We start from the raw sequence: 57154 nt of genomic DNA on the forward strand, positions 1-57154 counted from the left end.
CAATGCTGATAGTGGGGTTCTTCATTGCTGGCATGTCATTGGGCCTGTTCGGCGTAACCTGGGCGCACTCATTACAGACACATATCCCACCGGATAAGCTGGCTCGCGTGTACGCTTATGATGCAATGGGTTCCTTTATCGCCATTCCCTTTGGACAACTGGTCGCGGGTCCGCTGGCAACACACTTTGGTATGAGTGCTGTATTGCTGATGTCAGCACTGGCCGTGGTGATGGCTACCGCTGGCGTCGGTCTGGTTCCTGCTATCCGGCAACCTGAAAAAATGGGGACTAAGTCGCACAATGCGTATTGGACAGGCGGCTCAACGTGAAAAACAGCCCGGTTTATACCGGGTTGTTAATTCATAAGGCCGGGCAAAATCATAGGTTGGGGTGGCGTTAATTAACTCTCTGCTTTTATATCGTGCTTCTTCATCATTGCGCGCAACTGATGATAGGTGACACCTAATAAGCCAGCCGCACGGCGTTGGTTATAACGTGCCTGCTGCAGGCTGGCTTCCACCAGATCCCGCTCCTGCTGATTCTGCCATTGACGCAGATCCAGCGGCAGGGCAGGCAGCGCGCTGCTATCCGCCTCATGACTGGTCCGGATGACAGCAATCGGTTCAGGGCGTGTAGCAAACGGGTTGATAATGACATTATCCAGAGGCTGCTCGCTGCTGTTATGACGATAGACCGAGCGCTCCACCACGTTTTTAAGTTCGCGAACGTTGCCGGGCCAGTGGTAATCAAGCAGAGCCTGCTGCGCCCGTGGGGTAAAGCCGGGAAACAGTAACAGACCAAGCTCGCGACACATCTGGATAGCGAAATGCTCGGCCATCACCAGTATATCGCTGCGTCGTTCGCGCAGTGGCGGTAACTGCACCACATCAAAGGCCAGACGATCCAGCAGATCGGCGCGGAATTTTCCCGCTGCCGCCAGCGCGGGCAGGTCTTCGTTTGTCGCACAGACCAGTCGCACATTGACCTGCAGGGAGTGATTGCCGCCGACCCGCTCCAGCTGTCCATATTCTATTACCCTGAGCAGCTTTTCCTGAACCAGCATCGGTGCCGTTGCCAGCTCATCCAGAAACAGCGTGCCGCCGTCAGCACGTTCAAAACGGCCAAGATGGCGCTTCTGCGCGCCGGTAAAGGCGCCAGCCTCATGACCAAACAGTTCAGAATCGAGCAGATTTTCATTCAGCGCGGCACAGTTCAGCGAGATAAACGGTCCCTGCCAGCGGTCAGAGAGATAGTGCAGTCGGCTGGCGATCAGCTCTTTGCCCGTTCCACGCTCACCAATCACCAGTACCGGTTTCTCAAGGGGAGCCAGTTTGGAAACCTGCTCCAGCACCTCAAGAAAATTGTTCGACTCCCCCAGGAGATTATCGTTAGTGCCTGTCATGATGAATTTCGCCATCCCTTAATCATTTTGACTATCTTAAAACAAGCGTGAAGGGCTGTAAAATTTAAAATATGATAAAAATCAATCAATTATAAAATTGGCACGCATTTTGTATTAACTCAGCAGGACTTCACGTTTTAAAACATTAAAAGAGGAACATCATTATGGGTATTTTTTCTCGTTTCGCCGACATCGTTAATGCCAACATTAATTCCCTGCTGGAGCGTGCGGAAGATCCGCAGAAACTGGTCCGGCTGATGATTCAGGAAATGGAAGACACCTTAGTTGAAGTGCGCTCCACCTCTGCGCGGGCACTGGCTGAAAAGAAACAGTTGTCACGCCGTATTGAGCAGGCGGAGATTCAGCAGGCTGAGTGGCAGGAAAAAGCGGAGCTGGCGCTGCGCAAAGATAAAGATGATCTGGCCCGTTCCGCGCTGATTGAAAAACAGAAACTCACCGATCTTGTCGCCTCTCTGAAACAGGAAGTGGGCCATGTTGAAGAGACGCTGGAGCGCATGAAAGGCGAAATCAGCGAGCTGGAGAAAAAACTGAGTGAGACACGTGCCCGTCAGCAGGCGTTAACGCTGCGTCATCAGGCGGCCTCTTCATCACGCGATGTTCGTCGTCAGCTGGACAGCGGTAAGATCGACGAAGCAATGGCACGGTTTGAATCTTTTGAACGTCGTATCGACCATATGGAAGCGGAAGCAGAAAGCCACGGTTTTGGTAAACCAAAAACGCTGGACCAGGAGTTTACTGACCTGAAAGCGGACGATGAAATCAGCCAGCAGCTTAATGCGCTGAAAGCCAAAATGAACCGCAGTGAGTAATCATCGACGTTGCGATAAGTGATTAAGGAGAGTCAATGAGCGCACTTTTTTTCGCCATACCGTTAACGATCTTCGTGTTGTTTGTCGCACCGATCTGGTTATGGCTGCATTACAACAACAAACGCAACGGCGGTTCGGAACTGTCGCAAAGCGAAATCCAGCGCCTGCAGCGCGTGACCCAGGACGCGCAGCGGATGCGCGAACGTATTGACGCGCTGGAAGCGATTCTGGACGCTGAACATCCAAACTGGAGGCAGCCATGATTAAAGGACGCAAGTTGTGGCGCAAGCCAGATGAAGGGAAATTCATGGGTGTCTGCGCAGGCCTGGCAGAGTATCTCGATATTCCGGTTCGTCTGCTGCGTGTCATCGTGGTGTTATCACTGTTCTTTGGCCTGTTTCTCTTTACGGTGATCGCCTACTTTGTGCTGGGTTTTGTGCTGGATGTGAAACCCGCCTCTGCCTCCCGGACTGAGCGCCAGCCCAGCGCCAGTGAACTGCTGGATCAGCTGGAGAGCACCCTGCAACGGGATGAGCGCAGCGTGCGCGACCTGGAACGCTATGTGACGTCTGAAACCTTCAGCGTGCGCAGCCGCTTCCGCCAGATTTGATTCTGCTACTGTTATTGCCGGGCCTGTCTCAGGCCCGTTCGCTCACTCAATGGAGGTGTTGATGTCTTTTTCGCGATCCACTGCTTTTCGTCACCGCGCGGCACCTGCATTGAAGTCGGCCGCTAAATTCATCATTATTAATGCTGTTACCTACGGTCCCGCCGGTGTCACTGGCTGGGCAGTGAAATCGGTAGCGCGACGCCCGTTACGTCTGCTGCTGGCTGTGGCGCTTGAGCCATTGCTGAAACGCGTGATGAACCGGGTGGCATCGCGCTTCATCAGGGAGAAAGATGAAAAGACTGCAAACTGAATTGATGGCGTTGATGAACCGTGGCGTTGATCGCCACCTGCGGCTGGCGGTAACCGGATTAAGCCGCAGCGGCAAAACCGCCTTCATCACCTCACTGGTTAATCAGCTTTTAACCGTTCACAGCGGCGCGCGTTTGCCGCTGTTTTCCGTGGTGCGGGATGAGCGCCTGTTAGGCGTAAAGCGGGTACCACAGCGTGACATGGGCACGGCCCGTTTCACCTATGACGAAGGGCTGGCACAGCTCTACAGCACGCCGCCTGCCTGGCCCACACCCACCCGCGGCGTCAGCGAAATGCGACTGGCGCTGCGTTATCGTCCCAATGATTCGCTGCTGCGTCACCTGAAAGAGACTGCGACACTCTATCTGGAGATTGTCGACTATCCCGGCGAATGGCTGCTGGATCTGCCGATGCTGGCGCAGGATTATCTCGCCTGGTCCCGGCAGATGAACGGTCTGCTGCAGGGCGATCGTGCTGAGTGGGCAAAGCCCTGGCGAACCCTCTGCGAAAAACTCGACCCGCTTGCACCCGCCGATGAAACCCAGCTGGCAGAGATTGCCGCTGCCTGGACCGACTATCTGCATCGCTGTAAATCTGAAGGCTTACACTTTATTCAGCCCGGTCGCTTCGTGCTGCCTGGCGATATGGCAGGCGCCCCCGCGCTGCAGTTCTTCCCCTGGCCGACGGCTGATGAAGCGCAACTCACTAAGCTGGCACAGGCGGACAAGGGCAGTAACTTCAGCATGCTGCAGCAGCGGTTTAACTACTACTGTCAGCATGTGGTGAAAGGTTTCTATAAAAATCATTTTCTGCGCTTTGACCGCCAGATTGTGCTGGTTGACTGCCTGCAACCGCTTAACAGCGGACCCCAGGCGTTTAACGATATGCGGCTGGCACTGACGCAGCTGATGCAGAGTTTTCATTACGGTCAGCGAACCCTGTTTCGGCGGCTCTTTTCACCGGTAATCGACAAATTGCTGTTTGCCGCCACCAAGGCCGATCACATCACCAGCGATCAGCACGGCAATATGGTGTCACTGTTGCAGCAGCTGGTGCAGGATGCCTGGCAGAACGCGGCGTTTGAGGGGATTAGCATGGATTGCATCGGACTGGCGTCGGTGCAGGCGACGCAGAGCGGGCTGGTCGATCACAGCGGCGAGAAGATCCCGGCCCTGCGCGGAAACCGGCTGGATGATGGTGAGCCGCTCACCGTCTATCCGGGCGAAGTCCCGCCGCGTCTGCCCGGTAATGCCTTCTGGCAGCAGCAGGGTTTTCAGTTTGAACAGTTCCGGCCGCAGCAGCTTGATGTCGATCGCCCGCTGCCACATATCCGCATGGATGCCGCGCTGGAATTTTTATTGGGAGATAAATTGCGATGAGTGATCCGCTAAAGCCGCGTATCGATTTTGCCCGTCCGCTGGATGAGAGCAGCACCACGCCGCTGCGCCCGGCGCAGACTTTTGAAGCGGAAGCGCAGGCGGCGTTTCTGGCGGTGCAGGATGAAGAAGTCGCTGTCGAAGAGGAGGGCGCTGGTGAACGGGCGGTGGAAGCTGCGCTGAAACCTAAGCGCAGCGTTTGGCGCAAACTGGTGACCGCTGGCGTGCTGCTGTTTGGCGTCAGCGTGATTGCGCAGGGTGTCCAGTGGACACATGACGCCTGGCTGGCCCGCGACTGGTTTTCGCTGGGTAGCGGCGTGGCGGGTGGTCTGATCGTCCTGGCGGGTGTGGGTGCGCTGACTACCGAGTGGCGTCGTCTCTATCAGCTGCGTCAGCGCGCTGAGGAGCGGGATGTGGGCCGTGAGCTGCTGCACAGTCATGGTATCGGCAAAGGCCGGGCATTCTGCGAAAAACTGGCGCAAGAGGCAGAGCTGGATCAGGCGCATCCGGCCCTGCAGCGCTGGCATGCATCGCTGCACGAAACCCACAATGACAGTGAAATTGTCCGCTTATATGCGCAACTGGTGCAGCCGGTGCTGGATCGGCAGGCGCGGCGCGAAATCAGCCGTCATGCTGCGGAAGCCACGCTGATGATTGCGGTCAGCCCGCTGGCGCTGGTGGATATGGCGTTTATCGCCTGGCGTAATCTGCGGCTGGTCAATCGCATCGCGGCTATTTACGGCATTGAGCTGGGCTACTTCAGCCGCATCCGGCTGTTCCGTCTGGTGCTGCTCAATATGGCCTTTGCCGGAGCTTCCGAACTGGTGCGGGAAGTGGGTATGGACTGGATGTCGCAGGATATCGCCGCCCGGCTTTCCACGCGCGCCGCGCAGGGCATTGGCGCGGGTTTGCTGACCGCAAGGCTGGGCATCAAAGCGATGGAGCTGTGCCGTCCACTGCCGTGGCTGGAGCAGGATAAACCACGGCTCGGCGATTTCCGTCGTGAGCTGCTGGGCCAGTTGAAAGAGGCGTTGCAGAAGGGCGGCAATAAGTCAGCCTGACGCTCTCGTGACAAATTAAAGGCGGCATTGCCGCCTTTATTCATTAGTGTGCCTGACGCAGCACCTGTCGGGAGTCGATGACCAGACACTCACCCGGACAGCCCGACTCATCAGTGATCACCGGATCCGCTGGCAGCGTGTAGGCCATTCCATTTTTCTCCCTGATAAAATGCGCCATCCCGCCGAATGTCCATGACATGCTTAACCCCAGTCCGCCGAAGTCGTCATATTTCCGTAGCGTCGCAACCTTGGGCAGATACTCCCCGGTCAGCCGATAATAGAGCGCACCCTGAAAATCTTTAGGTACCTGCTGAGTGATTGCCTGCTCAAGCAGGGCAAATTCTTTGCGGGCGGGTACCGAGTAGCCATTAATCAGGTGGCTTATCGACAGCGAGGCGGCAGCTATCACCAGCAGTGCATAATAGGTTTTTTTCCATTTTAACTTTTTGCTGATTTCAAACAGTCCCAGGATAAACGCGCTGGTGGTGATCAGCGCACCGGCAATCAGGGTCCGGTAGGCCGCCATACTTTCACTGACAATCAGATTAGGCAGCGCGGCAATCAGCAGTAAGATAAACATCAGATAAAATTTGTCGTTGCCTGCTGCTTTAATTTTCTTAAGCCCAAAGCCAATAATGATCGATGAAATGATCACCGACACGGATTTTGCGCCGAGGTCAAAGTTGCAGATAACGTTCTTAAGGTATTCGCTGAAAAACCATTTCAGTTTAACCGGGACGTCGTAGCTGAATGCGGAACGCGGCAGCGAATGGCCATAAATCTGTACGGGCAGTACCTTCGAGGCAATGAGCGCTGCGAACATTCCTGCGCCCAGCACCATCAGAGAGATTACCGCACGCTTCTTATCGATTTTCCGTTCTGAAAGGCACAAATCCAGTGCGGCAAAGAAGGTAAAGCTCATCGCAGCCGGTTGATAAAGACAGAAGGCCATGGTCAGCAGGCAGACCGCTATAATGCGACCTGTGATGCCCGGTTTTATCGAGAAGCGGTAGCTGGCACCTGCCAGCAGAATTGCAGCGATATAGGGAAAGCAGGATGCCCATGCAATATAAACCTGGAATGAGGGCAGCAGACAAAGCAATAACGCAAAGGTGATCCGCTGAGCCTGATTCTCCAGCAGCGCATATTTCTGACACAGGGTATAGATGTAGTATCCGGTAAAGATGAGCAGAACAATTGCGACAGAACGCAGCAGCGCCAGGCGTTCTACGCTTTCCACCAGAAAAGAGGCGCTGTACTGAATAATGCCATATACCGGCCTGCCGGATAACGTGTCCCAGTTTAAAATACTCAGCTTGTCAAAATTAGCCCAGTAGAGGTTTGTCCAGTCATCGGTGTAGGCATAATGGGTTAAATAAGCAGGACTGTAAGCAATCAGGAAAACTATCACAAAAAGCAAAAAGACCTGACGGCGGGTTATGCCGTTATCAGTGGCGGTCATCTGTCATCCTTTTTAATCTGTCCATCTTCTCTGCCCCCTGAGTGGGCAATTTAGTCGGTATTCTGAGGGGCGGTGATTTTTGTCGGCGCGGATTTTCGCAAAATATAGCGAGGCCGATTTTTGGTTTCCATGTAAATGCGGCCGATATATTCACCCAGCACGCCAATCCCAATAAGCTGAACGCCACCAAGAAACAGCACGGAAACCAGAATAGAGGGATAGCCTGGCACCGGGTTACCAAACAGCAGTTTATCCAGGATCATCCAGAGTCCATATAGAAAAGCTAGCGAGGCCACCAGAAAACCCAGATATGACCAGATGCGAAGTGGAACCGTAGAGAATGAGGTCAGTCCCTCCAGCGCAAGATTCCACAGCTTCCAGCCGCCGAATTTACTATGGCCCGCGATCCGCTCAGTACGCACATATTCCACGATATCAGTCTTTCCGCCGACCCAGCTCAGAATCCCCTTCATAAAGAGATTCTTCTCGGGCAGCAGCTTAATATTTTCGACGACTTCACGCGACATCAGACGGAAATCACCGACATTCTCTTCTATCTGCGGATGGCTGATGCTGTTATGCAGTTTGTAAAACCAGCGGGCGGTTTTGCGTTTGAGGTGGCCATCGGCACTTCTGTCCATCCGCTTGGCAAGAACAATATCAGCACCCGCCAGCCACTTGCTGATCATCTCAGGTATAACAGTGATGGGGTCCTGTAAATCCACATCTATCGGGATAACGGCATCGCCGGTTGCGGCTTCCAGGCCGGCAAACAGCGCGGGTTCCTTGCCGAAATTACGAATAAACGACAGGCTACGTACCAGCGGATCGCTCTGACTCAGTTGGGTAATCAGCGCATGCGTTGCATCTGTGCTGCCATCATCAACAAAAACAATCTCAACCTGCCAGGCTGCCAGCGCTTCATATTTTCTGACCGCGTCATAAAAAAGAGGGATGACCTCCTCTTCATTAAATACCGGTACCACCAGAGAGATTTTCATTATTCTCCTTTAAATACGATAAAGCGGGAAAAAAGAAAGCCACACGCCAGACTGATAGCCGATGAGGTGATCAGCGTAATAATCGGATAGAGGCCGAATCGATCAGCCAGATAACCGACGCTGAATGCCATCGCGCCCATAAAAAAGACGTAAAGAATATATCGCCACGCTGTCGCCTGCTGTTTAAATGTCCAGCGCGCATTAACAAAGAAAGAGAAGGTAACGGCCAGGCAAAAAGCAATCAGGTTCGCGGTCGACTGGAACAGCCCCAGACTGAGGCAGATAAAAAAGGTCACCCAATGAATCAGGGTATTTACCAGACCCACAGTCAAATATTTTGCGAAGAAAGTCAGCATTTTATAATCATTTCTAATCGGTTGGGAAAAATATACAGCAATCCGCCAGCAATCAACAGTCTGGTGCTGACAAAGGCTGACAATCAGTGGCGGCTCGTATGATTCAGCAGGGCAGTACAAAAGTCCGCCATACGCGTCGGAACTGTCAACTTTTCCTGACAGATCCCTTTCTGCAGGTGCGCGACTTAGCGTATTATTGTCTTATCTGAACCTGATTAAGGCGAACGCAATGCGTCTGGAAGTGTTCTGTCAGGACCGACTCGGTCTGACGCGTGAACTGCTCGATCTGCTGGTGGCACGCAACATTGATTTACGCGGTATCGAAATCACGGCGCTGGGCCGCATATACCTCAACTTTTCTGCACTGGAATTTGACGCCTTCAGCAATCTGATGGCTGAAATCCGGCGTACACCGGGCGTAACAGATGTGCGCACGGTAGCGTACATGCCCTCTGAACGCGAGCATCGTGCGCTGAGCGCGCTGCTGGTGGCGATGCCGGATCCGGTTTTTTCCATCGATCTGAAAAGCAAGGTTGAACTGGCTAATCCGGCCGCACAGAACCTGTTTAATCTCGATGAAGAGAAGATGCGCAACTTCAGCGCCGGTAATCTGATTAACGGCTTCAACTTCATGCGCTGGCTGGAGAGCGATCGGGTTGAAGCGCAGGCGCAGCATGTGGTCATTGAGGGCCGCGATTTTCTGATGGAAGCGCGTCCTATTTATCTGCCGGGCGAAGAGGGCCAGAATGACAGGCCGGTGGGAGCGATGGTGATGCTGAAGTCGACAGCCCGCATGGGTCGTCAGTTGCAGAATCTGGTGGTCACCGATGAATCGGAGTTTGACCATATCATTGCTGTCACGCCGAAGATGCGTCAGGTGGTGGATCAGGCGCGTAAACTGGCGATGCTCGATGCGCCTTTACTGATTGTTGGCGACACCGGCACCGGGAAAGATATGCTGGCACGCGCCTGCCATCTGCGCAGTGCCCGTGGCAAGAATCCCTTCCTGGCGCTGAACTGTGCCTCTCTGCCCGACGACGTCGCCGAAAGCGAGCTGTTTGGTCATGCCGCCGGAGCCTATCCGAATGCGCTGGAAGGTAAGAAGGGCTTTTTTGAGCAGGCTAATGGCGGCTCTGTGCTGCTGGATGAGATTGGTGAGATGTCGCCGAGAATGCAGACCAAGCTGCTGCGTTTTCTCAATGATGGCACCTTCCGCCGCGTCGGTGAAGAGCATGAAGTGCATGTCAATGTGCGGGTAATCTGCGCTACGCAGAAAAACCTGATTGAGCTGGTGCAGCGCGGGGAGTTCCGCGAGGATCTCTTTTACCGGCTCAATGTGCTGACGCTGCAACTGCCGCCTCTGCGCGATCGTCCGCAGGATATTCTGCCGCTGACCGAGATGTTTGTTGCCCGCTTTGCGGATGAGCAGGGGATGGCGCGTCCGCGACTCTCACCGCAGCTTAACGCTTTTCTGACCCGCTACGCCTGGCCTGGCAACGTGCGTCAGCTGAAAAATGCGCTTTATCGGGCATTAACCCAACTGGAAGGTTACGAACTGCGTCCGCAGGATATCGTGTTGCCTGAACAGGCTCTGGATGTGTCACTGGGCGATGAGGCGCTGGAAGGGACGCTGGATCAGATCACCAGTCGTTTCGAACGGTCGATTCTGACGCGGCTCTATCTCTCCTATCCCAGCACCCGAAAACTGGCAAAACGGCTTGGTGTGTCGCATACGGCGATTGCTAATAAATTGCGGGAGTATGGTCTGGGGCAGAAGCGCACCGAAAGCGAATAAACGGCAAACAGAAGATGGGAAGCGGATAACCTGGTTATCCGCTTTTTTTATTACTTCAGCGCGGTCAGCGCAGCGTCATAATCAGGCTCAGTGGTGATTTCATCAACCAGCTGGCTGTAGATCACTTTATCGTTCTCATCCAGCACAATTACGGCACGTGCGGTCAGACCTTCCAGCGCACCATCGGCAATTTCCACGCCATAATCATATTTAAACTCGGAGCCGCGCAGCGTCGACAACGTCACCACGTTGTTCAGGTTTTCTGCGCCACAGAAGCGCGACTGGGCAAACGGCAGATCGGCAGAGATGCATAACACCACGGTGTTATTTAGTTCGCTCGCGGCCTGATTGAATTTGCGCACCGATGAAGCACAAACACCGGTATCTACGCTCGGGAAAATGTTCAGAATTTTGCGTTTTCCTGCATACTCAGAGAGCGCGACGTTGACCAGGTTTTTCGCTACCAGCGTGAAAGCTTTGGCTTTATCGCCAGCCTGAGGAAACTGACCCGCAACCGGTACGGCGTTACCCTGAAAATGAACAGTCTGAGACATAGTGATTCCTTTTAATGATAAAAAAGATCTGACACAAAACGGCTAAAGATAGCCGTTGTTTATGACATAAATGTTAAGGGTTTACGAGTTCAATTGTGGAATTTAACGTGGCGGTCTGCCACTGCGTCGCACATTGTGGAGTGGAAATGAGAACGGTAAAAAGTTATCCCGAAGCCTGGCCGTTGCATACGCCGTTTGTCATTGCCCGTGGAACCCGGACTGAAGTCAAAGTGGTGGTGGTGGAAATTGAGGAAGACGGAGTAAAAGGCGTTGGCGAAGCGACGCCTTATGCGCGCTATGGTGAAAGCGAGGCCTCGGTGCTGGCGCAAATCGCCGCGCTGCTGCCCGCGCTGCAACAAGGCATGACGCGCGAGGCGTTACAACAGGCGCTGCCCGCCGGGGCTGCGCGCAACGCCATTGACAGCGCTCTGTGGGATCTCGCCGCACACCAGCAGCAGAGCAGCCTCTGGCAGCTTAGCCGCGTGACTGCACCTGAGGATGTGGTGACCGCGCAGACCGTCAGCATTGATACCCCCGAGGCGATGGCCAGCAGTGCGCTGGCGCTGTGGCAGCATGGTGCAACACTACTGAAGATTAAGCTGGATAATAATTTCATTACCGAACGGCTGATGGCGATTCGCGCCGCCGTGCCGGACGCGACCCTGATTGTGGATGCCAATGAATCCTGGCACGCCGAAGGTCTGGCGGCGCGCTGTCAGCTGCTGGCGGACATCAATGTGGCGATGCTGGAACAGCCTCTGCCAGCGGGTGAGGATGCGGCGCTGGAGAACTTTATCCATCCATTACCGATCTGCGCCGATGAGAGCTGTCACACCCGTGACAGCCTGGCGTCGCTGCGAGGCCGTTATGAGATGGTCAACATCAAGCTGGATAAAGCGGGCGGGCTGACTGAGGCGCTGGCGCTGGCCGATGCGGCTCTGCAGCAGGGGTTTGCGGTAATGCTCGGCTGCATGCTCTGCACCTCGCGGGCGATACGCGCCGCACTGCCACTGGTGCCGCAGACTCGCTTTGCCGATCTCGACGGGCCGACCTGGCTGGCGGTAGATGCAGAACCGGCGATTAAAGTGCGCAACGGTCAGCTGATCATTGCTGCCAGCGCAGCAGATTAACCATCATCTCCAGGTAGGTTTCAGTGGCTTCATCCACTGAAATCACCGGCATTTCAGCAGTCACGCAGGGCAGACTGAGATCTTTACACCAGCTGCCGAATGAGCCTGGCGTGTCATAACCAACGCTGCTGACCCGCGGAAGGCCGGTGTGGCTGGCCAGCCAGCCCCCAATCTCTGCCTGATGCGGGTCGTCAATACAGCCCAGCGGTTCATGCCATGAGACGATCCAGCGTGGTTTCAGCTGATGAATCAGCGCACAGAGCGCCTGGGTTTCCGGTTCAGAAGCCGGATGAGTGCCGGTCGAGAGCGCCACATCACGATCATCGGCAGCGCTGTTCCAGCGATACACCGTCTCGCCTGACTGCCAGTTCGCCGCCGGAAAGTTGCGGTTGAGATCGACGCCGTTTGCGTTCGCGCGCAGTCCGAGCTGACAGCCATCAGGATTGACCGCTAACACCACGTGGTGCCGCCGCATTCCATCAGGCAGCGTCCGTAATGCGGCGGAGAGGGTGGCGATGGCCGCATTCTCATCACCGTGGGTACCCGCCAGAATCAACCCGCTCTCGGGATCGCCCAGCGGCGCCGGAAACCAGAGCAGCGGCGCACCCAGCACTGAGCGGCCATACTGCTGATAGGGGACGTCCAGTTTGCCGCGCAGGGGACGTGGATGGAGTGGCGACATAGTTATTTCCTCAAAGGGTTTTACTAAAAGTAGCGGAAAAGCCGAGTGCGGAAAATAGCTATTTATCTGTCAGCCATTTGCGCTAAAGTGCCCTGCACAAGTTGCATCGGCAACAGACTGATGCAGCGCTTCTTTGGGGTAAAGGAGTGATAATGGTCAAGACCTTTCGCATGACGCTGGCAGCAATCAGCCTGAGCAGCATCATCACACCCGCCATCGCGGCGAATCCACCCGCTGGCGCACAGCTGGCTGAACAGCAGCAGATCGTTCGCCATATTAAAGATGAACCCGCTTCGCTCGATCCGCTTAAAGCGGTAGGACTGCCTGAAATTCAGGTGATACGCGATCTGTTTGAAGGGCTGACCAATCAGGATGCACAGGGCAAAATCGTGCCGGGCGTGGCGCAGAGCTGGAGCAGCAGCGATAACAAAACCTGGGTCTTTACGCTGCGTAATAACGCGCGCTGGTCGAACGGTGATCCGGTCACGGCTCAGGATTTTGTCTACAGCTGGCAGCGGCTGGTCGATCCGAAAAACAGTTCAGCCTTTGCCTGGTTCGCGGGCTTAAGCGGTATTCAGAATGCGGTAGCGATTACCAAAGGCGAAATGACGCCCGACAAGCTGGGTGTGGTCGCACAGAGTAAAAACCAGCTTAAGGTGACGCTGGATCGTCCGGTGCCGTGGTTCCCGGCGCTGGTGGCTAACGTGGCGCTTTTTCCGGTGCCGCAGAAAATTATTGCTCAACGGGGTGACAGCTGGACGTCACCCGGCAAACTGGTGGGCAACGGGGCTTATCAGCTCAGCGAACGCGTAGTAAACGAAAAAATCGTACTGACACGTAATCCTCACTACTGGGATGATGCGCATTCGGTGCTGACGAAAGTGACTTTCGTGCCGATTAATGAAGAGTCGAGCGCCACTAAACGTTATCGATCCAACGATATTGATATCACCGAATCCTTCCCTAAAAACATGTATGCGCTACTGAAGAAAACCCTGCCCGGAGAGGTCTACACACCTGACCAGTTAGGCACCTACTACTACGCGTTTAACACGCAGAAAGGGCCGACGGCCGATGTGCGGGTTCGCAAAGCGCTCTCCTGGTCTATCGACCGGAAAGTGATTGCTGAAAAAGTGCTGGGCACCGGTGAGAAACCGGCGTGGCACTTTACGCCAGATGTGACAGCAGGCTTTAAGCCACTGCCCACATTCATGCAACAGCACGATCAGAATAGCCTGAATGCACAGGCTAAATCGCTGCTCGCTGCTGCCGGTTACGGTCCCGGCAAGCCGCTGAAACTCAAACTGCTCTATAACACCTCTGAGAGCCACCAGAAGATTGCGATTGCTGTGGCCTCGATGTGGAAAAAGAACCTGGGTGTGAATGTCACGCTGGAGAACCAGGAGTGGAAAACCTATATCGACAGCCGTAACAGCGGAAACTTCGATGTAATCCGCGCCTCGTGGGTCGGTGACTACAATGAACCCTCCACCTTCCTGAATCTGCTGACGTCGGGCAACAGCAGCAACATCGCGCGCTTTAACAACGCGGATTATGATGCGGTTATCGCCAAAGCCAGCCGGGAGACCAGCGATCAGGTACGTAACAGCGATTACAACCGTGCCGAACAGATCCTGGCTGAGCAGGCTCCGATCGCCCCCATCTATCAGTACACCAATGGCCGCCTGATTAAACCCTGGGTCAAAGGCTATCCCATCACTAACCCTGAAGATGTCGCCTACAGTCGTGAACTGTGGATTGAAAAGCACTGAGTGCAGGTGGCCGGTCAACCGGCCACCCTCTGACATTTTTCTACACAGCCCGGAGATTGCAACTCAACACCGTCACGCTAGACTGTATCGTATTGATTTTAGTAGTGAGGCGATGGTGTGGACGTAATTGAAGGAAAAGCGTTACAGGTTTCAGATGCCATAATTTCCTGCCAGCTGGATGGCAAGGGCGGGATGATCCCGATTGCTGAAGATGAAGTCATCCAGTGTGAGCAGCCCTGCTGGCTCCATCTGAACTATACCCACCGTAAAAGCGCGGAATGGCTGCAGTCGACGCCACAAATCCCTGATGCCGTGCGAGACGCCTTAGCAGGCGACAGTATGCGTCCACGCGTCAGCCGGCTGGGCGACGGCTTTATGATCGTGCTGCGCAGCGTCAACCACAACAGCGATGCGCGTCGCGACCAGTTGGTGGTGATGCGGGTGTTTATCAACGATAAACTCATCGTCTCGACCCGGCGGCGTAAAGTTTCTGCCGTCGATGAAGTCCTTACGGATTTGCAGAATGGTAACGGCCCGATTGACTGCGGCAGCTGGCTGGTCGATATCTGTGATGCTCTGACCGATCACACCAGCGAGTTTATCGAAGATTTACATGACAAAATCATTGAGCTGGAAGATGCGCTGCTTGACCAGCGGATGCCAGCACGAGGCGAACTCGGCCTGCTGCGCAAACAGCTGATTGTGATGCGGCGTTATATGGCACCGCAGCGGGATGTCTATGCGCGGCTGGCCAGTGAAAAACTGGCCTGGATGGATGACAGCGAACGGCGCCGGATGCAGGAAATTGCCGATCGGCTGGGACGCGGGCTGGATGATCTGGATGCGGGCGTGGCGCGTACCGCGATTCTGGCTGATGAGGTTGCTTCTGCGATGGCGGAGTCGATGAACCGTCGTACCTATACCATGTCACTGATGGCGATGATTTTTCTGCCAGCCACCTTCCTGACCGGCCTGTTTGGCGTCAACCTGGGCGGTATTCCGGGCGGCGAATGGCGATACGGTTTCTCTATTTTCTGTCTGCTGCTGGTGGCACTGGCCGTCGGGGTAGCGGGGTACCTGCGCAAACGGCGCTGGCTCTGACGTTATGCGTAGCGTATCGGTTATCTGCGCTGAAAATCCCGTAAAGGACGCAAAAGCTGATCGACATCAAGAACCCATTGTCGCTGCTGACGCAAACTCTCTCCCGCAGGTGAATGCAACGTCAAGCGATGGGCGTTGCGCTCCATATTGTCTTACTTCCTAATTTAGAATTAATGCATAGCACATTTAATTCGAAACATGCCGGCCCGTGTGCCGGCTTTTTTTTTGCCCGCCTGGCTGTAACGCCGTTCCTTACCTAAGCTTAAAATCCATTCGCAACAAAAGGAGTACGGCATGAGCGAGATTTTTAACAGCGAGCCGATCCCCACGGATCCGACCCCGATTCCTGAGCCGATTCCTCAGCCACAACCCCAGCCTGATCCGCCGACAGATCCGGAGTTTCCACCGATAATGGATCCACCACCGCACCGCAACATATAAAAAAAGGGCGTGCTGCCAGCAGCACGCCCTTAATCTGTCCAGCACTTATTTAATCTGAATCACATCCAGACGCGCGCTGGTATCCGGGGCATCCTCTTCATCAGCCCGCCAGCCAACAGGCTGTAGCGGCAGGCTTTCCCGGTCAAAGGCGAGGTCTCCGCCATCAACCACCGCATCGCCATGCTTAATGCTTTTAAAATCGAACAGGTTGATATCCGCCATATGTGACGGCACCACATTCTGCATCGCGCTGAACATGGTTTCGATACGGCCAGGATAGCGCTTATCCCAGTCTCGTAGCATATCGGCCACCACCTGACGCTGCAGGTTAGGCTGAGAACCGCAGAGGTTACACGGAATAATCGGGAACTGACGCGCTTCTGAGAAGCGGATGATATCTTTCTCACGGCAGTAAGCCAGCGGACGGATCACAATCTGCTTGCCATCGTCGCTCATCAGCTTTGGCGGCATGCCTTTCATTTTTCCGCCGTAAAACATGTTCAGGAACAGCGTCTGCAGAATGTCATCGCGATGGTGGCCCAGCGCAATTTTAGTACAGCCCAGCTCGGTCGCGACGCGATAGAGGATGCCACGACGCAGGCGCGAGCAGAGTGAGCAGGTGGTTTTGCCTTCCGGGATCTTATCTTTGACGATGGAGTAGGTATCTTCTTCGATAATCCGATACTCAACGCCCTGCGACTCAAGATATTCCGGCAGGATATGCTCAGGGAAGCCCGGCTGTTTCTGGTCGAGGTTAACGGCAATCAGACTGAAGTTGACCGGCGCGCTTTTTTGCAGACTGCGCAAAATTTCCAGCATGGTGTAGCTGTCTTTGCCGCCCGACAGGCATACCATGATGCGGTCGCCTTCTTCAATCATATTAAAATCTGCAATGGCTTCGCCGACGTTACGACGCAGACGTTTTTGCAGTTTATTGAGGTTGTACTGTTCTTTCTTGTCAACCGTTTGATTATCTTGCATTTTTACCTATCTCAAAATCCAGAAAGCGTAGCTAAAGGGCAAATTGCCGTGCGCGTTCAGCCAGACACTTCACTGCGGTGTCACGAATATGCAGCGTATGGTACGGATTGTTGCCGCGAATGCCAGTACTGGAGTGAAGTAATCAGCGGATAGCCGCCCGGCGAATCCGGCAGAGGCTGCCCGTTAAGGGAGGCAGCGACGTAAATCGATGCGGCGGTACTCAATGAAGCAAAGAGGGCAGGCCTTACCAGGCCATTGCCCAAAAACTGTGGGATGGGACAACACGAACAGAGTTCAACTATGCGATGTCAGCTGGCTGGCACATCTTTCCACTGGCAATCGATTTCATCATTGTGCGCAGAACAGGATGGCGGTGATGCCTGGTAAGCATCAGCCCGCGCATTCTCTTTTTTTGCCGCACAACCCGCAGTCATAAAAATGATTGAGATAATTAACAGAGATTTCATCAGAGCGACCAGTTAACAAAAAAAAGAGCATGCACCGCTATTAATCAATCATGCCTAAACGGAGTTCTGTTTATGCTTATCTGATCTGAAAACTCTATTTGAATTGTTGCTATAAATTCGCAGGGAGTTAAATATCATGATGTACTGTTAATTTCATTATCGAATGAATCTGAAAAACCTTGCTGTTGAATGTGCGTTGACACTGCCGGGTTATAATTAAGATCATCTAAATTGCACAAACATCAGGTTTTTTGTGTCCCGTTAAATCTGAAACGATTTTACTGGCACATATCACCACGTCCAAAACTGTTGCTTTTCAAAGCAGACGGGTGAAATTAAAGCCATTAAAGTGAATGTGAAAGTTAAAAAGGGTGGCTTTAATTTTTACACTCATAACTTTTTTCCTGAGAGACCTGCTGTGACTTTATCGTTTCGCACATCATGGCAATGCAGGCAGCGTAACAAATCGTTAAATTGCTGGCTATATATGTGAATAAGGACGGAGAAAAGTTTAAAGGGTATGAGACATCAGGAAAACACGCACGATATAAAAAATCATGGTGTCCGATTTATATTGACGCTGATACTCTTTTTACTCTGCTATGTTGCAGTTATGTATTGCGGCGTTTTGTTGCTGGTAAACCGACACGGATTACTGCATTTTCTGCTGCACTGAATTTAGTATTGCTAGCCACAGGCTTTAAAAATCCAGCGATAGGCATGATGTAAAAAGTGTCTGAGCATTTCCAGCAAAGTTTCAGCGCCTTCCACCGCCAGACATTGTCCGGTCTCAAGCGCATTATTCACGGAATTACGATGATCCAGGATCATCATGATAGCCACAGCGCCCGCAATCAGCGTAAAGATAAACATGCTCAATACCGGCCAGCTACTTTTACGTGCAGAAGCGGACAGGGTATCGTCACGATGGTCAGAGTTCTGGCGCATTTTTCCCCGGATAAATGGTTACCTTAATAAACAATCACGGATTATGACATTAATTCCCGGCGGGCTCTATCTCTCAGGTCAGTCTGCATGATTTTCTGATTCTGGTAATAGTTGAATTTAATGGAGAGGGCAGAAGGCAGTGAGTTCGGATGACTCCCTTCTGCAACGTCCTGCCGCTGACCGGCCTGGGTTCAGCAGGAATGGCTTTTATGGAGAGGGATTTACATCATCTCCAGCGACTGAACTCCTTTGATCTCCATGACCTTATCGTAGAGGTGAGCATCGTTTGATTTGCGGGACAGCGTCACCTGAACGCTGAGCTCACACAGGCCACTCTCCTCATCCCGGTTAATCACCGTCACATTGCCGTAGCGAATGCCTTCCCGCTGCATGACCAGCAGCACCAGCGGCACACTTTTGGGCTTAAGAAAAACCAGCAGCGTATGATGTTTACCGATGAGAAAATGGCTCAGGCGGCGGAAGACTTCCAGCACCACCAGCGCCAGCACCGTGCCATAAATGCCTATCTCATACATGCCGCTACCAATCACCAGACCAATCGCCGCAGTCACCCATAATCCCGCCGCCGTGGTTAAGCCTTTCACCACCTGCTTCTGAATCATAATGGTGCCCGCGCCAAGGAAACCCATGCCGCTAACCACCTGTGCCGCAATACGGCTGGGATCCAGTGCTACATGTTCGCTGTTGAGCATATCGGCGAAGCCATATTTCGATACCAGCATAAACATCGCACTACCGATACCGACCAGAATATGGGTACGCAGTCCCGCTTCTTTGGCCCGCATCTGGCGCTCCATGCCGATCAGGCCGCCGAGAATACCGGCCAGCGCTATGCGAATTAACATATCCATTAACATGGCTTTACTCCGAATTAATAAGGGCCGAAAAAGGGTGACAGTTCAGCGATAACAGGTAAACAAGATAATTCTGCTTGCAAATGACGCCGAAGAATTTTGTAAAAAGCTGTTTCACCTCTCGACCCGTTGTGCTGCCTGACATATGCTGAGCCAGCCTTTTCCCCCACTTCCCGGAGTCCGACTGATGAAAGCAGCCACCTTTTTGCTGGCCGGTGCCGCGTTATTACTCTCTGCCTGCAGCAGCAACAGTGATGATAACGAGCCACCGCAACAAGCCACCGCCGCCCACATCCAGCCACGGGTGGTGATGTCTTCCCTGGCAGAAAGCACCTGTTCGAATGCGGGCGGAACGCTGGCATTTTCGCATCAGCTGGATGGCTCAAGAGTGGGGATGTGTCAGTTAGTGAATGGCCGTCGCTGTGATGAGCAGGCGTTAATTGGCGGGAATTGCGCTCGCTGATGATCAGGCCGGATTGCTCCGGCCCGCACAGTCAGGCAGAAAGTCGGTTCGGGCAGTTTTCACCCAGGTCAAGCTGGCTGAGATTATTCAGTGTCGTTTCAGAAATGGCGGTCAGCGCTTCGGCGGTTAAAAACGCCTGATGGCCGGTGAACAACACGTTATGGCACGCCGACAGACGGCGGAACACATCGTCCTGAATCACATCATTCGACTTATCTTCAAAGAACAGATCACGTTCATTCTCATAAACATCCATGCCGAGCGCGCCGATTTTCTGCTGTTTCAGCGCGTCAATCGCCGCCTGTGAATCAATCAGACCACCACGACTGGTGTTGATAACCATCACCCCATCACGCATCTGTTTAAACGCGTCGGCGTTGAGCAGATGATGATTCTCCGGCGTCAGCGGACAGTGCAGCGTAATGACGTGGGATTCAGCAAACAGCGTCTTCAGATCGACATATTCCGCGCCCAGTTCCAGCGCCTGCTCACTCGGGTAGGGATCATACGCCAGCAGCCGCATACCAAAACCTTTCAGAATCCGCATCGTCGCGATCCCGATTTTACCGGTACCAATAACACCCGCGGTTTTGTTATGCATGTTGAAACCGGTCAGGCCGTCGAGCGAAAAGTTTGCGTCACGGGTACGCTGATAAGCGCGATGAATACGGCGATTCAGGGTCATCATCAGGCCGATAGTATGTTCAGCGACCGCTTCCGGTGAGTAGGCCGGCACGCGCACCACTTCCAGACCCAGCTCTTTTGCAGCAGCCAGATCAACATTATTGAAACCGGCGCAGCGCAGCGCGATGTATTTCACACCCAGCCCGGCCAGCTCTTCCAGCACCGGGCGACTGCCGTCATCGTTTACAAAGATACAGACAGCATCGCAACCCACAGCGGTTTTGGCGGTGCTTTCAGAGAGTAAAAAGTCAAAAAACACCAGTTCAAAGCCGAACTGCTGATTGACCTGCTCAAGGTATTTCTGATCGTAATGTTTGGTGCTGTAAACCGCGATTTTCATCGTTGTGCTCCTGCAGAGGTGATAGAGCAAGGATAACGTTTTCTGACAGACTTTGCTGAAACAGCTGACTTGTGTCCGGCGCAGACCTTCACCTCTGGCAGATTACATGCCATCATCGTTGTCAGGATACTGTAAGGAAAAGGATTATGGCTTTTATGCCACGGATGTTCCGGCGACGGCTGGCCGCCATTCTGGCGCTGATTCTGCTGCTGCTCGGCCTGATCTTGACTGTAACGCAATGGCTGCCGCGGCTGGTCGGCATCTGGCTACCTGAAGATACCCGCATTGAGCTGTCGGGCGCACCGCGCTGGCGGGAGGGTGGCCTGTGGTTGCCACAGCTTCGTTATCTCGCAGGGGATTGCTCCCTGGCAACGGTAAAGGGGGTGTCGCTGGGCTGGCATCAGTCGCGCTGGAAACTGAATGCGTCAGAGCTGACGCTGAATAGCACCTGCCTGCAAAAATTACCGGCCAGTGATGACAGCACGGCAGCCCCCAAAACGCTGGCCGAATGGCAGGCAATGCTGCCTGGCGCCGACGTTCATCTGAGCAAATTAATCGTTACGCCGTGGCAGACGTATGCGGGCGCGCTGGATCTGACGCTGGAAAAAGATCGCCAGCAACTCAGTTATCAGGGCGATAATCTGCAGCTGGCGGCAACGCTGACCGGTCAGCAGCTCGCTATCAGTCGCCTGACACTCACCCATCCCGCACTTCCTGAACCTGTCACACTGAGTGGTCATCTGGCGTTACCCACCTTTGCCACTGATCTGCCGGTGAATGGCGAGGTGACCGGACAGCTGGCGCTGGACGCCCTGCCGCATCCCCTGCAGCTGACGCTTAACTGGCAGCAGCAGCAGGGCGAGCTACGCGTGGCGATGGCCGAAGTGACCAGGCCGCTTCTCAGACTGCCCTGGCAGATCAGCCGCGATCAGATTCGGATTGAAAAGGGCGAATACTTCTGGCCGCTGGAGGCTCAGCCGCTATCAGGGTTTGTTAACCTGACGCTGGATAACTGGCAGTCGGGCCTTGAAAGTAGCCAGATTAGCGGTCGCGTTAACCTGCTGACCCAGGGACGCGGCGGCAAGGGCAATGTGGTGCTTGGCGTCGGTCCCGGCAACCTCAGCCTGACCAACAGCAACCTGCCGTTTCAGCTAACCGGCGAAAGCAAGCTGGCCGATCTTCAACTTTACGGCTCCATTCCGGGCGTGCTCAGCGGCTCGCTGCTCGATCCTCAACTGGTGCTGCAACCTAAATCGCTGCTGCGCCTGCGTGGCCGGTTGCTGTCAACGCTGGAAGTGGACGAAGCGCGCTGGCCGCTGGCGGGCGTACGACTCTCCTCGCAGGGTATTGATGGCCGCCTGCAGGCCATTCTGAATGCGCACGATGCCAGTTTTGGCCGCTTCCGGTTGCATCTTGATGGCCGCGCCACTGATTTCTGGCCCGATAAGGGCGAATGGAACTGGCGCTACTGGGGAGGTGGCGAGATGCTGCCGCTGCAGGCGCGCTGGGACGTTAAAGGCACGGGCGGCTGGCACGACAGCCTGATCCATCTTGATACCTTGTCCACCGGTTTTAATCAGCTGGCGTATGGCAGTGTCAACGTTGCAAAACCGCGTCTGACACTGACTAAACCGGTAAACTGGCAGCGTGATGCGGCGCATCCGGCGTTCAATGGGCATTTCCGCCTGCAGGCGGGAGAGACCCGCTTCAGCTATGGCGGACATCTGGCAGACTCCACGCTCGACTTTGAGGCGAAAGGTCGTGATCCCGGCTATTTTATCTGGCGAGGCACTTTACAAGCGGGCAAGGTTGGCCCGCTGCGGGTTAATGGCCGCTGGGATGGCGAACGGCTTCGCGGCCAGGCCTGGTGGCCGGCACAGTCGCTGACGGTGTTTCAGCCGTTGCTCAGCCCCGACATGAAAATGCAGATCCAGGGCGGCAGTTTGCAGGCACAGGTCGCTTTTTCCGCCGCAAGTGAGCAGGGTTTCCAGGCGGGAGGCCACTGGACGGTAAAACAGGGCAGCATCTGGACGCCTGACAGCCAGGTTAACGGTATTGATTTCTCGTTGCCGTTCAGATTCCATGAGCAGCAATGGCAGTTTGGTCAGCATGGCCCGGTATCACTGCGCATTGCCGAGGTTAAGAACCAGTTTGCGATGCAGAATATTCGCGCTGACCTGCAGGGTAACTGGCCGTGGTCCGAACAGGCGCCACTGACGTTGCAGGATGTCAGCCTTGATCTGCTGGGCGGACAAATTACGCTGCCCGCTTTGCGCATGCCGCAGCATGATCCAGCCCGGGTGTCACTGCGCAATATCAGCCTCAGCGAGCTGGTGACGGCGCTGAAACCTAAACAGTTTGCCATGTCGGGCAAGGTCAACGGTGAACTGCCGCTGTGGCTCAATAATCCACACTGGCTGGTGGAGAAAGGGTGGATTGCCAACAGCGGTCCGCTGACCTTCCGGCTGGATAAAGATATGGCGGATGCGATTACCCGCAATAACGTGGCGACGGGCGCCGCGCTGGACTGTTTACGTTATATGGAAGTCTCCCGCAGCTGGGCCACGATTAATCTGGATAATCTTGGCGACCTCACCATGGAGGCCCAGGTACAGGGCATCAGCCAGTTCAGTAACCGTCGTCAGACGGTCAATCTCAACTATCATCATCAGGAAAACCTGTTTCAGCTCTGGCGCAGCCTGCGCTTTGGCGATAATTTGCAATCCTGGTTAGAGCAACATGCGAATTTGCCATCCAACAAGGACACTTCACCATGAGCCTGAGGGCACTACTGGTTCTGGCAGCCGGACTGCTGAGCATCGGCTGCGTGCCGCGCATTGAAGTCACGGCACCCAAAGATCCCATCACCATCAACATGAACGTGAAAATCGAACATGAGATCCACATCAAAGTCGATAAAGACGTGGAAGCGCTATTGAAAAACCAGAGCGGTCTGTTCTGAGGAGAGCAACGATGAAACGCATAAGCGCGGTGCTGTTCCTCGCTCTTACGGTGGCGCAGCCTGCCTGGGCACTGACGCTGGATCAGGCGCGGCAATCGGGGCGGGCAGGTGAAACGCTCTCCGGCTATCTGGCGGCACGTGCGCAGGATAGTGAAACGCTGGCACTGGTGCAGCGTATTAATGCCGGACGTCAGCAGGAGTATCAGCGACTGGCAGAACAGAATAATCTCTCCACGGCCGATGTCGCCAGTATTGCCGGACAGAAGCTGGTGAGCCGTGCGGCCGCGGGGGAATATGTGCGCGGCATCAATGGTCAGTGGCTGAGAAAAGCGGCAGAGAGCAGTCAGTAACCGGCGAAAAAAAACCGGGCGCATGGCCCGGTCTTTTACAGCGTCATCCTGAGATGACAAAGACTTATGCCGTCACGATCTGCTTGATAGCGTCTTTCGCTTCAGCGGTCGCTTTGCTGGCCACCTCCGGACCGTAAGCGATGCCTTCAGCAAACACGAACTCAACGTCAGTGATGCCGATGAAGCCCAGGAACAGCTTGACGTAAGGGGTCAGCAGGTCAGTTGGGGTATCTTTGTGAATGCCACCACGGCTGGAGATAACAACTGCCGTTTTGCCTTTAACCAGACCTTCCGGGCCTGCTTCGGTGTAACGGAACGTCACGCCAGCACGAGCAATCAGGTCGAAATAGTTTTTCAGCTGGGTCGGGATATTGAAGTTGTACATCGGCGCGGCAATCACCACTTCATCATGAGCCTGCAGTTCTGCGATCAGTTCATCAGACAGGTCCAGAGCCTCCTGCTGACGAGGTGACAGCGGGGTATCAGATGGACGCATTGCACCCACTAACTCGCCATCCAGTACCGGGATTGGGTTAGCCGCCAGGTCACGTACGGTAACCTCTTTACCCTGGGCTTTTGCCTGTTCGATATAGAAGTCAGCGAGCTGGCTTGATTGTGAGTAGCCTGCAAGAATGCTTGATTTCAGAACTAAAACTTTGCTCATGGTGGTTTCCTGTCTGTTACGCGGAAGACTTTCCGCTCAATGGTTTACACTCTACGGTTATCGATGGCGCGGTGAAAGCGCAATATTTCGAGACCCATGTTCGAATTTATTGAATAAGCGTAACCGGGGCCAGCCGCCGGAACAGTTCAGAATGTGCTATGATGCGCGCAATTATTTTTATTGAATCAGCTGGTTATCCCGGCTTGCAGGGCGCTGCTTCGCGCAGCGACACCGTCTGAGTAAGGTACGTCACTATTATGTCATCTCCCGATACTTCCCCACTGGCAGCGCTCTGGTCACGCCTCGACGGCGTAATGCTGCGCGATCGCCAGCGGTTACAGCGCCGTTTACAGGGTGCCAGAAAAGCTAAAAATTCCGAGGCACAGCAGGGCATTGCCAGCGAGCTTGAGCAGGACTTTATCGCTGCCGAGCAGCGCGTGGCCCAGCGCCGTGCGGCCACGCCAGTCATTACCTTCCCGGACAATCTGCCGGTCAGTCAGAAGCAGCAGGATATTGCTGAGGCGATTCGCGATCACCAGGTAGTGATTGTCGCCGGTGAAACCGGCTCGGGCAAAACCACGCAGCTGCCGAAAATCTGTCTGGCGCTGGGACGTGGTGTGACGGGTCTGATTGGTCATACGCAGCCGCGCCGTCTGGCCGCGCGTACCGTGGCGAACCGCATTGCCGATGAGCTCAGCACTTCGCTGGGCGGCTGCGTCGGCTATAAAGTGCGGTTTAACGACCAGGTCAGCGACCTGACGCAGATTAAACTGATGACCGACGGGATTCTGCTGGCAGAGATCCAGCAGGATCGTCTGCTGATGCAATATGACACCATCATTATTGATGAAGCGCACGAACGCAGCCTGAATATCGATTTCCTGCTCGGTTATCTGCGAGAGCTGTTGCCGCGTCGCCCCGATCTGAAAGTGATTATCACTTCCGCCACCATCGATCCACAGCGTTTCTCGCGTCATTTCAATAATGCGCCGGTGATTGAAGTCTCAGGCCGGACCTATCCGGTTGAAGTGCGCTATCGGCCGGTGATCGAAGAGGCGGATGATGGCGATCGTGACCAGCTGCAGGCGATTTTTGATGCCGTAGATGAGCTGGGCCGCGAAAGTCGGGGCGATATCCTGATCTTCATGAGTGGTGAGCGTGAAATACGTGATACCGCCGACGCGCTGAACAAACGCGATCTGCCGCACACCGAAGTGCTGCCGCTCTATGCACGGCTGTCGAACGCCGAACAGAACCGGGTGTTTCAGTCGCATAGTGGCCGTCGTATCGTGCTGGCGACCAATGTCGCGGAAACCTCACTGACGGTGCCGGGGATTAAATATGTGATCGATCCCGGTACGGCGCGTATCAGTCGTTACAGTTTTCGTACCAAAGTGCAGCGCCTGCCGATTGAACCGATATCACAGGCGTCTGCCAACCAGCGTAAAGGGCGATGCGGCCGCGTTTCAGACGGTATTTGTATCCGTCTCTACGCGGAAGATGATTTCCTGAGTCGTCCGGCCTTTACCGATCCTGAAATCCTGCGCACCAACCTGGCGTCAGTGATCCTGCAGATGACCTCGCTGGGCCTCGGCGATATCGCTGCCTTCCCGTTTGTGGAAGCGCCCGATAAGCGCAATATCCAGGATGGCGTCCGCCTGCTGGAAGAGCTGGGCGCGCTGACCCTGAACGAAGAGACCGGTCACTATAAGCTCACCGGTTCCGGGCGTCAGCTGGCGCAGTTGCCGGTGGATCCCCGCCTGGCGCGGATGGTGCTGGAAGCGCAGAAATTTGGCTGCGTGCGTGAAGTGATGATTATCACCGCAGGCCTGTCGATTCAGGACCCGCGTGAGCGTCCGGCAGATAAAAAACAGGCGTCCGATGAAAAGCACCGGCGCTTTGCCGACAAAGACTCCGACTTCCTCGCCTATGTGAACCTCTGGAACTATCTGGCGGAGCAGCAGAAAGCGCTGTCCGGGAATGTTTTCCGCCGCCAGTGCAAAAGCGATTTCCTTAACTATCTGCGCGTGCGGGAATGGCAGGATATCTACACCCAACTGCGGCAGGTGGTGCGTGAACTCGGCATTCCGGTTAACAGTGAACCGGCTGAGCTGCAGCCCGTCCACTGCGCGCTGTTAAGTGGTCTGCTGTCGCATATCGGGCAGAAAGATACCGATAAGCAGGAGTATACCGGCGCGCGCAATACCCGCTTCGCGATCTTCCCTGGCTCCGGGCTGTTTAAAAAGCCGCCGAAGTGGACCATGGTGGCGGAACTGGTCGAGACCAGCCGCCTTTGGGGCCGCACGGCGGGCCGTATTGAACCGGAGTGGATTGAGCCGCTGGCACAGCATCTGATCAAGCGCAGCTACAGTGAACCGCACTGGGAGAAATCGCAGGGCGCGGTGATGGCCAGCGAAAAAGTCACGCTCTATGGCCTGCCGATTGTCGCCGCCCGTAAAGTTAACTATGGCAGCATCGATCCCACCCTGAGCCGTGAACTGTTTATTCGTCACGCGCTGGTGGAGGGCGACTGGCAGACCCGACACGCCTTCTTCCGTGCAAACCAGAAGCTGCGCAGCGAAGTGGAAGACCTGGAACACAAATCCCGTCGTCGCGACATTCTGGTCGATGACGAAACGCTGTTTGCTTTTTATGACCAGCGCATTGGCAAAGAGGTGGTCTCGGCGAAGCATTTCGACAGCTGGTGGAAACTGGCCAGTCGCGAAAACGCAGAACTGCTGAATTTCGACAAGCAGATGCTGATCAAAGAGGGTGCGGATAAAGTCAGTCAGCTCGACTACCCCAACTTCTGGCATCAGGGCAACCTCAAACTGAAGCTGAGTTATCAGTTTGAGCCGGGCGCAGATGCGGATGGCGTGACGGTACATATTCCGCTGCCGCTGCTGAACCAGGTAGAGGATAGCGGTTTTGAGTGGCAGATCCCCGGTGTACGCCGTGAACTAATCATCGCACTGATTAAGTCGCTGCCCAAGCCGCTGCGCCGTAACCTGGTGCCTGCGCCCAACTACGCCGAGGCGTTTTTAGGAAGGGTGAAAGCGATGGAGATGCCGCTGCCTGATGCGCTGGCGCGGGAATTTCGCCGCATGACCGGCGTCACGCTGGAGCGGGAAAACTGGCAGTGGGAACAGGTGCCCGATCATCTGAAAATGACGTTCCGGGTAGTCGACGAGCACAACCGTAAACTGCTGGAAGGTAAAGATCTCACTGCGCTTAAGGCACAGCTGAAAGACAAAGTGCAGGAAACGCTGTCGAAAGTGGCGGATGACGGGCTGGAGCAGAGCGGGCTGCATATCTGGAGTTTTGGCGATCTGCCACGCAGTTATGAACAGAAGCGCGGCAGCTACCAGGTTAAAGCCTGGCCTGCGCTGGTCGACGAGAAAGAGAGCGTCGCCATTCGTCTGTTTGACAGCGAGCAGGAGCAGCAAAAAATGATGTGGCGCGGTCAGCGTCGCCTGCTGCTGCTGAATGTGCCGTCACCGGTTAAATATCTGCACGAGAAGTTGCCGAACAAAGCCAAGCTCGGACTCTACTTTAACCCTTATGGCAAAGTGCTGGAGCTGATTGACGACTGCATCGCCTGTGGCATCGACAAGCTGATGGGGGAAGCGGGCGGTCCGGCCTGGGATCAAACCTCTTTTGAGCAGTTGCGTGACAAAGTGCGCGGCGAACTTAATGAAACCGTGGTGACCATCGCGAAGCAGGTCGAGCAGATCCTGACGGCAGTCTTCAACATCAATAAGCGTCTGAAGGGCCGGGTCGATATGACCATGGCGCTGGCGTTATCTGACATCAAAGCGCAGTTAAGTGGTCTGGTTTATCGCGGCTTTGTCACCGGCAACGGCTGGCAGCGACTGGCCGATACGCTGCGTTATCTGCATGGAATTGAGCGCCGACTGGAAAAACTGCCTGCCGATCCGCACAGCGATCGTGCGCGGATGTTAAAAGTGCAGGCAGTGGAGCAGGCTTATCAGGCGTGGCGCAACAAGCTGCCGCCGCAGCGTCAGGATGATGAAGAGGTGCAGAGCATCCGCTGGATGATCGAAGAGCTGCGTATCAGTTACTTTGCTCAGCAACTGGGTACGCCTTATCCCATCTCAGATAAGCGTATTCTGCAGATGATGGAGCAGATAGCGGGTTAAACGCCGGGATGCGCGCCGTAACCGGCGCGCATCCGATAATAAGGGTAAGAGTGCGGGCTACTGCGCCAGGGATTCCAGCTTATCTTTAAACGAGGTGACCGAAATCGCGCGGTTATCAGCCAGGTAGCGATCTTTCGCTGCCGGTGCTGAGCTTTGTACCGCGATTAACTGCCAGCCTTTATCGCTGTTGAGCAGCAGTGGCGAACCACTGTCACCTGGCAGGGTGTCACACTGATGCGACAGCACGGCGCGCTGCGCCCAGCCGGTGATCAGGCAATCGCTGTGAGAGTAAAGCGTGTCCAGATGATCAGCCGGATAGCCCGCCTGCGTCACTTTGCGTCCGGTCAGCTTCAGCGCCGCAGTGAGATCGCTGCGTGAGCCATCGAACAGCGGAATAGGCGTAATCGCTGAGGGCGGATTGCGTAAAATCACGATGCCGTAATCATAGGGTGCTGCACTGCTCGGCACGATCCAGCCTTCACCGTCCGCTTTTAACTTTGACGCCAGCGAGGGTTCAACCCGCGCATCAATATCATGAAGCTCGTAGCGCCAGCCTTTATCGCTGGCCATAAATCGCAGCGCAACCGGCTTATCGAAATTACCCGGCGGAGCAAGCAGACAGTGTCCGGCGGTCAGCGCCAGATGCGGAGAGATGAGTGTGGCAGTACAGAGGTTGCCGCTTTCGGTTTCCAGCTGACCAATGGCATCCCAGGGGGCAGCGGTAATATCGGTGATTGCCTGGCGATGATCCTTACCGAAAAACAGCATCTTTATTTCAGCAGGAGTAGGCGAGTCATCGTCATCATCGGCATGAACCGTGGTGGCAAAGCTGAAGAGTCCAACCATTAACAGGGTAGCCAGGCGCATAGAAATCTCAATGGCGAGAAAAAATTAACGTTATTGTTATTACGTAAGTACGGTAACTATAGTCGGTGAGCGTTGAAAAAGGGAGTTTTATTGGTTAATCAGTACGCTACAGCGGTTAAACAAAAAAGCTTGCTGCAACAATGCCACACAGGATCATCACCAGCAGAATAATTTCGAAGCGATAGCGACGCACCATATCATCGACTCCAGTAAAGAAACACCCGGCAGAACCGGGTGTTTTTAATCATCATCTCGTGGCCGTGCGCTGAAGGCGACCTTAGTTTTTAGCTGCTGGTTTCACAACTTTTTTGTGGTGAACTTTTTTAGCAGCCTGAGCTTTCTGTGCAGCTGGTTTAGCTACTTTTTTGTGGTGAACTTTTTTAGCAGCCTGGGCTTTCTGAGCGGCTGGCTGAGTGGCTTTTTTGTGGTGAACTTTTTTAGCGGCCTGGGCTTTCTGAGCAGCTGGTTTAGTAGCTTTTTTGTGGTGAACTTTTTTAGCGGCCTGGGCTTTCTGTGCAGCAGGTTTAGCTACTTTTTTGTGGTGAACTTTTTTAGCAGCCTGCGCTTTCTGCGCGGCATCTTTTTTCACAGCTTTTTTGTGGTGTTTCTTAGCAGCCTGCGCTTTCTGAGCCGCTTTATGGTGTTTCTTGTGCGCAGTTTTGTGAACGGTTTTAGCCGGTGCTGCAGCGGTAGTAGTGGTTGTTGCGGCTGGCGCAGCAGCTGGAGCAGCTGTGGTGTCAGCAGCGAAAGCAACAGAAGACATACCCATAGCAGCGGCGACAACCAGTGCAAATAATTTTTTCATTGCAAATCCCTCGAAGACTATTTTTTCATGTGTAGCCCACTGCGGGGCCGGTGAAGAGACTATAGGGATATCAATGAACGGTGTCCGTGGGTGTTTGGTATCGGCGTGTAACCGATTGTACAAAGGCGGGAAAGGGCGGTCAGCAGACCGCCCGAGAGCTTAGCTATTCAGGTAACGTTGTTCAAGGTGCTGGCGGAAGAAAGCCGGATTCAGCGCTTCGCCGGTGGCGTTGATCAGCAGCTGATCGGTAGAGAAACGGCTGCCGTGCTGCCAGATGTTCTGTTGCAGCCAGTCGAATACCGGCTGCAGCTCACCGTGCTGAATCAGCTCGCTGAGCTGAGGAATCGCAAGATGTACCGAGCGGAACAGCTGTGCGGCGTACATCGCGCCCAGCGTATAGGTCGGGAAGTAGCCAAAGGCGCCGTCGGTCCAGTGGATATCCTGCATACAGCCATCGCGGTAGTTACCCCGGGTATCCAGACCCAGCGACTGCATCATCTTCTCATCCCACAGCGCCGGAATATCCTCAACCTCAATCTCGCCTTCAATCAGCGCCTGCTCGATTTCATAACGCAGAATGACATGCGCCGGATAGCTGAGCTCATCGGCGTCAACCCGGATCAGGCCAGGCTTAACCTGCTGGGTCAGACGCACAAAATTATCCGCCTGCAGGGCAGGCTGGTCGCCAAAGGTGGCGATGACCTGCGGCAAAATGCGCTGCAGGAATTCGCGGCTGCGACCAAGCTGCATCTCCATAAACAGGCTTTGTGATTCGTGGATAGCGGTGGAGCGCGCCAGCGCCACCGGCTGCCCGCGCCACTGCTGCGGCAGATTTTGCTCATAGCGAGCGTGGCCTGTTTCGTGGATCACGCCCATCAGCGCGCTGAGAAACTCATTCTCGTTGTAACGGGTGGTAATGCGCACATCTTCCGGCACGCCACCGCAGAAGGGATGCGCACTGATATCCAGCCGGCCATGGTTAAAGTCGAAACCCAGCGTTTCCATGATGCTCAGGCCGAGCTGACGCTGAGCAGGCAGGGCAAACGGCCCCTGCGGCGTGACAACAGTCTGCTGCGCCTGTTTTTCCACGACCTGCTGTAACAGATCGGGCAGCCAGGTTTTCAGTTCGCCAAAAGTTTCATCCAGCCGGGCGCGGGTCATCCCCGGTTCATAAAGATCCAGCAGCGCATCGTAACGCGAGCAGCCAGTGGCGTCGGCGCGCCGCTGGGCCTCTTCGCGGCTCAGACGCACCACCTCTTTGAGATTGGCGGCGAAGCCCTGCCAGTCGTTGGCCGGACGCTGAGTGCGCCATGCATGTTCACATACCGAACCGGCAATTGATTTGGCTTCAACAAAATCATCAGGCAGCAGAGTGGCCTGCTGGTAAGCGCGCTGCATCTCGTTGAGATTGGCCCGCTCTACATCGTTCAGTGACTGCTGCTCCGCGGCCCTGAGCCACTCACCAACCTGAGGGGCAGTGAGGATCTGGTGCTGCAACACGCTCATTTCGGCCAGCGCTTCACCACGCGCCTGACTGCCGCCTGGCGGCATGGTGGTTTGCATGTCACATCCGGCGATGGCCGTGACGTGGCTGAAACGGGAAAGGCGCTGGAACGTCTTGGTAAGTTGTTGATACGCTGAGGTCACGTAAGACTCCTTGTGGTTTTTTAACGCAGCGGAATTTCCCGCAAGGTTAGATCAACCGGCCAGCAAAAGCGAACGCTGGCGCCGCCCAGTGGACTGGACTCAATGGTCACATTGCCGCTCAGCGCCAGGGCAATAGAGTGAACAATCGCAAGTCCCAGTCCGCAGCCGCCTGTAGCGCGATCGCGGCTGGGGTCCAGCCGGACAAAGGGTTCGAAAACCCGTTCACGCTCTTCAGGCGGAATGCCGGGACCGTCATCTTCCACCTGCAGACACCCTATCGGACCGTCGAACCACAAACTGACGCGCAGCCGCTGTTGCGCATAACGCAGCGCATTGTTTACCAGGTTATCCAGTACCCGCTCCATCAGGCGGGTATCAGAAATGCCGATGTTTTCACGCTGCGGCAGCTCAAGGTCGAGCCGCACGTCGGGATTGATAGTGCGGAAATCGTCAAGCCGCTCGCGCAGCCAGTTGGCCAAATCCAGTGTTTTCAGATTAAGATCGACGCGCGGCCGATCAAGACGCGCATAGGTCAGCAGCTCCTCAATCAGGCTTTCTAGCTGGCCGATATCGCGATTCAGCGCCACCCGTTCGCCATCCGTGAGGTTGTCGCTCATCTCCAGCCGGTAACGCAGGCGCACCAGCGGTGTGCGTAGCTCATGCGCAATACCGTCTATCAGCTGCTTCTTACTGGCAACCAGCGTATTGATGTTCTCTGCCATCTGGTTAAAGGCGATGCCGAGCCGGAACAGGCTGGAGGTGCTGTCAAAATGGGTGCGCACGTCCAGCTCGCCACGGCCAAAGCGCTGAGCCGCTTTTTCCAGTCGCTGCATCTCCTGCCAGTGGGGGCGCAGCCAGATAAACACCGGCAGCGCCAGTGACATACCTATAAAGATCAGCAGGGCAATATCCAGCAGTCGCATCTGATGCAGATAGAAGAGATAGGGAATCGGCCCGACTGACAATACGTAGTGGCTGCGCGGAATGTGCTGCAAAAAGGTGTATTGATCGTCGAGCGCCACGATCTCTCCGGCGCGCAACCGACGCATGTTGCCTTCATCAAGCTGATATTTGTTCATCGGCTCGATGTGCAGATCGAACGACAGGCCGAGATCGAGACTCTTGATGGTTTTATTCCAGTCACGCGGCGGGATCTCGCGCAGTTCGCTGCGGATCAGGTAGAGCGAACTGGCCATCAGGTCATTCATCGACTGGCGGCCCGCACGTTCAGCGGTGAACTTGTAGACCAGCCCCACCAGCAGCGCCATCACCAGAAAGCAGACAAACAGCAGCAGATAAAACTGAATAAAAAGCTTTCTCATAGTCCGCGGGTATCCCAGGCCTGGGGCGCAAACAGATAGCCTTTGTTACGAATGGTTTTAATGCGGAACGGCTCGGTGGCGCTGTCGTGCAGCTTTTTGCGCAACCGGGAGATGGCCACGTCGATGCTGCGGTCAAGGCCGTCATAGCTGACCCCGCGCAACGTTTTCAGCAGCGCATCACGGTTAAGCGTCTGGCCCGCATGGCTGGCGAGTACCCACAGCAGATCGAAATCCGCGGTGGAAAGGGCGATCTGCTCGTCAAACAGCGTGACCTGGCGGTTCAGCGCATCAATGGTCAGCGAGCCAAAACGCAGCATACGGTTGGCGGCGGGTGCGCTGGGCGCATCGTCCGGCTGTCCCTGCTGCGACTGACGCAGATGCAGGCGCAGGCGGGCCAGCAGTACCGCCGGCGGCGTGGTTTTCAGAATGTAATCCTGCGCACCCATCTCCAGGGCCAGAATATGGTTCATGTCACTGTCCAGTGAGGTGAGCAACACGATCGGCCCCTGCCAGTTGGCCCGCAGGTCACGGCAGATAGTCATGCCATCTTTGCCTGGTAACATGATATCCAGCATCACCAGATCGGGCTGCTGTTCGGCAATGACCGCTTCAGCACGGTCGCCGCGCATCTCGACAATCACCTCAATATCATGACGACCCAGATAAGCCGCAATCAGTGAGCCCACTTCGGGTTCATCTTCTACATAAACAATTTTGTTCATAGTTCACAAAGCAGAGACAGGGATGGACGGAAGCATATCTTTTCCTGGTCCTGAGCTCTACGTTACCGCACGAAATATCCGTGGCTTGCTGGTATATAACCGGCAAAATGTGCAATCATTAGCGCGGCCTTTTTGCGCCAGGTTTGGGATATTGATGATTACCATGAGGAGCGTTAGTGTGTCTGATAAAGAGCTGGCATCAGCCATATACCCCGACCGCATCTGCTTCAATTACAGTGACTTTCTCTCCGCTTCCTGCAAAAAGCGCTGGAGCTTCGTCGATGCTATTTATGGTGTGATGCCGATATTTGGCATGGTGACACGTAAATCGGCACACCGCTTACAGGGCAGTGACGACCCGTTAAAAGAATTAGCATTACAAATCATTTCTACTCAGGTCAGCGACGAAATTAATATCGCGCGCCTGATTACCCTTGCGGAACAACAGCAGATTAGTCGCTTCGATATTCAGCTTCCTTATCCGCTTTCGGCGGAGCAACTGGACGCGATCCATCATGAATATTCCAGGCCGCTGAATCTGACACAGCAGGATGACCTGCTGTGTGTCTCAATACCTGTGCAGTCGCACTAAGAGCCTTTCCCATCAGGCTATCTGATTTCTCAGTCTGAACCTCGGCTGTGCTCACCATCCTCACGGACTATCTGTACGCCTGGTTGCTTCGCGCTGGCCGGGTTCGCACTGCCTGCAACCATTACGCCTGCCGGGCCGGGCGCTAAGTCGTCAGTTGCCATACGGCGGGCAGCGTCGCGGCAATCAGCAATCCCATTGCAATCCGCTCCAGCGAGGTCAGCGCAAACTCTGCGCGGCCACCGCGTCGTGCAAACAGAAACAGCAGCAGGCCCGGTGTATAGAGCACCACTGACATCATCAGGTGCAATGGCCCCGAGGCGTAAAGCAGCCAGATGCCATACAGGCTGGCACCGATACCGGTCGCCATCGCCAGCGGCTTATGCTGTCCGCGTACCACTTTGATCAGATATAACCCCACCAGCAGATAGGGCACCAGAATCATCTCAGAGGCGATAGTCAGCAGGTTGTTGTAGTTCGCACCGGTCAGGGCAATCAGGATCAGGCAGAGCTGAATACTGCCGTTGGTCAGCCACAGTGAGGCGGCTGGCGCGTTATGGCGGTTTTGCCGGGCGATACTGCGTGGAAATGCACCCTGTTGCGCGGCAATCAGCGGCACTTCAGCGGCCATAATCGTCCAGCTCAGATAGGCACCGCACACAGAGATAACCAGACCCACCGCAATCACCGCATCGCCCCAGTTGCCCATCAGTCGGGTCATCAACCCCGCCATGGAAGGGTTACGCATCTCAGCCAGTTCAGCGCGTGGAACCACGCCAAGCGACAGCAGTGTCACCAGCAGATAGACCAGCAGCGCTGCCAGCACGGCGAATAATGTAGCCCGGCCCACATCCTTTTTCTGGCGCGCGCGTGCAGAGACCACCACCGCTCCCTCGACGCCGATAAAGACCCACAGGGTAATCAGCATGGTCTGCTTGACCTGCTCCCATAGCGGTTGTCCCAGCGTGACGCCGGAAAAGTCAAAGCGGAAGCGATCATAGTTGAACGCCATCACCGCCAGCACAATAAACAGCAGCAGCGGCACCAGCTTGCCGAGCGTCGCCATCAGATTAATGCTGGCAGCGGTCTGAACGCCGCGCAGCACCAGCCAGTGAACCAGCCACAACAGCACGGAGGCACCCAGCATCGCCTGCCAGGTGTTGCCATCGCCAAAGATAATCCGGTCCGGCGTATCGGTGAAAAAGCTCAGGGCAGAGAAGACAATCACCAGATAGGAGACGTTGGCGATCACGGCGCACAGCCAGTAGCCCCACGCGGAGCAGAAGCCCATCAGCTCGCCGAAGCCGGCACGGGCATAGGTAAAGATGCCGCCATCCAGCTCGGGTTTAAGGCGGGTCAGCAGCAGCATCGCCAGCGACAGAAAGATGATGCCGACACCGGTAATCAGCCAGCCCAGCAGCAGCGCCGCCGGACCGGCCACTGCAGCCATATTTTGCGGCAGACTGAACACGCCTGCGCCCAGCATTGAGCTGAGCACCAGCGCCGTCAGCGCACCGAGACCTAATTTTTTCTCCAAAACAACCTTCCCGCTAGCATATATGGCTGGGTAAATCGGATTCTGTCGCTGGGTTATGTCACACCAAAGGCACAATACAGGGACAATATCCGGTAAAACAGGCGAGGGATTTTACGGAGTGTGGCAGGGGATGGCAATGCGTGACTATGCAAAACAGCGCAGGAATTATGCAAACAGCAGGGCGGCAGGCGCCGCCCTGAAAAGGATTACTTAAACAGGTCAGCCGTGACGGTCAGGTTACCGCCACTCTGGTTCTGCCACTGGCGGGTGACGTGGTAGAACTTAGCACCTTTGTCCGCCGCACGCTTCGCCACTTCTTCTGAAATCTCAGTTGGCGTACCGAAGTGACCGGTGAAGGTTACGGTATCGAACGGCTGCATCTGCGCAGCAGTAATGGCATTCACTTCCTGCACCGATTTGCCGTTTGGCAGATTGACGGTATAGCGCTTGCCGGTAGAGCTTTGGGTTTCGAAGAAACGGCCCACTTTGTTGCTTGGCGTTTCAGACGAGGCCACGCCTGGAATCTCTACGTTAGCCGCCGCAGCGCCACCGGTTGCCAGTGCGGCTTTACCCGCTTCTGAATCGGCAGGAATCGCATTTGGTGTCTGCACCGCGCGCTCTTTAGCATCCGCTTTATAGACATAGGCGGTGACATACTGATTGCCGCCGCTGTTGGCATCGATCTGGCGAACGATAAAGAAGGAGGCTGCGCCTTTCTGTTTTGCGGCTTTCGAAATTGCGTCGTTTACATCCGGCTGGCTGGCAAAGAAGCCGCTGACCGAAACGGTATCGAAGGGTTCGAGTTTATACGCTTCTGCTTTTGGCAGTTCGTTTACGCCGTTGAAACGACGGTAGGTCGTTGACTCTGTGGCTGCCGGGGCATCGGCTTTATAGAGGTCAGCCGTAACGCGCCAGTTACCGCTGTTGCCGTTGCTGTCGTTGATCGCCTGAATGTAATAAGAGGCAGCGCCCATCTGATCTGCACGCTTAGATACCGCATCGGCAGCGTCGCCAATTGCGTTGAAACGGCCGGTGATATTAATACGTTCGAATGGCTTCAACGCGGCCGCTTTTTCTGGCGTAAGTTCCTGCGCAGCGAATGCGTTGGCTGCCAGCAGGGACAACAGAGTAGTCGCCAGAATAGTGTTCTTCAGCTTCATAAAAATAATCCTTCGCCTTACGCAAAAATGAGTACGAAAACGTGCTGGACTCTTGATGTATAACAGAATAGCCGCTGATTATTGCATGTTATAAACAGACTGTCGCAGCGATTTTTTGTGTCAGATCGCGTTATTCAACCATGATTTTTTCATTTGTTTGTCATCAAACGCAGTTATGGCCAGTTTTAGTGACAGTTACCACTAAAAGCGGTAACTATTAGCGCTAAAACAGTTAATGCATTGTTAAATAAAGGTTTTTGTTGTTGATTAATTCGTCCTGGTACAATTGTTTCTGGCAGATTATCTGCCTGTGAGACTATTTTGCAGTGGGATAACGCAGGTTTCTTAACAGAACACTGCATAATTGGGTGAATGTCATCACTCTGCGTAGTCGCTGTAGATCGCTCGTCACATTTTCAGTAGGTTATAAACACTTTGAAATACCTGCGTTTCGTCCAAAAGCGGCTGAAACCGCGTTTTAGTCGCGCTCTCGTGGTGCAGGTTCGGGCCATCATCCTTTAACCGATGAAAGGAAACACTATGTTAATTGGAATACCCAAGGAAAGGTTGCCAAACGAGTCGCGCGTGGCCGCCACGCCTAAGACCGTGGAACAACTCATCAAGCTGGGTTTCAGCGTCACCCTTGAGCATGACGCCGGTAAACGCGCCAGCTTCGATGATGAAAGCTATATCGCAGCCGGTGCCACACTCAGCGACAGAGAACAGGTCTGGCAGTCCGATATCGTGCTGAAGGTGAATGCGCCGGATGACGAAGAGATTGCGCTGACGCGTGCGGGCAGCACGCTGGTCAGTTTTATCTGGCCCGCACAGAATCCAGACCTGCTGTCAAAGCTGGCCGCACGTCAGGTTACGGTAATGGCCATGGATTCAGTGCCGCGTATCTCACGGGCGCAGTCGCTGGATGCCCTGAGCTCTATGGCGAACATTGCCGGTTATCGCGCCATTGTCGAAGCCGCCCATGAATTTGGCCGCTTCTTTACCGGTCAGATCACGGCAGCCGGTAAAGTGCCACCGGCAAAAGTGATGGTGATTGGGGCCGGTGTTGCCGGGCTGGCCGCGATTGGCGCAGCGGGCAGCCTGGGCGCGATTGTGCGGGCGTTTGATACCCGTCCCGAAGTCAAAGAGCAGGTGCAGAGTATGGGCGCCGAATTCCTTGAGCTCGACTTTGAAGAGGAAGCGGGTAGCGGCGACGGCTATGCCAAAGTCATGTCCGAGGCTTTTATCAAAGCTGAGATGGCACTGTTTGCCAGTCAGGCCAGAGACGTGGACATCATTGTCACCACGGCGTTGATCCCAGGCAAACCGGCTCCGAAACTGATCACCGAAGAGATGGTCGCCAGCATGAAGCCGGGCAGCGTCATTGTTGATCTGGCGGCGCAGACCGGCGGCAACTGTGCGCTGACCGTCGCTGACCAGGTTACCGTCACGCCGAATGGTGTGAAAATCATCGGTTACACCGATCTGCCCAGCCGTCTGGCGACACAATCCTCCCAGCTCTACGGCACCAATCTGGTCAATCTGATCAAGCTGCTGTGTAAAGAGAAAAATGGCGAAATCCAGGTCGATTTCGAAGATGTGGTGGTACGTGGCGTCACCGTGGTACGCGATGGCGAAGTGACCTGGCCGGCCCCGCCGATTCAGGTCTCCGCCGCGCCACAGGCTGCCGCTGCCGCTGCGAAGCCGTCAGAAAAAATTGAGGCGAAGCCCGTTTCACCATGGCGTAAATATCTGCTGATCGCCCTGGCTATCGTGCTGTTTGGCTGCCTGGCAAACGTGGCACCGGCCGACTTCCTCTCCCATTTTACCGTGTTCGCGCTCGCCTGCGTAGTGGGGTATTACGTGGTCTGGAACGTCAGTCATGCGCTGCATACACCGCTGATGTCCGTAACCAATGCTATTTCCGGCATCATCGTTATCGGTGCGGTCTTACAGATGGGCCACGGTGGCTGGGTCACCTTTATCTCCTTTATTGCCGTGCTGATTGCCAGCATCAATATCTTTGGTGGCTTCACCGTCACCCAGCGCATGCTGAAAATGTTTCGTAAGGGGTAATACATGTCTGGCGGATTAGTCACTGCAGCCTATATTGTGGCTGCGATTCTGTTCATCTGTAGCCTTGCTGGTCTTTCGCGTCATGAGACCTCTAAGCGGGGTAATATTTTCGGTATCAGCGGCATGGCGATTGCGCTGATCGCCACCATATTTGGCCCGGACAGCGGTAATGTGGTCTGGATCCTGCTGGCGATGGTCATTGGCGGCGCTATCGGCATTCGTCTGGCGAAGAAAGTCGAAATGACGGAAATGCCGGAACTGGTGGCGATTCTGCACAGCTTTGTCGGCCTGGCCGCGGTGCTGGTGGGCATCAACAGCTATATCGACCATGCGCCTGGCCTGCCAGCGGTGATGGAGAATATCCATCTCAGCGAAGTGTTTATCGGTATCTTTATCGGTGCCGTCACCTTCACCGGCTCGCTGGTGGCGTTTGGCAAACTGTGCGGCAAAATCTCTTCACGGCCGTTAGCGTTACCGCATCGTCACAAGCTGAATCTGCTGGCGCTGGTGGTTTCGTTCCTGCTGCTGCTGTGGTTTGTTAACACCAGCAGCACGGCTGTGCAGGTGTTTGCACTCTTGCTGATGACGGTGATTGCGCTGGCGTTTGGCTGGCATCTGGTCGCGTCGATCGGCGGCGCGGATATGCCGGTCGTGGTCTCGATGCTTAACTCCTATTCAGGCTGGGCCGCCGCCGCTGCTGGTTTCATGTTAAGCAACGATCTGCTGATTGTGACCGGTGCGCTGGTGGGGTCATCCGGTGCGATCCTCTCCTACATCATGTGCAAAGCGATGAACCGTTCGTTTATCAGCGTGATCGCGGGCGGCTTTGGTACTGAAGCCAGCAGTGGCGATGAAAGTCAGGAAGCGGGCGAGCATCGTGAGATTACGGCTGAAGAGACCGCTGAGATGCTTAAGGCTTCCAGCTCGGTGATTATCACCCCAGGCTACGGCATGGCGGTAGCGCAGGCGCAGTATCCGGTCGCGGAAATGACAGCCCGACTGCGTGCGCTTGGTATCAAAGTGCGTTTCGGTATCCATCCGGTGGCGGGGCGTCTGCCGGGTCACATGAATGTGCTGCTGGCAGAGGCGAAAGTGCCTTATGACGTGGTGCTGGAGATGGATGAGATCAACGACGATTTCAGTGACACCGACACGGTGCTGGTCATTGGTGCTAACGACACGGTCAACCCGGCGGCGCAGGATGATCCCCGCAGTCCGATTGCGGGCATGCCGGTGCTGGAAGTGTGGAAGGCGCACAACGTGATAGTGTTCAAACGCTCAATGAACACTGGCTATGCCGGGGTGCAGAATCCGCTGTTCTTCAAAGAGAATAGCCAGATGCTGTTTGGCGATGCCAAAGCCAGCGTGGAAGCGATTCTCAAAGCGCTGTAATAAAAAAGGGCGGCAAATCAGCCGCCCTCTCTGTTTCTGAGGAGGATTAATCCTCCTCATCCTCTTCATCATCCAGGTCAATCGGCGATTTGAAATCGTCAGGCTTAAGTGCCAGCAGATCGCAACGCAGATGATCAATCACCTGTTCCGCCGTATTGCCGAGGAATGCCGCTGACAGTCCGGTGCGTCCAATCGTTCCCAGCACCACCACACCGGCTCCCAGATGCGCCGCCAGATCGGGGATGACTTCTTCCGGCAGGCCTTTAGCCACATGGGTGAACTCTTCACCAATCGAGAACTTCTGCCGTAGCGCTTTCATTGCCACCAGATGCTGACCACGGATCGCGTCATTGTAGACGCTGGGATCGAAATCGGGCAGTTCGATAGCAATATTGATTGGGGTAATCGGGTAGGCGCCGACCAGATGCACTTCGGTCTGATTCACCTTTTCCGCCAGGATCACCGTTTCACGAATCAGCTTCTGATTCAGGCCATCGTGATGCGGCTCTTCGCTGGCAAGATTGACCGCGACAATCGCTTTACCGCCTTCCGGCCACGGCTGATCTTTGACCATCCACACCGGACACGGGCATTTACGCAGCAGGTGCCAGTCAGTTGGAGTGAAAATCACTGACTCAAGGCGATCATGCTGATGCGCCATCTTCAGCACCAGGTCATGCTGATGGGCGAGCACTTCCTGAATAATGGCTTCATAGGGACGGTTGTGCCAGATGACTTTGATGTCAATTTCGACACCGGCATCAAGATAAGCGCGGGCCTGCTCGCGGATCCATTCGGTACGCTGGCTGATCACGCCCTGGCGCATCGACGCGCGCTCATCCGGCGAAAGCAGGGTGGTCATCTCATATGAGAAGTCATAGATAGGCAGGAAGGCTTTAATTCTTCCGCCAAGACGTTGATTCAGATAGACCGCACGTCGCAGCGCGGGCTGATCGTCTTGCTGGGCATCAATGGCGACCAGAACATTTTGGTACTGGGACATGAGGCGTTCTCCTTAAACCAGAGCGACTGGAATAAAGATAGCCTATGTTGCACAGCGGAAGAAGTGAAAAAGTTACTGCCGGATCAACAAAATAAGATTTATTGATCCGGCTGAGTATCAGGCGGCCTGGTGGCTCTGACCCGCGAGCTCTTCCAGCAGGGCGTGATTTTCAATCGTGATATATTTGCCTTTCACCGCCAGCATACCGGACTTCTGAAAACGCCCCAGCAAGCGGCTGATGGTTTCAACCGTCAGGCCCAGGTAATTACCGATATCGCCACGCGTCATGGTGAGGCGGAATTCGCGCTGTGAAAAGCCGCGCTGGCCAAAACGACGGGAAAGGTTCCAGATAAACGCCGCCAGGCGCTCTTCAGCATTTTTCTTTGACAGCAGCAGGATCATGTCCTGATCACCTTTGATTTCACCGCTCATCAGACGCATCATCTGCTGACGCAGGGCTGGCATTTTGCCCGACAGATCATCCAGCGTTTCAAAAGGGATCTCACATACCATTGCCGTTTCCAGCGCCTGCGCAAAGCTGGGGTGGCTGGAGCCCATAATCGCGTCAAAGCCGACTAAATCGCCCGCCAGATGGAAACCGGTGATCTGCTCATCACCCTGTTCAGTGATTGTGTAGCTTTTAATAGTACCGGAGCGAATTGCATACAGAGACTTGAGTTCATCGCCTGCTTTGAAAAGCGTTTGCCCTTTCTGAATCGGTTTTTTACGCTCAATGATATTGTCGAGCTGATCCAGCTCATGTTCATTTAGCGTAAAGGGGATGCAGAGCTGACTGATGCTGCAATCCTGGCAGTGAATGGCACAACCGCCCGACTGAATACGACGAATGCTGCGTTTTTCAGGGATCATAATGGTTTGCTCGACGATTATTGACTGGGGTCAATTTTAACATTTTTTGTGCTGAAGGGAACTCATCCGAGCAGTTTTACACCTACAAACATTATGGACGAAGCACACAACGACAAACGCTGATATGACGGGCTTCTCAGAATCCCGACAGGTTCGACTGTCACGAAAAGTTTCCGCTTATGTGATCTGTCACACGCTTCTGTGCTGGCAGTGACATTCGAAAAAGTGGGGTGGGCCGATGATTCCAGCTTTTGCTACGCTAACGGGTAGAGCGTGATTTGCACATTCCATCAATTTTAACCAGGTGTGAGAAAACCATGAACCTTGATGATAATGATCTCTTTCGGGATGCCATGGGCGATGTCACGCCGTTAAAAGACACCACCACAACCTTGTGGCTCAAAGCACCTTCAACGAAGGCGCCACGAAAACCGCCAGGTGAATCTGAGCTGGAGAATTTCCTGACCCGGGGCGATCTGGAGATCGTTCCACTCAATACACCGCTGGAATACAAAGCCGACGGCATTCAGCAGGGTATTCTGGATAAACTGCGCAGAGGAGAGTATCAGCTGAATGCCAGCCTCAACCTGTTGCGGCAACCGGTTGAAACCTGTCGTCAGGCGCTCTTTAACTTTATGATGCAGGCGCACAAACAGGGATTGCGCAATCTGCTAATCATCCACGGCAAAGGTCGTGATGATGAATCGCATGCCAACATTGTGCGCAGCTATCTCGCGCGCTGGCTAAAGCAGTTTGATGACGTACAGACCTTTTGCGTAGCCCAGACCCGGCATGGCGGGGCCGGGGCGCTTTATGTGGGATTGCGCAAAACCGATAAAGCACGCCTTGAAAACCGCGAGCGGCATGCGAAACGCAGCCGCTAACTGTGAAACTTACGGATGGTGGACATCAGCACCTCGGCACTCAGGCTCAGTTCTGCGCCGGTGCGGGTAATGATGCCCACTGGTTCGCCCGGTCCGGAAGAGGCGATCGGCAGTGCACAAACGGCATTGTGGCTCAGATCCTCTTTAATCGCCCCGGAAGGGACGAACCAGATGTAGTCGTAGCGAAGAGCCAGCTGGCGCGCCAGTGAAGTTGATGAAGTCTCAATGCAGTGAGGCGGAAGGGTGCAGCCCTGTTCATCCAGCATCTGCTGTGCAATCCGGCGCGGAGCAGTACCCTCGGGCGAAATCACTACCGGCCACTGCATCGCACGCGAAAGCGTGACATTGTCACTTAACAGCGGGTGTTCCGGCCTGACTACCAGCTTGAGTGACTCCAGAAACAGCAATTCATAGGTCAGCCCGGTCATCATGGCGCTGTCCGCCATCCGGCCAATGCCGATATCGAACTCACCGCCGCGCAGGCCTGCCAGCAACACATTATTGTGAAGTGTCGCCACCTGAATGGTGGTATTGGGTTGCAACTGATGAAAACGATCCAGGATGCGTGGCAGCATCCCCATCGCGGCAGTGGTCAATGCTCCCAGCCGGATAATCACCGGCGCATCCCCCGGCTGCTCATTAAAACTCTGTCCGGCATGGTTCAGCGCGTCGAGCACCCGCACCGCATGGGTCAGAAACTGCTCTCCCATGGTGGTCAGCTGCGCGCCCAGCCGGCCACGTTCAAACAGACGAACGCCAGTCAGCTCCTCCAGCTCATTCAGGGTTTTGGAGAGGGCAGGCTGACTGAGGCTAAGCGTCTCTGCCGCCCGGCCCAGCGTGCCTTGCTGCGCAACCGCAACAAAGGTATGTAGATGGCGCAAGCGAATGCGCTGATTGAAAAGGATATTTTTTTCCATATCCTAAACTTAATGAGAATGACCGGCTTCAGGCAACTGTTTAAAATGAATTCTGTTAACTTTGCTGCAAATTTATTTTAACAAACGAGTCGAAATGACCGCGTTACCCTTTAACTCTCTGATAAAAAAGCGCTCGGCCTGGTATATCGCTGAAATACGCCATCCTCTGTCTACGGTATATCAATAACTTAACTGCTTAATGTTGAATAATTCTCAATATCATATAAAAATCTGACCGCTTAAGGTTAACGATCGGCTATCATTAGCGCCGTTTTTTTTACTTAAACTGATGTCAGATTTCGTTACTCCAGAGGAGTGTTCATTGACCAGCGTCGAGGCGGTAGATGTCCGCCAGCTTATCAACCAGCAGGGGCTGAGCCACTGGCAAAAGCGGCTCATTGCGCTCTGTTTTATCGTGGTGGCACTCGATGGCATGGACATTGCGATCATGGGATTTATTGCGCCGACACTGAAAGCCGCGTGGGGGGTGAGCAATCATCAGCTCGGGGTCGTCATCAGCGCAGCGTTAATCGGGCTGGCGCTGGGTGCCATGGTGGCAGGGCCGCTGGCTGACCGCTATGGCCGTCGCATGATGATTATCCTCAGCGTCTTCTTTTTCGGTCTCTGGACGCTGGCAACGGCGCTGTCACAGAACATTGAGCAGATGATGCTGTTCCGTTTCATGACCGGGCTGGGACTGGGTGCGGCGATGCCCAACGTCGGCACGCTGGTGGCGGAATATGCACCTGAGCGGCGACGGGCTTTTATCATCACGGTGGTGTTCTGCGGCTTTACCTTTGGTGCCGCCAGCGGGGGATTTGCTGCCTCCTGGCTGCTACCGCGCTATGACTGGCACTCCGTGCTACTGCTGGGCGGCATTCTGCCGCTGCTGGTGTTGCCATTACTGATCCGCGGCCTGCCGGAGTCGGTGCGATTTCTTATCAGCCGTGGCGCACCGGCTGCCCGCATTCACGCCATCCTCGACCGGATGATGCCGGGCAAAACCGCGCCCGACTGTGCGTTTCACGCGCCTGAGGCCACCGTGCCGGTGAGCGGCGCGATAGGCACCGTACTTTCACGCCGCTATCTGTTTGGCAGCACTATGCTGTGGGGCGGTTATTTCATGGGACTGTTCATGGTTTACCTGATTGGCAGCTGGCTGCCGTCGCTGGTCAACACCCTGGGCATGTCAGTGACCGAAGCGGCGATTATCACCGCGATGTATCAGGCGGGCGGGACGCTGGGCTCCCTGTTTGCGGGCTGGATGATGGATCGCTTCAACGCTAATCTGGCGCTGGCGGCGATCTACGGCTGCGGCGGGCTGTTTATTGTGGCACTGGGCTTTTCACCTGCGGAAGTGGGGATGATGAGTGCGATTGCCTTTTGCAGTGGCTTCTGTTTCAACGGGGCCAATACCGGTATGAATGCCTTATCCGCCAGCTATTATCCTACCCACGCTCGCGCTACCGGTTCCAGCTGGATGCATGGAGTGGGCCGCATCGGCGCGATTTTAAGCGCCTTCATTGGCGCAGAGATGATGTCTCTCGGGTGGTCTTTCAGCGTTATCTTTCTGCTGCTGGCGATACCGGCTGTGATCACCACCCTGATGCTGCTGTTAAAAAATCGCTACGGCTTTAAGCCGATCACAGATTCGTGATTTTTTCCGCTGAGGCCAGCGCGTTGCATTACATTAGCAGCAACGCTAACGGTGTCAGGTGGATAAGATGGACAACTTTCTCAGTGCGGATCTCATCCGCACCCGTTTCTCTCAGGCGATGTCAGCTATGTATCAGCAGGAAGTGCCGCAATATGGCACGCTGATGCAGCTGGTGGCGACCGTCAACGACCGCGCGCTGGAAGCGGATATCGCGCTGAAAGATCGTCTCACCGCAGCCGATGAGATCGGCCGACTCAACCTGGAACGTCACGGTGCAATCCGAGTGGGCACGGCAGACGAATTAGCCACACTGCGGCAGCTGTTTGCGGTGATGGGAATGCACCCGGTTGGCTATTACGATCTTTCTCAGGCTGGTGTGCCGGTGCACTCCACGGCGTTCCGGCCGATCACCGATGCGGCGCTGCGGCGCAATCCCTTTCGGGTCTTTACCTCGCTGTTACGCCCTGAACTGATCGACGACCACGCGCTGCGTGAAAAGGCGGCGGAGATTCTTGCCGCGCGCGACATTTTCACCCCCCGTTGCCGGGCGCTGTTGGAACTGCAGCAGCAGCAGGGCGGATTAACCGACGAGCAGGCCACTGAGTTTGTTACCGAAGCACTGGAAACCTTCCGCTGGCACGCCCACAGCAGCGTGGACAGTCAGACCTATCAGGCGCTGAACCAGCAGCATCGGCTGATTGCTGACGTAGTCTGCTTTCCCGGCTGCCACATCAACCATCTCACGCCGCGTACGCTGGATATCGACCGCGTACAGCAACTGATGCCGTCGCGCGGTATCGATCCGAAAACTCTGATCGAGGGACCACCGCGTCGCCAGGTACCGATCCTGTTACGTCAGACCAGCTTTAAAGCGCTGGAAGAGCCGATCGTCTTTCAGGATGGGCATCAGGGAACTCATACTGCACGCTTCGGTGAAATTGAGCAGCGCGGCGCGGCACTGACGCCTCAGGGCCGTGCGCTTTACGATCGGCTGCTCAGCGAGGCGGGCAGCGGTCAGGGTAATCAGCAGCATCAGCAACATCTTGCGGCGATTTTCCGTGACTTCCCCGACGACGAAACCACGCTGCGCCAGCAGGAGCTGGCCTGGTTCCATTATCGCCTGAGTGAAAAGGGCATCGCGACGCCGCCGGCTCAGGGTGAATCGCTGGAGACCCTCATCGAAGAAGGTCGTGTGCTGGCAGACCCTATCATCTATGAAGATTTTCTGCCCGTCAGCGCGGCGGGCATTTTCCAGTCCAACCTCGGCGATCGGGCGCAGGTTCGTTCGGCGGGACAGGCGAGCCGCCAGGCATTTGAAGCCGCGCTGGGCGCTGTCGTGCTGGATGAGATGGCGTTATACGAAGAGCGCCAGCAGCGCTCGCTGGCGCAGTGCGGCTTGCGGCCAGACTGACGCCTCTGCGGGCAACAGGCGCGTTGCCCGCAACGTTTTCTCTGCACCGCCCCTGCTAAGGCCAGTGGACCTGAAGTGGTACAACGCGCGTAATGTGCTGACAGGACTGGGGAAAAACAACGCTTTACCGCTCAGCGCAGGTTTACCTGCGTGAGTATCTTAATCTATTAGCAGGCTGACTGATTAACAGCAGCAAAACCGCACCTGATAACAGAGCAACGACGCGCCACTCCGGCGCTGGCAGCGCCATTGACCCACTGCGAAAAGATAAACAACGTTGAATCATAACGGTAATTGACTCTCTGAACCTGTTGATGAGCATGTTCACGCCAGCCCCTCACGCTTCGGCATATTCTGCAAATCCCTTCCGTACCTGGACAATGCTGGCGGGCCTGCAAATAATGGAGGGACGTTTGAACAGGGAAACAGGAATGAAAAACGAAACAGGTCTGAGGATCATGACTGCTGAGGGGGAGTTGCGTGGATGCATGGACGATGACCTTTTCGTATTCAAAGGCATACCTTATGCGGCGGCACCACTTGGCGCGCTGCGCTGGCGCCCGCCACAGCCGGTTACGCCCTGGCTGCAGGTGCGCGACGCCACCGCGTTTGGGGCTTCCGGCTGGCAAAACCGCACCTACTGCCAGGCCGTAGGCGGTGGCGATCCGGGTGAGTTCAGTGAAGATTGCCTCTACCTTAATGTCTGGACGCCCGATGTCGCGCCCGTGAAACCCCTGCCGGTGATGGTATGGCTGCACGGTGGTGGCTACACCATTGGTGCTGGCGGGCTGGCACCTTACAACGGCAAGCCGATGGCTTCACGCGGCGCGGTAGTGGTGACGCTCAACTACCGGCTCGGCCATCTCGGTTTCTTCTCTCATCCGGCCCTGGATGCTGAATACCCTGTTGCCAGCACGGTGAACAATTTTGGCCTGCTGGATCAGATTGCCGCACTGCAGTGGGTGCAGCGCAACATTCCTGCCTTTGGCGGCGACCGCCGCAATGTGACACTTTTCGGTGAATCCTCAGGCGCACGCAGCGTGCTGTCACTCTGCTGTTCGCCGCTGGCTGAAGGGCTGTTTCATAAAGGGATTGTGCAGAGCGCCTACAGCCTGCCTGACACGCCGCTGAAAAAAGCGCGTCAGCAGGGCATGGCGGTGGCCCGCCATTTCGGTCTGCCGCCCGATGCCAGCGCTGATGACCTGCGCGCACTGCCTGCCGATGCCTTCTGGTCGCTGGAAGGGCCGCTGGCGATCCCGCCGGTGCCGATTGCGGGTGATGCTGTCCTGCCTGAGCCGATGCTGAAAACCTTTATGGCTGCAAAACAGCACCGTCTGCCGCTGATGGCGGGCAGTAACAGCGATGAAGCCAGCGTGCTGGAATATTTTGGCGTGGATGCCACCGCGGTGTTGCATCAGTTACGCGATAAAAATCGTCTCACTTACCGGACGCTGAAATGGATGTATGACATTCATGACGATCAGCGGCTGGGACGTGCCGTGGCGCGTGATATGGCATTCAGTCTGGTGCCGTGGCTGGTGATGCGGGCGCAGCACAATGCCGGCATGCCAGGCTGGCGCTACTGGTTTGATTATGTCTCTGAACATGCCCGTGACCTCTATCCGCACGGCACCTGGCACGGCAACGAAGTGCCTTATGTGCTGAATACGCTGAGTCAGATGCCGGATCCCAACGAAGAACGACCCTTCAGTGAGGCCGATCGGGCATTTGCGGCGCGTGTCAGCGAGTACTGGTTTACCTTTGCCCGTGATGCTACGGAATATAAGCATCAGCTGGAGGGGGAGGTCATGTGGCCAGCCTGGCATCCAGGCTCTGATGTGACAATGTCACTTGGTGATAATCGGAAGAGCGGACTGGTTCTGAAGCGGAACTTTATGCGCGCCCGTATGCGGCTTTTCCGGCTATTAATGACCCGTATGGTCAGGCTTTAAGTGGCGGGCCATGGTTAGCGTGCTAACCATTAAATTATGCGAATGGAATTACTCTGCTTTTTAAAGGTTAACCTGCTGAATAAAAAGGCTACAAAGTGAAATTTGGCTTAGGGACGCTGTAAAATATTAGGTAACAAAACAGTTACATCTTCACAATCGCATGCCGATAAATCTCCTATGCCCGACGCTTGCGGGTCAACGTGTATAGGATTTTGGTATGGGAATGCTCAAAAATTTTACCATTCGCGCAGTGATGCTCTCTATTCTGGGACTGTTTTGTTTACTGTGGAGCGGCGTCGGGCTGTATAGCATTCACTCTCTTGGCGCGCTCAGCGAAGGGAATGATGTGGACCGTCATCTGGTTGAGCAAATGACGGTGCTGAGCAAAGGCAACGATCAATATTTTCGTGTCATCACGCGCTTATCTCGTGTGATGGAAAGCAAAGCCGCAGGTCAGACCCTGAACGATGAGGCTTATGCACCGGTGCAGCAGGCGCTGGACAGCATGACCCAGCAACTGGCGCGCTTTAAACAACTGGCACCTGGCCCGATGAACCCGGATGTCGTGGATGGAGTGATTCAGAGCTGGCAAAAGCTGCTGGATGCGGGCGTCACGCCACAATTGCAGCTGGCCCGTCAGGCCTCGCCTGATGCTTATCGTCAGCAGGCAAATAACGTCACGCCGCCACTCAGTCGTGCCTTTGGCATCAGCGCAGAGAAATTCAGCCAGGGCGCAGCTGAAAAGCTGGATGCAACCCGGGTTGAAGTGGATCACCTCACGGCGATGACCAAAACGATTATTACCATCACGGTAATTATCGGCCTGTTTATTCTGCTGTTTACCGACCGCTATCTGGTGGCGATGCTGGTCCGTCCGCTGGAAAGTATCCGTACCCACTTCGCGGTCATTGCCACGGGCGACCTGAGTCAGCCGGTATCCGATTTCGGTCGCAACTGCGTCGGTAAACTGGTGCCGCTGCTGAGTGCCATGCAGGACAGTCTGCGTGAAGCGGTCAGCGCCATTCGCAGCGGCACCGAGAATATATCGCGCGGTGCCGCAGAGATTTCTGCCGGTAACAATGACCTCTCTTCACGTACTGAAGAGCAGGCCGCTGCGCTGGAACAGACTGCGGCCAGCATGGAGCAGTTGACGGCCACGGTAAAATTCAACGCCGATAATGCCCGCCAGGCCAGCCTGCTGGCAGAAACCGCCACCACCACGGCACAACGTGGCGGTCAGCTGGTCAGTGAAGTCGTCAGCACTATGGATGGCATCTCCGGCAGCTCGAAGAAAATCGCTGAAATCACTAACGTGATCAACGGCATCGCTTTCCAGACCAATATTCTGGCGCTGAACGCCGCCGTCGAAGCGGCACGTGCCGGCGAACAGGGTCGGGGTTTTGCAGTGGTTGCCTCTGAAGTGCGTAACCTTGCACAGCGCAGCGCCAACGCCGCAAAAGAGATTGCGACGCTGATTGAAGATTCGGTTCAGCGTGTAGGTAAAGGCGCTGAGCTGGTCAGCACCACCGGCGGCACCATGAACAATATTCTGAAATCGGTGCAGGATGTTGATGCGATCATGAAACAGATCGCTTCCGCCTCGGAAGAGCAGAGCAAAGGCATCTCTCAGGTCGGTGCCGCGGTGACTGAAATGGATAGCGTGACCCAGCAGAACGCCTCACTGGTTGAAGAGGTCTCGGCCGCGGCGAGCGCGCTGGCACTGCAGACGGAAGCGTTACAGGCTTCTGTGTCGAAGTTCCGTCTCTCCAGCAACAGCCAGATCGCACCGGTCATCAGCAGTAAACCGACCGCGCCGAAAGCGCCCGTGCTGAGTGCGGCTCAGGCTAAACCGGCGGATAACGGCGACTGGGTTACCTTCTGATCCCTGCACAGCCACGCCACCAGTTCCGCCAGGAACGGTGGCGCATCCTGCGCGGGCCGTTGCAGCAAACTGTAAACCGCACCGGTTTTTACCTCGCCAGCGAACGGCTTAATCAGCCTGCCGCTGGCAATATCACTCTCCACCAGATTGCTGTCGGCAATTGCCACACCAAACCCCTGAATCGCTGCACTGATCGCTAAGTCCATGGTGGCAAAATGCTGGTTCCGCTTCATGCTCAGCGTCACCTGCTGCGCCTGCAGCCAGCACTGCCAGTCACGCGTATCTGCCGTTGGATGCAAGAAGGTCATTGTGGGCAGTGCCGCCAGGGAGTCCGGGCGGGGTTGATCACCCGCCATCACCGGCGTCAGCGACTCACTGAACAGGCAAATTCCGTCAGGGTGCGGCTTACCATAGACAATCGCCACATCGAAGTTCTCAAGCTGCGCGGCATGATCCAGCGTGGTGGTCAGGGCCACATGCAGTTCAGGACGATGCTGCTCCAGCGCCATCAGCCGGGGCACCAGCCAGCGCATCGCACAGGTTGGCGCTTTCAGGCGAATGCTGACCTGACTGCGGCGGACCTTCTCGCTGGCCTTAAACATCAGCTCAAAACCCTGCTGTAAGTCAGGCAGCAGCGCCGCGCCCTGAGGGGTCAGGCGCAGACCGCGCGCGTGGCGGTCAAACAGCGTCACGCCCAGCCACTGCTCCAGCGCGGCAATCTTACGACTGACGGCGCCCTGCGTCAGGCACAGTTCGCGGGCAGCGTGGGTCAGATTGAGATGTCGGGCGGTCACCAGAAAGGCGTGAATGCCATTAAGCGGCAGCGATAAGCGTGACACGGTGAACCTCAGCTATGCATTTTTGTCATGGCTATTATGACGACATTTCGCTTGCCGACTCAAGTCGCAGCCCGTTGAATAGCTATTTATCGCATCTGATCGGTTATGCCCCTGACGGAGAGAGTATGTCCCTGAAAACGCCTGTCGCTATCCACTCAAAATTGCCGGACGTCGGCACCACTATTTTCAGCGTGATTGGCCAGCTTTCGGCGCAGCATCAGGCGATTAACCTGTCGCAGGGCGCGCCCAATTTCCCCTGTGATCCGGCGCTGGTCGACTCAGTCAGCCGCGCGATGCAGGAAGGACATAATCAGTATGCCGCCATGATGGGCTTGCCCGCCTTACGCGACGCGCTTGCCAGCAAAGTACAGGCGCTCTATGGACAACAATATGATGCCGCCAGTGAAGTGCTGATCACCGGCAGCGCCAGCCAGGGGCTCTATATGGCGATCACCGCGCTGGTTCATCAGGGCGATGAGGTGATCTTCTTTGAACCGGCGTTTGACAGCTACGCGCCGGTGGTGCGGTTGCAGGGCGGTAAACCGATTGGCCTGAAGCTGCAGGTGCCGTCATTTGCTATCGACTGGGATCAGTTGCGGGCAGCAATCACGCCGCGCACCCGGATGATTATTATTAATACGCCGCACAACCCCAGCGCGCAGGTGCTGACCCCCGACGACCTGAATCAACTGGCAGCCTTAATCCGCAACACCGATATCGTGGTGCTCTCCGATGAGGTTTACGAGCATATTCTGTTTGATGGCCGCCCGCATAGTGGGATGGCGACGCATCCGGAGCTGGCAGCCCGCAGCGTCATTGTCTCTTCGTTTGGCAAAACCTTCCACGTCACCGGCTGGCGGGTAGGCTACTGTCTGGCACCGGCAGAGCTGATGACTGAGCTGGTGAAAGTGCATCAGTTTATGATGTACGCCGCCGATACACCGATGCAGGTCGGTTTCGCACACTATCTGCAGACGCCAGAGAACTATCTGTCGCTCAGTGCCTTCTATCAGCAGAAGCGGGATCGGCTGATCGCCCTGATGCAGAACTCCCCGTTCCGGCTGCTGCCGAGTGCTGGTTCATTCTTTATGCTCGCCAGCTATGGACATTTCAGTGACGAACCGGACAGTGAAATGGTAAAACGTCTTATCGTCGATCACGGTGTGGCGACCATACCGCTGTCGGCGTTTTATATGGATGGCACAGATAACAAACTGATTCGGCTCTCTTTTGCTAAAGACGAGGCGACACTTGAGGCTGGCGCGGCTGCGCTATGTGCTTTTTCTCACTGATTCACGCCACCGCGTGAGTCAGCTCGGGGAACAGGTAACCAGGACTTTTCGGGGTAAATAACATAATGAAGAAACTGAACGCGCTTTTTCTCGCTCTGGGCATGATGACATCGGTACAGGCACTGGCACAGGATTTACGCTACGGCGTGGAGTCACAATATCCGCCTTTTGAAAGCCGCAATGCTAAAGGGGAGCTGGAAGGCTTTGATATCGAGCTGGGCAATGCCATCTGTAAGGCGGGCAACTTCAGCTGCCACTGGGTTGAGAGCAGTTTTGATGCGCTGATCCCGGCACTGCAGGCGAAAAAGTTCGACGCCATTAACTCGGCGATGAACATCACCGAAGCGCGCGCCAGAAGCATTGCGTTTACGCAGCCGATCTACCGTATTCCCACCATGTTAGTGGCGAAGACCGGTGAAAATCTGGCACCGACCGCCGAAGGTCTGAAGGGCAAGAACATCGGGGTGTTGCAGGGATCCATTCAGGAAACCTATGCGAAGAAGCATTGGGAGCCGCAGGGTGTGACCGTGACCTCGTATCAGGATCAGAACCAGGTTTACAACGACATGGTCGCGGGCCGCCTGGATGGCACACTGGTGATGTCCGCTGCCGGTCAGTCTGGCTTCCTCGATAAACCGCAGGGCAAAGGCTTTGGTTTTGTTGGCAAGCCAGTAGAAGATGACGCGATTCTTGGTTCAGGCATCGGCTACGGTCTGCGCAAAGATGACGCACAGCTGAAGCAGTCACTGGATGCGGCGATTGCTAAAGTGCAGGGCGATGGCACCATCAAAAAGCTGGCTGAAAAATATTTCCCAGGCATTGATGTCAGCGCGAAGCCATAATCGCAATCGGGCGCGTTCTGCGCCCGATTCCTCCGCTTATTTCGCTGCCAGATAACAGAGTTTTTCCGCCACCTGATAGGACTTCACAAACGACGTTACCGGCAGAAATTCGAAGCGTGAATGGAAGTTGTGCGCGCCGGTAAAGAAGTTCGGCGTCAGCAGGCCTTTGGCTGACAGCGCGGCACCGTCTGTACCGCCACGCATCGGAATCACCTTCGGCTCAATCTCCAGCGCGGCAAAGGCACTGAAGATCAGGTCAATCGCCCGACGATCTTCACCCAGTGCGTTACTGATATTGCTGTAGGTATCGCTGATACTCACGCTCACCTTGCCGGTGGGGTAACGCGCCGCGAGATCCTCTGCCGCCTGTTGCAACTGCTGCTTACGTGCCGCAAAGCTGGTCAGATCAAAATCACGGATGGAGGCCTTCAGCGTCGCCTTGCTGGCGTTGGCCTGAATCTCATTGAACCAGATATAGCCTTCACGGCCTTCGGTATGCTCCGGGGTCTGCAGCCGATCAAACAGGCTGATGTAGTCATGGGCCATCAGCAGCGGATTGACAAGCACCCCTTTGCCCGACATCGGATGGGCCGGTACGCCGGTAAACACAATTTCTGCTGCAGCACCGTTGAAGTTTTCATAGACCACTTCGCCCAGTTCGCAGCAGTCGATGGTCCAGGCGAAATCGACATTAAAGCGCGTTTCCAGATCCAGCGCTTTCGCGCCGCGCAGGCCAATCTCTTCGTCAGGCACAAAGGCCACCACGATGTCGCCGTGGTCGCCGTTAAGGTTCTGCATCAGCGTCATCACCACGGTGACCGCCGCTTTGTTGTCCGCGCCCAGCACGCTGGTGCCGTCGCTGAAGATCACCTGCTGACCGACGTAGGGCGCGATCTCCGGATGTTCATCGCGGCGCAGCCAGATATCCTGCTCTGCATTCAGACAGAGATCTTCGCCCTGCCAGGTGAGGATCTGCGGGTGGATATCGGGCGACAAACCGACATCAACAGTATCGATATGCGTAATAAACCCGATGCGCGGCGCGTCAGGACGGTTGCCGCGTTTCACCGCTGTCACCGTGGCATGTTCATCAATCACCACCTCATCCAGCCCTGACGCGCGCAGCTCATCCGCCAGCAGTTCCGCCATGGCGTGCTGGCTCGGCGTGCTGGGCAGGGTGGTGGATTTGGCATCGCTCTGACTGCTGATGGCGAGGTAACGGAAAAAACGTTCTGTGAGCTGCGACTCAAGTTTGTCTGTCATCACTATTCCTTATTAGTCAGCCACCGGCGGGGTTCGTTATGGTGCCGAATCGTGCTATCAATGAAGCATCTGAATGATTCATTTAGATATTGTGATCACCGGAAGTCAATACAAAGCGAGGATAATAATGAAAATCAAGATAGCCACCTTAGCGCTTGTTACGGCTGGGATAGCGCTGGCTGGCAGCGTTAACGCCAAAACGCTGGTCTTCTGTTCTGAGGGATCGCCAGAGAACTTTAACCCGCAGCTCTATACCTCCGGGACCAGCGTTGACGCCAGTGCGGTGCCGGTCTTTAACCGGCTGGTGGACTTTACGCCCGGCACCACCAATCTGGTGCCCAGCCTGGCAGAACGCTGGGAAATCAGCCCGGATGGCACGGTTTACACCTTCTATCTGCGCAAGAACGTGAAGTTTCAGAGCAATAAAGCCTTCAAACCCAGCCGCGACTTCAACGCCGACGATGTGATCTTCTCGTTTATGCGCCAGATGGACCCGAAAAATCCCTACCACAATGTCTCTGGCGGCACCTATTCCAACTTCGAAAGCCTGGAGCTCTCCACGCTGATTAAAAGTATCGACCGGGTCGATGACCACACCGTACGTTTTACGCTGTCCCATCCGGAAGCGCCGTTCCTTGCCGATCTCGCCTGGTACTTCGCCTCGATCCACTCGGCGGAATATGCAGACGCGATGCTGAAAGCGGGGACGCCGGAGAAGGTCGATATGAACCCGATCGGCACTGGACCGTTTGAGCTGGTGCAGTATCAGAAAGATTCCCGCATTCTCTACAAAGCGTTCCCGGACTACTGGCAGGGCAAGGCGAAGCTCGATCGGCTGGTGTTCAGCATCACGCCGGATGCCTCCGTGCGCTATGCCAAGCTGGAGAAGAATGAGTGTCAGGTAATGCCATTCCCTAATCCCGCCGATCTGGAAAAGATGCGCGCTAACCCGGATATCACCCTGGAACAGAAGGCGGGTCTGAATACCGGCTTCCTGGCGTTTAACACCACCAAAGCGCCAACCGATAACGTCAAAGTGCGCCAGGCGCTGGCGATGGCGATCAACAAACCGGCGATCATCGATGCGATATTTAAAGGCACCGGCACGGTCGCGAAAAATATCCTGCCACCGGGCGTATGGAGCGCCGACAAAGATCTGAAAGATTACGACTACGACCCAGAGAAGGCCAAAGCCCTGCTGCAACAGGCGGGTGTGAAACCGGGTACCGAAATTGCGCTCTGGGCGATGCCGGTTCAGCGGCCTTACAATCCGAATGCGCGCCGCATGGCGGAGATGATTCAGTCGGACTGGGCTAAAGTCGGCATCAAAGCCAATATCGTCAGCTATGAGTGGGGCGAATACCTGAAACGCGTGCGCAGCGGCGAGCATCAGGCGGCACTGATGGGCTGGACCACCGCCACCGGCGATCCGGACAACTTCTTTGGCCCGCT

At 55.3% G+C, this 57154-nt stretch carries 53 protein-coding genes (2 of these 53 cut by a window edge); 28 read left to right on the plus strand and 25 right to left on the minus strand.

The window, feature by feature from the left end; all coding sequences use genetic code 11:
* Positions 1 to 329, plus strand: the 3' portion of a protein-coding gene (locus EPG66_RS01695) for an MFS transporter (RefSeq protein ID WP_182685790.1). The gene continues 928 nt to the left of window position 1, outside the view; only the last 329 of its 1257 coding nucleotides appear in the window; the start codon falls outside the window, past its left edge; it ends in the stop codon at positions 327 to 329.
* A gap of 71 nt (positions 330 to 400) precedes the next feature.
* Here EPG66_RS01695 and pspF read toward each other — a convergent pair whose 3' ends face one another.
* On the minus strand, positions 401 to 1402 hold the full coding sequence (pspF, locus tag EPG66_RS01700; protein WP_083068818.1) for a phage shock protein operon transcriptional activator: 1002 nt from the start codon (positions 1400 to 1402) through the stop codon (positions 401 to 403).
* A gap of 164 nt (positions 1403 to 1566) precedes the next feature.
* Between pspF and pspA the strand changes: the two genes are divergently transcribed.
* From pspA to EPG66_RS01730, 6 genes are all read left to right on the plus strand, one after another.
* A complete protein-coding gene (pspA, locus tag EPG66_RS01705) occupies positions 1567 to 2232 on the plus strand; it encodes a phage shock protein PspA (RefSeq protein ID WP_182685798.1) in 666 nt (221 codons plus the stop codon).
* Between the two features lie 35 nt (positions 2233 to 2267).
* Positions 2268 to 2495 (plus strand): envelope stress response membrane protein PspB, encoded by a 228-nt coding sequence (gene pspB, locus EPG66_RS01710; RefSeq protein ID WP_010244592.1) that lies wholly within the window; start codon positions 2268 to 2270, stop codon positions 2493 to 2495.
* Positions 2492 to 2842 carry an envelope stress response membrane protein PspC gene (gene pspC / locus EPG66_RS01715; protein ID WP_039386333.1) on the plus strand — a complete coding sequence of 117 codons (351 nt, stop codon included), beginning with the start codon at positions 2492 to 2494 and terminating at the stop codon, positions 2840 to 2842. The genes pspB and pspC overlap by 4 nt, the downstream gene beginning before the upstream one ends.
* A 61-nt stretch (positions 2843 to 2903) precedes the next feature.
* Positions 2904 to 3152 (plus strand): phage shock protein PspD, encoded by a 249-nt coding sequence (gene pspD / locus EPG66_RS01720; protein WP_010670225.1) that lies wholly within the window; start codon positions 2904 to 2906, stop codon positions 3150 to 3152.
* Entirely contained in the window at positions 3133 to 4530 is a 1398-nt protein-coding gene (locus tag EPG66_RS01725; protein ID WP_182685801.1) for a YcjX family GTP-binding protein, read from the plus strand. Before pspD ends, EPG66_RS01725 begins: the two co-directional genes overlap by 20 nt.
* Positions 4527 to 5588, plus strand: a complete 1062-nt coding sequence (locus EPG66_RS01730) for a YcjF family protein (RefSeq protein ID WP_182685803.1) — start codon at positions 4527 to 4529, stop codon at positions 5586 to 5588. Before EPG66_RS01725 ends, EPG66_RS01730 begins: the two co-directional genes overlap by 4 nt.
* Positions 5589 to 5631: 43 nt before the next feature.
* Here the strand turns inward: EPG66_RS01730 and EPG66_RS01735 are convergent, their stop codons facing one another.
* Genes EPG66_RS01735 through EPG66_RS01745 form a run of 3 tightly spaced genes read right to left on the minus strand, consistent with a single transcriptional unit; the run spans position 5632 to position 8407 of the window.
* Positions 5632 to 7050: a hypothetical protein gene (locus EPG66_RS01735; RefSeq protein ID WP_182685804.1), complete on the minus strand. Its 1419-nt coding sequence runs from the start codon at positions 7048 to 7050 to the stop codon at positions 5632 to 5634.
* 50 nt (positions 7051 to 7100) lie between these two features.
* Positions 7101 to 8051, minus strand: coding sequence for a glycosyltransferase family 2 protein (locus tag EPG66_RS01740; protein WP_083067956.1), 951 nt, complete (start codon positions 8049 to 8051; stop codon positions 7101 to 7103).
* Positions 8051 to 8407 (minus strand): GtrA family protein, encoded by a 357-nt coding sequence (locus EPG66_RS01745; RefSeq protein ID WP_039386343.1) that lies wholly within the window; start codon positions 8405 to 8407, stop codon positions 8051 to 8053. Before EPG66_RS01745 ends, EPG66_RS01740 begins: the two co-directional genes overlap by 1 nt.
* Positions 8408 to 8636: 229 nt before the next feature.
* Between EPG66_RS01745 and tyrR the strand changes: the two genes are divergently transcribed.
* Positions 8637 to 10202, plus strand: coding sequence for a transcriptional regulator TyrR (tyrR, locus tag EPG66_RS01750; RefSeq protein ID WP_031591537.1), 1566 nt, complete (start codon positions 8637 to 8639; stop codon positions 10200 to 10202).
* A gap of 50 nt (positions 10203 to 10252) precedes the next feature.
* On the opposite strand, the gene tpx is transcribed toward tyrR, so the two are convergent.
* Positions 10253 to 10756: a thiol peroxidase gene (gene tpx, locus EPG66_RS01755; protein WP_010244619.1), complete on the minus strand. Its 504-nt coding sequence runs from the start codon at positions 10754 to 10756 to the stop codon at positions 10253 to 10255.
* Positions 10757 to 10902: 146 nt separating this feature from the next.
* On the opposite strand from tpx, the gene ycjG reads away from it, so the two are divergent.
* On the plus strand, positions 10903 to 11886 hold the full coding sequence (gene ycjG, locus EPG66_RS01760; RefSeq protein WP_182685806.1) for an L-Ala-D/L-Glu epimerase: 984 nt from the start codon (positions 10903 to 10905) through the stop codon (positions 11884 to 11886).
* On the opposite strand, the gene mpaA is transcribed toward ycjG, so the two are convergent.
* A complete protein-coding gene (gene mpaA, locus EPG66_RS01765; RefSeq protein ID WP_033757784.1) occupies positions 11861 to 12568 on the minus strand; it encodes a murein tripeptide amidase MpaA in 708 nt (235 codons plus the stop codon). The genes ycjG and mpaA overlap by 26 nt on opposite strands.
* Positions 12569 to 12720: 152 nt before the next feature.
* On the opposite strand from mpaA, the gene EPG66_RS01770 reads away from it, so the two are divergent.
* The 3 genes from EPG66_RS01770 to ynaL all read left to right on the plus strand — a co-directional run bounded on the left by EPG66_RS01770 (position 12721) and on the right by ynaL (position 15882).
* Positions 12721 to 14340 (plus strand): peptide ABC transporter substrate-binding protein, encoded by a 1620-nt coding sequence (locus EPG66_RS01770; RefSeq protein WP_182685808.1) that lies wholly within the window; start codon positions 12721 to 12723, stop codon positions 14338 to 14340.
* Positions 14341 to 14457: 117 nt separating this feature from the next.
* Positions 14458 to 15441, plus strand: coding sequence for a zinc transporter ZntB (gene zntB / locus EPG66_RS01775; RefSeq protein ID WP_031591531.1), 984 nt, complete (start codon positions 14458 to 14460; stop codon positions 15439 to 15441).
* 294 nt (positions 15442 to 15735) lie between these two features.
* Complete coding sequence (gene ynaL / locus EPG66_RS23315) at positions 15736 to 15882, plus strand: proline-rich small protein YnaL (protein ID WP_281369229.1); 147 nt, start codon at positions 15736 to 15738, stop codon at positions 15880 to 15882.
* Positions 15883 to 15927: 45 nt separating this feature from the next.
* Here the strand turns inward: ynaL and ttcA are convergent, their stop codons facing one another.
* The 4 genes from ttcA to EPG66_RS01795 all read right to left on the minus strand — a co-directional run bounded on the left by ttcA (position 15928) and on the right by EPG66_RS01795 (position 19156).
* Positions 15928 to 16863, minus strand: coding sequence for a tRNA 2-thiocytidine(32) synthetase TtcA (ttcA, locus tag EPG66_RS01780; protein ID WP_182685810.1), 936 nt, complete (start codon positions 16861 to 16863; stop codon positions 15928 to 15930).
* Positions 16864 to 17171: 308 nt separating this feature from the next.
* Positions 17172 to 17330 (minus strand): hypothetical protein, encoded by a 159-nt coding sequence (locus EPG66_RS01785; protein ID WP_167620266.1) that lies wholly within the window; start codon positions 17328 to 17330, stop codon positions 17172 to 17174.
* Between the two features lie 687 nt (positions 17331 to 18017).
* Positions 18018 to 18278 carry a hypothetical protein gene (locus EPG66_RS01790; protein WP_115758485.1) on the minus strand — a complete coding sequence of 87 codons (261 nt, stop codon included), beginning with the start codon at positions 18276 to 18278 and terminating at the stop codon, positions 18018 to 18020.
* A gap of 221 nt (positions 18279 to 18499) precedes the next feature.
* The gene (locus tag EPG66_RS01795) at positions 18500 to 19156 is read right to left on the minus strand and encodes an MgtC/SapB family protein (protein WP_010670214.1); all 657 of its coding nucleotides are present in this window, start codon (positions 19154 to 19156) and stop codon (positions 18500 to 18502) included.
* A 184-nt stretch (positions 19157 to 19340) separates the two neighbouring features.
* On the opposite strand from EPG66_RS01795, the gene EPG66_RS01800 reads away from it, so the two are divergent.
* The gene (locus EPG66_RS01800) at positions 19341 to 19616 is read left to right on the plus strand and encodes a putative hemolysin (RefSeq protein ID WP_003853763.1); all 276 of its coding nucleotides are present in this window, start codon (positions 19341 to 19343) and stop codon (positions 19614 to 19616) included.
* Positions 19617 to 19647: 31 nt separating this feature from the next.
* On the opposite strand, the gene EPG66_RS01805 is transcribed toward EPG66_RS01800, so the two are convergent.
* Entirely contained in the window at positions 19648 to 20640 is a 993-nt protein-coding gene (locus EPG66_RS01805; protein ID WP_083067960.1) for a 2-hydroxyacid dehydrogenase, read from the minus strand.
* 146 nt (positions 20641 to 20786) lie between these two features.
* Here EPG66_RS01805 and EPG66_RS01810 point away from each other — a divergent pair, with 146 nt between their 5' ends.
* From EPG66_RS01810 to EPG66_RS01820, 3 genes are read left to right on the plus strand one after another with little or no spacing between them, the layout of a single operon-like run.
* Complete coding sequence (locus tag EPG66_RS01810) at positions 20787 to 23417, plus strand: YdbH family protein (RefSeq protein ID WP_281369233.1); 2631 nt, start codon at positions 20787 to 20789, stop codon at positions 23415 to 23417.
* Positions 23414 to 23602, plus strand: coding sequence for a YnbE family lipoprotein (locus EPG66_RS01815; RefSeq protein ID WP_009090058.1), 189 nt, complete (start codon positions 23414 to 23416; stop codon positions 23600 to 23602). Before EPG66_RS01810 ends, EPG66_RS01815 begins: the two co-directional genes overlap by 4 nt.
* An 11-nt stretch (positions 23603 to 23613) precedes the next feature.
* Positions 23614 to 23952: a YdbL family probable chaperone protein gene (locus tag EPG66_RS01820; protein ID WP_083067966.1), complete on the plus strand. Its 339-nt coding sequence runs from the start codon at positions 23614 to 23616 to the stop codon at positions 23950 to 23952.
* Between the two features lie 64 nt (positions 23953 to 24016).
* Here EPG66_RS01820 and azoR read toward each other — a convergent pair whose 3' ends face one another.
* Complete coding sequence (gene azoR, locus EPG66_RS01825; RefSeq protein WP_010244651.1) at positions 24017 to 24616, minus strand: FMN-dependent NADH-azoreductase; 600 nt, start codon at positions 24614 to 24616, stop codon at positions 24017 to 24019.
* Positions 24617 to 24873: 257 nt separating this feature from the next.
* On the opposite strand from azoR, the gene hrpA reads away from it, so the two are divergent.
* Positions 24874 to 28776, plus strand: coding sequence for an ATP-dependent RNA helicase HrpA (gene hrpA / locus EPG66_RS01830; RefSeq protein ID WP_182685812.1), 3903 nt, complete (start codon positions 24874 to 24876; stop codon positions 28774 to 28776).
* A gap of 57 nt (positions 28777 to 28833) precedes the next feature.
* On the opposite strand, the gene EPG66_RS01835 is transcribed toward hrpA, so the two are convergent.
* From EPG66_RS01835 to rstA, 6 genes are all read right to left on the minus strand, one after another.
* A complete protein-coding gene (locus tag EPG66_RS01835; RefSeq protein ID WP_010670211.1) occupies positions 28834 to 29643 on the minus strand; it encodes a trypsin-like serine peptidase in 810 nt (269 codons plus the stop codon).
* A 115-nt stretch (positions 29644 to 29758) separates the two neighbouring features.
* Positions 29759 to 29839 (minus strand): small membrane protein YdgU, encoded by an 81-nt coding sequence (ydgU, locus tag EPG66_RS23320; protein ID WP_010244657.1) that lies wholly within the window; start codon positions 29837 to 29839, stop codon positions 29759 to 29761.
* A gap of 81 nt (positions 29840 to 29920) precedes the next feature.
* On the minus strand, positions 29921 to 30448 hold the full coding sequence (asr, locus tag EPG66_RS01840; protein ID WP_064704288.1) for an acid resistance repetitive basic protein Asr: 528 nt from the start codon (positions 30446 to 30448) through the stop codon (positions 29921 to 29923).
* A gap of 159 nt (positions 30449 to 30607) precedes the next feature.
* Positions 30608 to 32095, minus strand: a complete 1488-nt coding sequence (locus EPG66_RS01845; protein WP_039392257.1) for a carboxypeptidase M32 — start codon at positions 32093 to 32095, stop codon at positions 30608 to 30610.
* Positions 32096 to 32115: 20 nt separating this feature from the next.
* Entirely contained in the window at positions 32116 to 33417 is a 1302-nt protein-coding gene (gene rstB, locus EPG66_RS01850) for a two-component system sensor histidine kinase RstB (RefSeq protein WP_115758490.1), read from the minus strand.
* Positions 33414 to 34139, minus strand: coding sequence for a two-component system response regulator RstA (gene rstA / locus EPG66_RS01855; protein ID WP_010244666.1), 726 nt, complete (start codon positions 34137 to 34139; stop codon positions 33414 to 33416). Before rstA ends, rstB begins: the two co-directional genes overlap by 4 nt.
* Positions 34140 to 34317: 178 nt before the next feature.
* Here rstA and EPG66_RS01860 point away from each other — a divergent pair, with 178 nt between their 5' ends.
* Positions 34318 to 34731, plus strand: coding sequence for a hypothetical protein (locus tag EPG66_RS01860; RefSeq protein WP_010244668.1), 414 nt, complete (start codon positions 34318 to 34320; stop codon positions 34729 to 34731).
* 142 nt (positions 34732 to 34873) lie between these two features.
* On the opposite strand, the gene EPG66_RS01865 is transcribed toward EPG66_RS01860, so the two are convergent.
* Together EPG66_RS01865 and ydgH are read right to left on the minus strand one after the other, a co-directional pair.
* Positions 34874 to 36265: a basic amino acid/polyamine antiporter gene (locus tag EPG66_RS01865; protein WP_064704291.1), complete on the minus strand. Its 1392-nt coding sequence runs from the start codon at positions 36263 to 36265 to the stop codon at positions 34874 to 34876.
* A gap of 206 nt (positions 36266 to 36471) precedes the next feature.
* Positions 36472 to 37425 carry a DUF1471 family protein YdgH gene (gene ydgH, locus EPG66_RS01870; RefSeq protein ID WP_010244673.1) on the minus strand — a complete coding sequence of 318 codons (954 nt, stop codon included), beginning with the start codon at positions 37423 to 37425 and terminating at the stop codon, positions 36472 to 36474.
* Between the two features lie 540 nt (positions 37426 to 37965).
* Here ydgH and pntA point away from each other — a divergent pair.
* Both pntA and pntB read left to right on the plus strand, forming a co-directional pair.
* Positions 37966 to 39498 carry a Re/Si-specific NAD(P)(+) transhydrogenase subunit alpha gene (gene pntA / locus EPG66_RS01875; RefSeq protein WP_062757705.1) on the plus strand — a complete coding sequence of 511 codons (1533 nt, stop codon included), beginning with the start codon at positions 37966 to 37968 and terminating at the stop codon, positions 39496 to 39498.
* Positions 39499 to 39501: 3 nt separating this feature from the next.
* Positions 39502 to 40890, plus strand: a complete 1389-nt coding sequence (pntB, locus tag EPG66_RS01880; RefSeq protein WP_010670206.1) for a Re/Si-specific NAD(P)(+) transhydrogenase subunit beta — start codon at positions 39502 to 39504, stop codon at positions 40888 to 40890.
* A gap of 46 nt (positions 40891 to 40936) precedes the next feature.
* On the opposite strand, the gene uspE is transcribed toward pntB, so the two are convergent.
* Positions 40937 to 41893, minus strand: a complete 957-nt coding sequence (uspE, locus tag EPG66_RS01885; protein WP_010244683.1) for a universal stress protein UspE — start codon at positions 41891 to 41893, stop codon at positions 40937 to 40939.
* A 117-nt stretch (positions 41894 to 42010) separates the two neighbouring features.
* The gene (gene fnr, locus EPG66_RS01890; protein WP_010244686.1) at positions 42011 to 42763 is read right to left on the minus strand and encodes a fumarate/nitrate reduction transcriptional regulator Fnr; all 753 of its coding nucleotides are present in this window, start codon (positions 42761 to 42763) and stop codon (positions 42011 to 42013) included.
* Positions 42764 to 43080: 317 nt separating this feature from the next.
* Between fnr and smrA the strand changes: the two genes are divergently transcribed.
* Complete coding sequence (gene smrA / locus EPG66_RS01895; protein ID WP_109650440.1) at positions 43081 to 43647, plus strand: DNA endonuclease SmrA; 567 nt, start codon at positions 43081 to 43083, stop codon at positions 43645 to 43647.
* Here the strand turns inward: smrA and EPG66_RS01900 are convergent.
* Positions 43644 to 44564, minus strand: a complete 921-nt coding sequence (locus tag EPG66_RS01900) for a LysR substrate-binding domain-containing protein (RefSeq protein ID WP_010670205.1) — start codon at positions 44562 to 44564, stop codon at positions 43644 to 43646. The two genes, smrA and EPG66_RS01900, sit on opposite strands and share 4 nt — an antisense overlap.
* Before the next feature lie 322 nt (positions 44565 to 44886).
* On the opposite strand from EPG66_RS01900, the gene EPG66_RS01905 reads away from it, so the two are divergent.
* From EPG66_RS01905 to EPG66_RS01920, 4 genes are all read left to right on the plus strand, one after another.
* Positions 44887 to 46221, plus strand: coding sequence for an MFS transporter (locus EPG66_RS01905; RefSeq protein ID WP_182685814.1), 1335 nt, complete (start codon positions 44887 to 44889; stop codon positions 46219 to 46221).
* 67 nt (positions 46222 to 46288) lie between these two features.
* On the plus strand, positions 46289 to 47632 hold the full coding sequence (gene hglS, locus EPG66_RS01910; protein ID WP_182685816.1) for a 2-oxoadipate dioxygenase/decarboxylase HglS: 1344 nt from the start codon (positions 46289 to 46291) through the stop codon (positions 47630 to 47632).
* A gap of 431 nt (positions 47633 to 48063) precedes the next feature.
* On the plus strand, positions 48064 to 49584 hold the full coding sequence (locus tag EPG66_RS01915; protein WP_182685818.1) for a carboxylesterase/lipase family protein: 1521 nt from the start codon (positions 48064 to 48066) through the stop codon (positions 49582 to 49584).
* A 217-nt stretch (positions 49585 to 49801) separates the two neighbouring features.
* Positions 49802 to 51466 (plus strand): methyl-accepting chemotaxis protein, encoded by a 1665-nt coding sequence (locus tag EPG66_RS01920; RefSeq protein WP_163657541.1) that lies wholly within the window; start codon positions 49802 to 49804, stop codon positions 51464 to 51466.
* On the opposite strand, the gene EPG66_RS01925 is transcribed toward EPG66_RS01920, so the two are convergent.
* The gene (locus EPG66_RS01925) at positions 51424 to 52305 is read right to left on the minus strand and encodes a LysR substrate-binding domain-containing protein (RefSeq protein WP_182685820.1); all 882 of its coding nucleotides are present in this window, start codon (positions 52303 to 52305) and stop codon (positions 51424 to 51426) included. The genes EPG66_RS01920 and EPG66_RS01925 overlap by 43 nt on opposite strands.
* Positions 52306 to 52430: 125 nt before the next feature.
* On the opposite strand from EPG66_RS01925, the gene EPG66_RS01930 reads away from it, so the two are divergent.
* On the plus strand, positions 52431 to 53597 hold the full coding sequence (locus EPG66_RS01930) for a methionine aminotransferase (RefSeq protein WP_182685822.1): 1167 nt from the start codon (positions 52431 to 52433) through the stop codon (positions 53595 to 53597).
* A gap of 65 nt (positions 53598 to 53662) precedes the next feature.
* Positions 53663 to 54439, plus strand: a complete 777-nt coding sequence (locus EPG66_RS01935) for a transporter substrate-binding domain-containing protein (protein WP_010670199.1) — start codon at positions 53663 to 53665, stop codon at positions 54437 to 54439.
* Positions 54440 to 54475: 36 nt separating this feature from the next.
* Here EPG66_RS01935 and pepT read toward each other — a convergent pair whose 3' ends face one another.
* Positions 54476 to 55702: a peptidase T gene (gene pepT / locus EPG66_RS01940; protein WP_039388717.1), complete on the minus strand. Its 1227-nt coding sequence runs from the start codon at positions 55700 to 55702 to the stop codon at positions 54476 to 54478.
* Positions 55703 to 55829: 127 nt separating this feature from the next.
* Here pepT and EPG66_RS01945 point away from each other — a divergent pair, with 127 nt between their 5' ends.
* Positions 55830 to 57154, plus strand: the 5' portion of a protein-coding gene (locus EPG66_RS01945; protein WP_050679896.1) for an ABC transporter substrate-binding protein. It continues 271 nt past the right edge of the window; only the first 1325 of its 1596 coding nucleotides appear in the window; it begins with the start codon at positions 55830 to 55832; its stop codon lies off the right edge, out of view.

The sequence above is a fragment of the Pantoea pleuroti genome, assembly GCF_014156615.1.
Classification (GTDB): Bacteria; Pseudomonadota; Gammaproteobacteria; order Enterobacterales; family Enterobacteriaceae; genus Pantoea; species Pantoea agglomerans.

What these genes read in the sequence shown, in the direction of transcription:
- EPG66_RS01915 (WP_182685818.1), top strand. Translation starts at nt 48,064, where the DNA reads ATGAAAAACGAAACAGGTCTGAGGATCATGACTGCTGAGGGGGAGTTG.
- rstB (WP_115758490.1), bottom strand. Translation starts at nt 33,417, where the DNA reads ATGAGAAAGCTTTTTATTCAGTTTTATCTGCTGCTGTTTGTCTGCTTT.
- pspB (WP_010244592.1), top strand. Translation starts at nt 2,268, where the DNA reads ATGAGCGCACTTTTTTTCGCCATACCGTTAACGATCTTCGTGTTGTTT.
- EPG66_RS01835 (WP_010670211.1), bottom strand. Translation starts at nt 29,643, where the DNA reads ATGCGCCTGGCTACCCTGTTAATGGTTGGACTCTTCAGCTTTGCCACC.
- EPG66_RS01930 (WP_182685822.1), top strand. Translation starts at nt 52,431, where the DNA reads ATGTCCCTGAAAACGCCTGTCGCTATCCACTCAAAATTGCCGGACGTC.
- pspF (WP_083068818.1), bottom strand. Translation starts at nt 1,402, where the DNA reads ATGACAGGCACTAACGATAATCTCCTGGGGGAGTCGAACAATTTTCTT.
- EPG66_RS01785 (WP_167620266.1), bottom strand. Translation starts at nt 17,330, where the DNA reads ATGAAATCTCTGTTAATTATCTCAATCATTTTTATGACTGCGGGTTGT.
- uspE (WP_010244683.1), bottom strand. Translation starts at nt 41,893, where the DNA reads ATGTCCCAGTACCAAAATGTTCTGGTCGCCATTGATGCCCAGCAAGAC.
- tyrR (WP_031591537.1), top strand. Translation starts at nt 8,637, where the DNA reads ATGCGTCTGGAAGTGTTCTGTCAGGACCGACTCGGTCTGACGCGTGAA.
- pntA (WP_062757705.1), top strand. Translation starts at nt 37,966, where the DNA reads ATGTTAATTGGAATACCCAAGGAAAGGTTGCCAAACGAGTCGCGCGTG.
- EPG66_RS01815 (WP_009090058.1), top strand. Translation starts at nt 23,414, where the DNA reads ATGAGCCTGAGGGCACTACTGGTTCTGGCAGCCGGACTGCTGAGCATC.
- EPG66_RS01920 (WP_163657541.1), top strand. Translation starts at nt 49,802, where the DNA reads ATGGGAATGCTCAAAAATTTTACCATTCGCGCAGTGATGCTCTCTATT.
- EPG66_RS01725 (WP_182685801.1), top strand. Translation starts at nt 3,133, where the DNA reads ATGAAAAGACTGCAAACTGAATTGATGGCGTTGATGAACCGTGGCGTT.
- EPG66_RS01730 (WP_182685803.1), top strand. Translation starts at nt 4,527, where the DNA reads ATGAGTGATCCGCTAAAGCCGCGTATCGATTTTGCCCGTCCGCTGGAT.
- EPG66_RS01800 (WP_003853763.1), top strand. Translation starts at nt 19,341, where the DNA reads ATGAAAGCAGCCACCTTTTTGCTGGCCGGTGCCGCGTTATTACTCTCT.
- EPG66_RS01735 (WP_182685804.1), bottom strand. Translation starts at nt 7,050, where the DNA reads ATGACCGCCACTGATAACGGCATAACCCGCCGTCAGGTCTTTTTGCTT.
- EPG66_RS01740 (WP_083067956.1), bottom strand. Translation starts at nt 8,051, where the DNA reads ATGAAAATCTCTCTGGTGGTACCGGTATTTAATGAAGAGGAGGTCATC.
- EPG66_RS01745 (WP_039386343.1), bottom strand. Translation starts at nt 8,407, where the DNA reads ATGCTGACTTTCTTCGCAAAATATTTGACTGTGGGTCTGGTAAATACC.
- EPG66_RS01770 (WP_182685808.1), top strand. Translation starts at nt 12,721, where the DNA reads ATGGTCAAGACCTTTCGCATGACGCTGGCAGCAATCAGCCTGAGCAGC.
- ynaL (WP_281369229.1), top strand. Translation starts at nt 15,736, where the DNA reads ATGAGCGAGATTTTTAACAGCGAGCCGATCCCCACGGATCCGACCCCG.
- pspA (WP_182685798.1), top strand. Translation starts at nt 1,567, where the DNA reads ATGGGTATTTTTTCTCGTTTCGCCGACATCGTTAATGCCAACATTAAT.
- azoR (WP_010244651.1), bottom strand. Translation starts at nt 24,616, where the DNA reads ATGAGCAAAGTTTTAGTTCTGAAATCAAGCATTCTTGCAGGCTACTCA.
- asr (WP_064704288.1), bottom strand. Translation starts at nt 30,448, where the DNA reads ATGAAAAAATTATTTGCACTGGTTGTCGCCGCTGCTATGGGTATGTCT.
- EPG66_RS01900 (WP_010670205.1), bottom strand. Translation starts at nt 44,564, where the DNA reads ATGGAAAAAAATATCCTTTTCAATCAGCGCATTCGCTTGCGCCATCTA.
- ttcA (WP_182685810.1), bottom strand. Translation starts at nt 16,863, where the DNA reads ATGCAAGATAATCAAACGGTTGACAAGAAAGAACAGTACAACCTCAAT.
- tpx (WP_010244619.1), bottom strand. Translation starts at nt 10,756, where the DNA reads ATGTCTCAGACTGTTCATTTTCAGGGTAACGCCGTACCGGTTGCGGGT.
- ydgU (WP_010244657.1), bottom strand. Translation starts at nt 29,839, where the DNA reads ATGGTGCGTCGCTATCGCTTCGAAATTATTCTGCTGGTGATGATCCTG.
- pspD (WP_010670225.1), top strand. Translation starts at nt 2,904, where the DNA reads ATGTCTTTTTCGCGATCCACTGCTTTTCGTCACCGCGCGGCACCTGCA.
- mpaA (WP_033757784.1), bottom strand. Translation starts at nt 12,568, where the DNA reads ATGTCGCCACTCCATCCACGTCCCCTGCGCGGCAAACTGGACGTCCCC.
- fnr (WP_010244686.1), bottom strand. Translation starts at nt 42,763, where the DNA reads ATGATCCCTGAAAAACGCAGCATTCGTCGTATTCAGTCGGGCGGTTGT.
- hrpA (WP_182685812.1), top strand. Translation starts at nt 24,874, where the DNA reads ATGTCATCTCCCGATACTTCCCCACTGGCAGCGCTCTGGTCACGCCTC.
- pntB (WP_010670206.1), top strand. Translation starts at nt 39,502, where the DNA reads ATGTCTGGCGGATTAGTCACTGCAGCCTATATTGTGGCTGCGATTCTG.
- EPG66_RS01935 (WP_010670199.1), top strand. Translation starts at nt 53,663, where the DNA reads ATGAAGAAACTGAACGCGCTTTTTCTCGCTCTGGGCATGATGACATCG.
- ycjG (WP_182685806.1), top strand. Translation starts at nt 10,903, where the DNA reads ATGAGAACGGTAAAAAGTTATCCCGAAGCCTGGCCGTTGCATACGCCG.
- smrA (WP_109650440.1), top strand. Translation starts at nt 43,081, where the DNA reads ATGAACCTTGATGATAATGATCTCTTTCGGGATGCCATGGGCGATGTC.
- EPG66_RS01820 (WP_083067966.1), top strand. Translation starts at nt 23,614, where the DNA reads ATGAAACGCATAAGCGCGGTGCTGTTCCTCGCTCTTACGGTGGCGCAG.
- pspC (WP_039386333.1), top strand. Translation starts at nt 2,492, where the DNA reads ATGATTAAAGGACGCAAGTTGTGGCGCAAGCCAGATGAAGGGAAATTC.
- rstA (WP_010244666.1), bottom strand. Translation starts at nt 34,139, where the DNA reads ATGAACAAAATTGTTTATGTAGAAGATGAACCCGAAGTGGGCTCACTG.
- EPG66_RS01790 (WP_115758485.1), bottom strand. Translation starts at nt 18,278, where the DNA reads ATGCGCCAGAACTCTGACCATCGTGACGATACCCTGTCCGCTTCTGCA.
- EPG66_RS01795 (WP_010670214.1), bottom strand. Translation starts at nt 19,156, where the DNA reads ATGTTAATGGATATGTTAATTCGCATAGCGCTGGCCGGTATTCTCGGC.
- hglS (WP_182685816.1), top strand. Translation starts at nt 46,289, where the DNA reads ATGGACAACTTTCTCAGTGCGGATCTCATCCGCACCCGTTTCTCTCAG.
- pepT (WP_039388717.1), bottom strand. Translation starts at nt 55,702, where the DNA reads ATGACAGACAAACTTGAGTCGCAGCTCACAGAACGTTTTTTCCGTTAC.
- EPG66_RS01805 (WP_083067960.1), bottom strand. Translation starts at nt 20,640, where the DNA reads ATGAAAATCGCGGTTTACAGCACCAAACATTACGATCAGAAATACCTT.
- EPG66_RS01810 (WP_281369233.1), top strand. Translation starts at nt 20,787, where the DNA reads ATGGCTTTTATGCCACGGATGTTCCGGCGACGGCTGGCCGCCATTCTG.
- ydgH (WP_010244673.1), bottom strand. Translation starts at nt 37,425, where the DNA reads ATGAAGCTGAAGAACACTATTCTGGCGACTACTCTGTTGTCCCTGCTG.